This is a genomic window from Pseudonocardia sp. 73-21 (assembly GCF_001899645.1).
Lineage (GTDB): Bacteria > Actinomycetota > Actinomycetes > Mycobacteriales > Pseudonocardiaceae > Pseudonocardia.
Genome location: NZ_MKVV01000033.1, coordinates 54,957 through 111,739, shown reverse-complemented (window position 1 = coordinate 111,739; position 56,783 = coordinate 54,957). Strand labels below are relative to the sequence as shown.

The following is a 56,783-nucleotide window of genomic DNA, read 5'->3' as shown; positions in this document are numbered from 1 at the left end:
AGTAGGACATGGTTGAACCTCCGGTCGAACATCGGAGGGCCTGGTGACACTCCGTTGCTGGACGTTACCGTCAGTAGTGCCAGGCGCGGTCGGCGGGCGCCATCCCGGTTTCCCGCGACGGGCGGCGAATGGCCGTTCGAGTGTGCCCCACCGACCGTCCGGCCCAGTTGTACGACCATCATGCGTCGCGACCGTGCGACGCCAGCGGGGGCCCTTCGGAAGCAGGAACGCCGACGTGGGAGGTGGACCGATGGCCGACGGACCGGCGGCACGCCGCCCGCAGCACCGCCCCCGAGGTTCGAGGACGTGTCGATCGCGCTCGGCGGTGAACCCGTACTCCTCCGACTGCGCGCCGAGCTACCGACCGGCGAGCTGACCGTCCTGATGGGCGAGTCGGGCGGCGGCAAGACCACTCTCGTCCGCCGGGCTGGTCGGGCTCCTGCAACCCGACTCCGGCCGGGTGCTGATCGGCGAGCAGTGCGTGAACGAGCTGGGAAGGGCGGGAGCTCACGGCAGTGCGCGAGGACGTGGGCGTACTGCTGGGCGGCTCGACGCTGTTCCAGACGTCGGTCTTCGGGTCGCTGTCGGTCTACGAGAACATCGCCTACCCGCTGCGGCTGCGCGGGGACGACGAGGACTCGGTCCACGCGCTCACCACCCGCTGGCTGCGCACGCTCGGTCTGGCCGACGTGCACGACCGCCTGCCGGAGGAACTCTCCGCCCACACGCGGCGGCGGGTCGCCCTCGGCCGAGCGATGGTCACCGAGCGACCGGTCGTCGTGCTGGACGACATCGACCTCGGCCTCGGCTCCACCACCATGGCCCGGGCGGTGCAGGCAGTGCGCGAGACGCAGGCCCGGACCGGCGCGACGATGCTCGTGACCACCCACGACATCGAGATCGCGCGGGCGTTCGACGGTCGTCTCGCGGTACTCGCGAACGGACGTATCGTGGCGAACGGGCCGGCGTCGGAGCTCCTCGCCGGCGTCGAGGACGCCGCGGACTTCGACAATAGGTTCCGCGTCCTGGACAGCCTGGGACCGGCCACCCACGTGCCACTCACGCAGGCCCGCGGGAACCGGACCATCACCTACGACCCAAGGCTGGTCGCGGTCGCGGCGGCCGCGGTGCTCATCGTGTTCCTGATGGTACTGGTGGCTCAGCGCGGCGGCTCCCTCGCTCCGTAGGAGCCGCCCTACTCTGCCGTACTGCGCCCCGCGTCTGCGTCCCGGACGGCGCAGAGGCCCGAAGCCGACCCCGACACCACACGCGGCCGGCGAGCCGGATCGTGGTGCAGCTCACGCAGCAACTCGAGCACAGCGATCGGGTCGGCGTCGTAGCGGTCCGCCGACAGCAGCACGCCCGGCTCCCAGGCGGGTACCTCGAACTCCCGGAAAGGGCCGCCGTCCGGATCGCGCCGCCAGACCGGTGCACCCACGGTGAGCACGATCGTCCGGTTCCGGTACCGGGCGCGCGCCGATGGCCACGATGGTGTCCTACTCGACCACCACGGCCCCACGGGCAGAACGGTGCTCGATGCCGGACGGGGTGATCACCAGCGCGTCCCTGCTGCGCCGCGCCGCACCAGGCACAGGACCAGGAGTCCCGTCAGGAGCCCGGTACCCGCGACGATCGAGCCGCTGCTGGGCGCCGCGACCAGCAGGCCGAGCGAGCAGGCGCAGAACGCCACCGAGGCCAGCGTCACGACCTCGGCGCGGGCGTGCGGCACCATCACCCCTCCGCCCCCGCTCGGCCGCCGCACCCCGCCACGAGAGCGATCCGCCCGCCACGGCGCCGGCTCACTGCTCCCACCTGCACCGCGGCGACCCCGGCGAGAGCCACACAGCAGGATCAGGGAGGTGCCGACGACCGCTCCGACCGCGTCACGGTAGAGGCTCTCGGCCCCCGTCCAGATCAGCCCGCCCGCGAAGCCCGCCCGAACCACAATCTTCACGACGAGGACGACCAGCGACCGCCGGGGCCACTCGTCCGGCCACCGGCGAGGCGACCGACTCCACAACCGACCTTCCTCGACCTACGAGCCGGCGACCGTACCGGTCGCGCCGCCAGGACCGGACGGAAGCGGTCGCCCGACGACGGAGCGTCAGCTCCTGACCGCGGGCTTGTCGATGTCACGGTACCCGGCGACGGCGTCGCCGACGGAGTTTGCGGACGTCGCGCTCCACGTCGCCGGAGACGCTCGTCCTGTGGGCCATGACGGCCCTTCTCGTGGACGGACGCTCTTCACGCCCCACACGTGACCCTGCACACATAATCGTCACCATTGAACACTGTCACAGTTTCGAGTGGTGAAGCTGTTCGACGATCGGGGGCATTAAATGAGACACGCAGCCGCGGGCCGGTCGACCGGCCGACGGCGCTGGGGCAGGTTCGCCGCGCTCTTCGTGCCCGCCGTCATCGCCGTCGTGTCCATCGGAGCAGGGGTCGCCACCGGCGCCGTCCCCGTGGCGCTCGCGATGCAGGGTCGCCAGACCCTCGCCTTCACCGCCGAGCAGTTCGAGGCGGAGGCGACCGGTGTTCTCCCGTCGTTCGTGCAGAACGCCGACGGCTCGAGACAGCCGGTCGTGGTGCTGCAGCTGTCGAAGGTGCGCATCCAGGGCGCCTGCATATCGACCGCCGTGACCACCCCGCTCGGGACCTATGTGCTACATGCCGCGACCCCCTCCGGATCTGCCCCGATCGAGGTCGGTAACGCCCAGATAGCCATCGAGAGCCTGGACGGCGTCGGCGCGGCCGGGCAGGAGATCTTGCTCGGCCACGGCGCGACCGCCCCCGACGGGACCCCCGTGGACACCTCCACCGGTGGCGTCCCGATCCGCGCCGGGAACATCGCGCTCGACATCTCCGCCACCGCCCGTTGGGCCACCGTCGACCAGCTCACCCTCTCCGGGCTGACGCTGCAGGTCGGCCAGGACCAGAAGCGGTGCCTGTGAGCGGCGCGCACGGGGCGGTCCCGACCAGGGCCCTCGCCCGCTGGACACGCGACAGGCCGTTCTGGGCGGGGCTGCTGACCGCTGCGGCCGGACTGGTGATCCTCGTGCTGCCCGGAGGCCGTTTCACCGTGCTGTTGCTACCAGGACTGGCCGGGACGTCGGGATTCCTCTTCGGCGCCGGGTTGTGCGCGATGGGACTGTTCTTCTGGTTTCGCCCGGCCGGGCATCGCGCAGTCGGCGTCACCGCCGTGCTCGTGTCCGTCGCGTCGCTCGTGACCACGAACCTGGGCGGGTTCGTGGTGGGGATGCTGCTCGGCATCCTGGGCGGGTCCCTCGGGTTCGCCTGGGAGGATCCTGATCAAGGTGCGCAGGCATGACCGCGGCCAACGGGTCCGAGTACCGGATCGACGATCTCGCCCAAGCAGCCGGGACGACCGTGCGCAACGTCCGCGCCTACCAGGAGCGCGGCCTGCTCCCCCCACCCCGCCGGGTCGGGAGAGTCGGTCTCTACTCGGATGCGCACCTGGCCCGGCTGCGCATCATCGGCGGGCTCCTCGGGCGCGGCTTCACCGTGAACAACATCGGCGAGCTCGTCTCGGCCTGGGAGCACGGCCGCGACCTACCCCAGGTCCTCGGCCTGGAGCAGGTCGTGTCGACGTTCGGCAGCGACGAGCTCCCCACCGTCGCCGACCGGGCCGACGTCGAGGCCGCGGCCGGCAGCCCGCCTGACACGGCCGGCCTGACGGACGCCCTCGTGCGGCTCGGGATCGCCGAGCCCCACGGCACCGACCGGTTCCGACTGCCGAGCCCACAGCTCCTGCACGCGGTCGGCGACCTGGTCGGGGCCGGGTTGCCCGCCCCTTCGGTCGTCGGCCTGCTCGACTCGCTGCTGCATGCGCTCGACGACACGGCCGCGCAGCTCGTCGGCGCCGTCGTCACGGCGGTCCTCAACGGCCGGGACGACAGCTGGATGCCCTCGGCTACCGAGATCCCGGAGCTGACCGCGCTGCTCGGCCGGGTGCGGCCCGCCATCGGTACGGCCGTGGCCGCCGCCCTCGGCCTGGCCGTGGAGCGCCACACCGAGTCCGCACTCGGTGAGTTCGCCACCCGCATCATGTCAGAGGCCGCCGACCGGCCGCACCACGGAGCTGGGCTCGTACCGTCCGAGCACGGCACGAGCACTGTCGGGCCGACGTCCGGCGAGGAGACGCCGTGACCCACCACTGGCGCCCGCGGGCCGGTCAGAGAGTGCGCGAGATGATCTCCTTCATGATCTCGTTCGTGCCGCCGTAGATCTTCTGGACACGCTGATCGGTCCAGGCACGGGCGATCTTGTACTCGCTCATGTAGCCGTAGCCGCCGTGCAGCTGAACGCACTCGTCGATCACCCGCATAGCGCGCTCGCTGGTCCACCACTTGAGCATCGCAACCGTGGGGATGTCGAGCTCGCCGGCGAGGTGCTTGGTGATGCAGTCGTCGAGGAACACCCGGCACACCCGGGCCTCGGTGGCCGCCTCGGCGAGGGTGAACCGCGTGTTCTGGAACGAGAAGACCTCGCGGCCGAACGCGCTGCGATCCTTCGTGTAGCGGACGGTCTCCCGCAGCGCCATCTCCATCGCGGCCACCGAGGTGATGCCGATGAGCAGCCGCTCCTGCGGCAGTTGCTGCATGAGCTGGACGAAGCCCTGGCCCTCCGCCTCGCCGATCAGGTTGCCGACCGGGACGCGCACGTCGTCGAAGAACAGCTCGGCGGTGTCCTGGCCCTTGAGCCCGACCTTGTCCAGGATGCGGCCGCGGCGGAACCCGTCCCGGGCGGTCTCGACGGCGAACAGCGAGATGCCACCGGCCCCGGCCGTGGGGTCGGTCTTGGCCACGACGATCACGAAGTCGGTCTGACCTCCGTTAGTGATGAACGTCTTGGCGCCGTTGATGACGTAGTGGTCGCCCTCGCGCACCGCCTTGGTCTGCACGTTCTGCAGGTCCGACCCGGTGCCCGGTTCCGTCATCGCGATGGCCCCGACCCACTCGCCGCTGGCCAGCCGCGGCAGCCAGGAGGTCTTCTGCTCCTCGGTGCCGTAGGCGAGCACGTAGTGCGCCACGATCGCGTTGTGCAGGGCCACCCCCCAGCAGCTGTCCCCGCTGGCCGCCTGCTCCTCGATGAGCACCGCCTCGTGCGCGAAGTTCCCGCCGCCGCCGCCGTACTCCTCCGGGATCGACAGGCACAGCAGCCCGACCTCGCCGGCCTTGTTCCACAGGTCGCGGTCGACCTGCTTCTGGCCCATCCAGCGGTCCTGGTGCGGGGCCAGCTCCTTCTCGCAGAAGGTGCGGGCCATGTCGCGGAAGTCGTCGAGGTCGGTGTTCATCCACGGGGATCGGGTCGCGGTCATGGTGATGGTTTCCTCTTCAGTGGAGTTCGGGCGGCTTCATGTCGGAAGGCTCAGGTCGGGCCCGGGTGGACGGGAAGGTGGGCCAGGCCGCGGAACGACAGGCCGGCGCGCCACGTCGCCGGACCCGCGGCCGACAGGTGCGGGAAGCGCGTGAGCAGGCGCGGGAACAGCTCCGCCGCCTCCAGCCGCGCGAGCGGCGCGCCCAGGCAGAAGTGCAGCCCTCCGCCGAACGACAGCGGAGCAGCCTGCCGGCGGGTGAGGTCGAGGATGTCGGGATCGGTGAAGACCCGCGGGTCGCGGTTGCCCGCGCCCAGCAGCAGCAGCACGACCTGCCCCGCCGCGATCTCGACGTCGCCGACGCTGGTGTCGGCGAGCGCGGTGCGCCCGTCGGTCTGCACCGGCGCGTCGAAGCGCAGCAGCTCCTCCACCGCCGGTGCGGCGAGCTCGGGACGGTTGCGCAGCAGATCGAGCTGGCCGGGCGCACCGACCAGGGCGGCGAGACCGTTTCCGACGAGGTTGGTCGTGGTCTCGAACCCCGCGGCGAAGAGCAGGATGGCGGTGCCGACGCACTCGTCGTTGTCGAGCTGGTCGTCGCCGCGGGCGGTGGCGAGCCGGCTGAGCAGGTCGTCGGCGGGCGTGCGGCGCTTCTCGGCCAGCAGCTGCGTGAAGTACTCCGCGAGCCGGTCCTCGGCGTCCACCGCCCCCTGGACCGCGGCGAGGTCCGCGCTGGGCTCCAGGGGCGCCACCAGGTCCCGCACCCACGGCGCGGCGGTCGAGCGGTCGACGTCCGGGATCCCCAGAAGGTCGCCGATGACCCCGACCGGCAGGGGCAGCGCCAGGTCGGTCATCACGTCGACGACCTCGCACCCGGCGAAGCCGTCGAGCAGCTCGTCGATCCGGGTCACGATCGCCGGCCGCAGGGCCTCGACATGGCGGGGGGTGAACACCGACGCCACCAGCCGCCGCAGGCGGGTGTGGTCGGGCGGGTTGCGGAACAGCATCGTGCGGCGGAAGCGGCGCAGGGCGCGCCGTTGGAGGTCCTCGGGCACCCCGGCGAGCTGGAATCCCAGCGACTCGTCCACCTTGCCGAGGTCGCGGTTGCGCAGCGCCGCCTCGCAGTCCCGGTAGCCGCTGAGCACCAGCAGGCCGGCCGCTGTGGTCAGCCGAGGTGCCTGCTCGCGCAGGCGCCGGTACCCGGCGTACGGACCGGACGCCCCGTGGTCGGTGAGCAGGACCTCGAGCAGCACCTGCTCCGCGGCGGCGGTGTCGGTGCCCGGTGCCGTCATGCGGGGCCCCGGGTCCCCGCCAGCGGGCAGAGCCGCAGCGGGAGCCCGTCGGCGGGCACCGGGAGCGAGGTGTTGTCCCACCTGGGCCGGTATCCGGGCTCGACCGTCCAGCGGTGGGTGCGCAGCATCTCGTGCAGGATCGCGGTGACCTCGAGCGTGCCGAACGCCATGCCGATGCACTTGTGCACGCCACCGCCGAACGGGATCCACGCGTCGCGGTGGTTCCGGTCCTCGCGTCGGGGCTCGGCGAACCGGTCGGGGTCGAACGTGTCGGGGTCGGTCCAGCAGGAGGGGTCGAAGTGGTTGACCGCGCCGGCGACCATGACCATCGTGCCGGCCGGAAGGTGGTGGCCCAGCAGGGCGGTGGGCGCGACGGTTTTGCGCATCACCACCGGCACCGGGGCCACCAGCCGCAGCGCTTCCTTGATCACCAGCTCCAGCGTCGGCAGCGACCCGAGCGCCGCCATGTCCAGCGGGCCGTCGCCCAGCGCGAGCGACTCCTCCCGGGCGCGCTCCTGCCACTGCGGGTTCGCCCCGAGGTAGTACGCCGCCGCGGTGCTGGTGATGGTGGACGTGTCGTGCGCCGCCATCATCAGGAAGATCATGTGGTTGACGATGTCGGCGTCGCTGAACTCCTCGCCGTCGGCCGTGCGGGCCTGGCACAGCGCCGAGAACAGGTCGTCTCCCCCGCCGGCGCGCTTGGCCGGGAGGTTCGCCTCGAAGTAGCGCTCGAGGACCGCGCGGCCGCGCAGCCCGGCCCGCCACCGGGTGCCCGGGACGTTCCACTTGACGATGGAGCTCGCAGCGCGGACGCAGTCGACGAACGCCTTGTTGATCTGCTCGGTCTCCGGGCCGGTGCGCTCGTCCATGAACACGCGGGTAGCGATGTCCAGGGTCAGGCGCTTGAGCTCCGGGTAGATGCGGATCGGCCGGTCGGTGCGCCAGCCGGGCACCGTCTCCCGCACGCACGGCACGGTCTGGGCGACGTAGCCCTCCAGCCGTTCGGCGGTGAACGCCTGCTGCATCACCCGGCGGTGCGCGCGGTGCTCGTCGAAGTCGAGCAGCATCAGCCCACGCCGGAAGAAGCTGTCGATCAGGAACCGCCAGCCCTCCTGCGAGTAGGCCTTGTCCGCGTTCGTCAGCACCGCCCGGGTGGCGTCGGGCCCGGCCGCGAGGACGACCTGCTCACCCACAAAGCCGGTCCACGAGACGGGTCCGAAGCGCTCTTGGCGCGCCCGGGTGAACGTGCTGCCGAACCGGATGTACTCCACGGTGTGCCCGAGGAACGGCAGCCCGAAGTCCCCCGGGACCGCCTTCAAGCCCGAGCCCACCGGGGCAGGTGCAAGCTCCACGCACCGGCCACGACGAGCCATCCCGAGCAACTTCTCGTCCACGACCGCCGGTGCCGGTGTCAGCAGCACAGACGACAGACGTGCTCGCACAGCTCGGCCCGCCTGCTCCATTGCGATGATCACAGATCGCCTCCGGCCTCCGATGGAATGAGGCGACACTAGACGCACATCGATTTCGTGTCCAGACTGTTGACGGAGCACAATCTGGCGTCCATAGTGACGCGATGACAGGCCGCACCCTCGTCGACCGCACCCACGCCCTCATGCGCGACGAGGCCCTCTCCGCGGCGACACAGCTCCTGCTGGCCGGCGGGTACCGCGGGCTACGGCTGCAGGATGTCGCCGACCGCATCGGCGTGAGCAGGCAGACGCTCTACAACGAGTTCGGCAGCAAGCGGGGACTGGCCGCGGCACTCGTGCTGCGCCTGACCGAGCGGTTCCTCGACGACATCGAGGCCGCACTCGGCAGCGAGGACGACCTCTACGCGGCGTGGGCGGCCGCGGTCCGCCTGACGATCGAGACCGCCGCCACCGACCCGCTGCTCAAGACACTGCTGACGGGAGTCGGCAGCGAGGAGATGCTCCCGCTCCTCACCACGGAGAGCGAGCCGGTCGTCCAGGCTGCCCGCGACCGCGCGGGAGCCTATGTCATGAGGCGGTGGCCCGACCTGGACCCGCCCGACGTCACTGCGGCCGCGGAGGTGGCGACCCGACTCGCCATCAGCCACGTCGTCGTGCCGCTGCACACGGCGGAGTTCGTGGCCGCGCAGGTCGCCACCGTGGTGGTGCGGTTCCTGGGACACCAGACCCCCGACCCCGGGTGACCCTCCATCCGTCGGCCTTCCGGTCAGCCGGCGTACGCGGACGCACCCCGGTGGCTGTCGCGGATCGCCTGCTGGGCGGCTGGAGCCAGCGTCGGCATGATCCGCTGCACCCGCTCCTGGCGCCGTAGCGCAGCCTTGCGCTCCGGCATCCCCGGGCTGGGCGCGAGCTGCGGCTTCAGCGGCGGCAGCCCCGCGAGCTCCTCGACCTCTCCCATTTCCCGCGCCGCCTGCGCGGTGTCCTTCTCCTCACTCATCCCGATCGGACCCTGCCGCCGCCCGTTCAGGAACTGGCTCACCACCGGCTCATCACTAGTCAGCAGCACCTCGCGCGGGCCGAACATCGCCAGGTGCTTCCGATACAACATCCCGATGTTGTCCGGCACCGTCTGCGCCGTATTGATGTCGTGGGTCACGATCAGGAACGTCGAGTCCGTCTGCGCGTTCAGATCGATGATCAACTGGTTGATGTAGGCCGTACGCACCGGATCCAGTCCCGAGTCCGGCTCGTCGAACAGGATGATCTCCGGATCCAGCACCAACGCCCGTGCCAGACCGGCCCGCTTGCGCATGCCACCCGAGATCTCACCCGGCAGCTTCTTCTCGTCACCGGTCAGACCAACCAGCGTCATCTTCTCCGCCACGATGTCGCGGATCTGCGCCTCGGACTTCTTCGTGTGCTCACGCAACGGGAACGCGATGTTGTCGAACAGGTTCATCGATCCGAACAGCGCGCCGTCCTGGAACAGCACCCCGAACAGCTTGCGCAGCTCGTAGAGCCGCGACTCCGAGCACTTCACCAGGTCGGTGTCGTGGATGACGATCGAGCCCTTCTCCGGCTTGAGCAGCCCGATCAGGGTCTTCAGGAACACCGACTTCCCGGTACCCGACGGGCCGAGCATCACACTGACCTCCCCCGGGGGCAGGGTCAGCGACACGTCCGACCAGATGTTCGCCCGCCCGAAGGACTTCGACAGGCCTTGAACCGTCACCTCGACACCCGCCACCGACGACTCCTTCGTCACTGTGCACACACGATCAGAAGCAGAAGGTAGCGAACACCACAGTCGATGCCGCCACCCGGCCTAATTCGGCGTCCGTCGATTGACCTAACGAGTCGCCTCGCGTGCCACCGCCACGGCGGCCTGACCCTGCTTCGCGCCGGCGAGATCGGCGATCTGATCCCAGCGGGCGGCGAGCGCGTCGTCCGTCGGCGGCTCGGGGAAGTCGACACCGCGCGACTCGACAAGCCGCACGCGACTGTAGTGCGGCCCATGCACCCGGACGATCTCGGCGGTCAGCTCGCACTCCTCGGTGCACAGCCAGCCGACCGCGGCCGAGACCCAGGCTGGGTCGAGGTCGGTGGAGCTGTCGAGCAGCCCGTCGGTCATTCGGGTCAGCGCGACCGGCGCGATCGCGTTGACCCGAATGCCGTACCGGGCCCCCTCCAGGGCAAGCGTGTTCATCAGCCCCACGACGCCCAGCTTCGCCGCCGCGTAGTTGGCCTGGCCGAAGTTGCCGAACAACCCCGCTCCCGATGTCGTCATGACCACCCGGCCGTAGTGCTGCTCCCGCAGGTGCGGCCAGGCCGCCATGGTCACCAGTGCGGTGCCGTCGAGATGCACGCGGACGACGGCGCCCCACTGCTCCGGGGACATCTTGTGGAAGGTGCCGTCCCGCAGGATGCCGGCGTTGTTCACGACGGCGTCCAGCCGCCCGAAGACCTCGAGCGCCGCACCGACGACCCCACGCGCGCCGTCCTCGGTGGAGATGTCCCGGTGGTCGGCAACCGCGGTGCCGCCGGCCGCGGTGATCTCCGCGACGACCTCCTGCGCGGGTGACGCGTCACCGGACCCGCCCTCGCGACCCACCCCCGGATCGTTGACCAGCACGAGCGCTCCCCCAGCCGCCAGCCGCAGAGCATGGCTGCGCCCCAGCCCGCGCCCGGCACCCGTGACGATGACCGCCCGACCGTCCACTCCTGGCATGTCCGTCTCCTTCGACTCCGTTTGTCCTGCGCCCGGCACCGGGCACACACCCTGCCGGTCTGGTCAGGGACAGCAACCCGGGACACCGGCGGGAGTCCGCGTCGCGGTGACGACCGGTTGCGCCGTGGCACCCGGACCCGGAACCCACCGGGTGGGCGTCCCGGGGATGCTCACCATCCGGCCGTCTCGGGCGAGCAGCTCCAGGTGGGCGAGTGTCGCGGCGCAGCGCATGTACGGCGTGATCGCCCCCCACGGCCGCGACCAGCTCAAGGACGCGGTGACGGTCCCAGCATGTCGCCACGAGGCGCGCGGTCACCACGGTGAGGATCTCCGCGAGCCGCTGCCGGTGGTGGGCGACGAGTGCCCGCAGTCGACCGTGCAGGTCGGCGAAGCGGTACTCGTGGGCGGGAAGGACCAGGTCGGGGTTGAACCCCCGGAGTCGGTCGAGCGACTCCAGGAAGTCGGCCAGCGGGTTGGGATCCGACTGCGCGTGCCACGACACATTCGGGCTGATCCGCGGCAGCACGCAGTCGCCGGTGAGGAGTAGCCGGCGGCCGGGCTCGACGAAGCACAGATCCCCCGGCGAGTGCCCGGGCGTCCGCACGGCCCGCAGGTCCCAGCCGGGCATCTCGATCCGCTCGCCGTCCTCGAAGAGGCGGTCCGGGACCACCGACTGGACCCAGGCTCCGAGCGGGACCGACGAGGACGCGGTCTCCGCACTCACCTCGTCGGGTACGCCGCAGTCGCGGAAGACCTCGTGCATCCCCGCCTTCAGGGACCCGAGGTCCAGATGGCGGTCACCGGCCAGCGCAGCGTCGGCGGGACGCAGCCCGATCCACGCCCCGGAGGCCTCCCGCACGCGTCCGGCCAGTCCATGGTTGTCGGGGTGGATGTGGGTCACGAGCACGGCCGTGACGTCCGTGACCGAGGCGCCGGCCACGGCGAGCCCGTCGATCAAGGACCGCCACGCGGCGTCGGTGTTCCACCCCGCGTCGACGATCGAGAAGTCGCCCGCGTGTTCGAAGGCGGAGACCGGGACGTAGCGCAGCGGGCTGTCCGGGGTGGGCACCTGAATGGACCACAGGCCGGGCCGGACCTGCTCCACGGGAGGGAGCACGTCCTCCGCCCAGGCGCGCCGCTGTGCCGTGCCGGGATCGACCGTTGACCCGTCACGGTGGTTATGCACCGGATAATCATTACACCAACTCCATTGGGCATCGCATCTGTCGCTGGCGGCGTGCAGTGCCGAAGAGCTCAGCCACAAACGGACGAATCAGGCAGTCAGCCACCCGTTCGGACCTAGGACCGACCTCCGGAGTCCGCCATCGTGATCGCCATCACCATCGGATCATCAGGAGCATCCCCATGACCGAGTCCCTGCGCTGGGCCCTCGACCGCGCTGCGCTGATCGCGCCGGAGCGCACCGCCGTCATCGACGGCGACATCACCTACGACTATGCCGAGCTGGCACGCCGGGTGGGGGGACTGGGCGGCGGGCTGCAGTCACTCGGCATCGGCAAGGGCGACGTCGTGGGCGTACTGGCCCTCAACGGTCACCGCCACCTCGACTACTGGCTCGGGGTGCCCGCGATCGGCGCGGTCCTCAACGATCTCAACTTCCGGCTCAGCGAGGACGAGCTCGCCTTCATCATCGACGACTGCGGCACCGCCGCGCTGGCCGTCGACGACATGCACGCCGGGATCGGCGGCCGGCTCCGCGAACGCTGCCCCACCCTCACCACGCTGGTACACCTGGGAGACGGTCCCGCACCCGCCGGGTTCGCCTCGCACGACGAGCTGCTCGGACACACTGCGGCGACCGCGGTTCCCCTCGGCGCCGAGGACATCGGCGGCGTCTTCTACACCGGCGGCACCACTGGCCGGCCGAAGGGGGTCCTGCTGAGCCATCGCAACCTGGTGGCGAACGCGAAGCACGCGCTGCTCGCCATCCGGCACACCCCCGAGGAGCGGTACCTGCACGCGGGTCCCATGTTCCACCTGGCCGACGGCTCCCAGACCTACGCGGTCACCTGGATCGCCGGGACGCACGTGTTCGTCCCCGCCTTCGACGCCGACCTGGTGGGGCGCGTCATCGAGCGCGAGCGGGTCACACTGCTCCTCATCGTCCCATCGATGATCAACATGTTCGTGAACCACCCCGGCACCGCCGAGCGCGACCTCTCGAGCCTCCGGCTGTTGCTCTACGGGGCCTCCCCCATGCCCGACCAGCTCCAGGAGGCCGCGATGAAGCTGCTGCCCTGCGACTTCAGCCAGCTCTACGGCATGACCGAGGCCGCTCCCCTGCTCACCCAGTGCAGCCCGGAGGACCACCGCCGGGGCGCCACCGGCGAGCAGCCCTACGCCGGACGGTTGCGGTCCGCGGGGGCACCCGTCATCGGGGTGCAGGTGGAGGTCCACCGGGAGGACGGCACGCGGGCGGCCCAGAGCGAGGTCGGCGAGATCTGGGCCCGCGGGCCCAACATCATGACGGGCTACCTCAACCGTCCCGATGAGACGGCGGCAGTGCTCGACGACGAGGGCTGGTACCACAGCGGCGATGCGGCGTGGGCGGACGAGAACGGCTACATCTACATCGTCGACCGCCTGAAGGACATGATCATCTCCGGTGGCGAGAACGTCTACTCGGCCGAGGTCGAGAACGTCCTCTACACCCATCCCGACGTACTGGAGGCTGCGGTGATCGGGGTGCCCGACGACGCGTGGGGCGAACGCGTCCACGCCGTCGTCGTCGCCCGCCCGGGCGCCGAACCGGACGTCGAGGACCTGATCGCGCACTGCCGCGCCAAGCTCGGCGGGTTCAAGGTCCCCCGCAGTGTGGACTTCCGCGACGACGCCCTGCCGAAGTCGGGCGCCGGCAAGATCCTCAAGAGGGAACTGCGACAGCCCTACTGGGCGGGGCACGACCGGGGAGTCAACTGACGCCGTTCGCAGCACCGTTCCCAGCACCGTTCCCCTTACCGTCGAGCCACTTCTGGAAGCGCCCGTAGTGTTTCGCGGGGTCACGTTCCACGAACCTCGCCCGGGCGTGGCAGAGCGGGCGGTCGTCGCCCGGCAGCAGGATCTCGGCGTGGATGATCCAGTGCCCCTTCTCGCTGCGCGACTCCGGCCAGGCACGCACGTTCAGCTCGCGCAGCAGTGGGACCGGACGCCTGAACCGGACATCCATCTCGGCCGTCACCGACAGGACCGCGGCGGCGATCGGCACCGCCCCGCAGGCCTCGTCGAGGGCTCCCATCACAGAGCCGCCGTGCACCACACCGCCCGCCCCCTCGTGCTCTGCGGTGAAGCGGGCGGTGCCCTCGACGGCACCGTCCGCGCCGCGGCGCAGCACGAGGCCGAAGCGGCACCGGTTCATCGGCCGGCACCCCATGCAGAGCATCTTCCCGAACTCGATGCTGAACAGCGGGTCTCCGGCATCGGTCGAGGTGGTGGCCGGGTCGACGTCCGGCTGCGCAGGAAGGCTCACACGGCCACAGTATCCGAGCGACCACGGTCGTCGTCACACGCTGGTCAGCGATGTTAGTCACTGCTAACGTCTGGACCCATGCCAGAACCGCTCGCGACGCTCGCCGGATTCTCGGAGGTCACGCCCGGCCGGCTCGACCGCCCCTTCCTGGACCTGCACCTCGAGTCGGCCGTCGCCGCCCTGCGCGACGCGGGGATGGAGGCATCCGACGTCGACGGCCTGATCTGCGTGGGCTCGATGATGGGCGAGTCCATCGAGCACACGTTCCTGTCCGAGGAGATCCAGGACTCCCTCGGACTGCACAACCTCGGACTGCAGCTCGGTGTCCAGCTGGGCGGCGGGAGCCACCTCGCCATGCTCGGCGTCGCGACGCGGGCGATCCAATCCGGCCAGTGCTCGGCGGTGCTGTGCGTGTCGGCGGGGGTGTTCCCGCCGATCCGCGACGTCGGCAGGCGCCTGATGACGATGACCTGCCACCCGGACTACGAGCTGCCCTACGCGCCCTCCATCCCCACCCTCTACGGGCTGATCGCGCAGTCGTGGCTCGACCAGGTCGGGCAGGGCCGCGAGGTGTTCGCCGAGGCCGTGGTGGCCCAGCAGGAGTGGGCGGTGGCGCACCCGACCTCGATCGGCGCCGGCGCCGGTAGCTTCACCGTTGAACAGGTGCTCGACGCCCGGCACATCGCCGGCCCGTTCGGCTACCTCGACTGCTCCATCCCGTGCGAGGGCGGCGGCGCCTTCGTCCTCGTCTCGCCCGACCGGGCCGCGGGCCTGCCGCACCGCTCGGTGCACGTGGTGGGCATGGGGGAGGGCCACACCCACGGCTTCCTCACCTCGATGCCCGACCTGTCGCGGACCGGCGCGGTCCGCTCCGGCGCCACCGCCTTCGCCCAGGCCGGTGTCTCCCCCGCCGACATCCAGCTCGCGCAGCTCTACGACGCGTTCAGCTCCAACCCGCTGATGCTGCTCGAGGAGCTCGGCCTCGCCGAGCGCGGAAAGGCCGTCGAGCTCTACCGCGAAGGGGCCACCCGCCCCGGGGGGCGGCTGCCGGTGAACACCAACGGCGGGCTGCTGCGCTTCGGCCACTCCGGCACGGCCTCGGGCATCTGCGGGGTACTGGAGGCCTACCAACAGATGACCGGCCGCGCCGCGGGCATCCAGGTCGAGCAGGCCGACCTCGCCGTCGTCCACGCCTACGGCTCCATGCTCTGCAGCCACGTCACCGTCGTCCTGGAGGGGTCATGACCGCCGACACAATCACTCCCGCGGGGGCGGCATCGTGACCGTCACCTACCTGGAGGGGTTGGCCGATCCCGAGGTGCTGCCCCGCATCGACGAGGTCAACCGCGGCCACTTCGAGGCCGCGGCGCAGGGGCGGCTCGCCGTGCGCGAGTGCACCGCGTGCGGGCTGCTGTTCCACTACCCGCGTCCGTTCTGTCCTCGCTGCCACTCCGCCGAGCTGAAGTGGACCGACCTGTCCGGCGACGCGACCGTGCTCGTCGCCGCGGTCGTCAGCCGCCCCCCGTGGAACGAACTGCCCCGAGCGGCGCCCTACCCGGTCGTCGTGGTCCGCCTGGCCGAGGGCCCGCAGATGCTCTCCACCGTGGAGGGCTGCGACCCCGCGGCGGTGGTTCCGGGGATGGCGGTGCGCGCGGCGTTCGAGCGCGTCGGTGACATCGGCATGGTCCGATTCATCCCTGCCTGAGCGCCCTGACCAGATCCGACGAGAGGACCGCCGTGCCCACGGACCACGACCTGAACGCCAACATCGTCACCCGGGTCAACGTCGGCGACATGCTGACCCGGGCCGCCTGGCGCCGACCCGAGCACGAGGCCGTGATAGACGGCGTACGCAGGCTCACCTACCGCGCGCTGAACGACGAGGTCAACCGGCTCGCCCACGCCCTGCTCGCGGCAGGTTACGGGCGCGGCGACGTCCTCGCCCTGGCCAGTGGCAACAGCGTCGAGTTCCTGACCACCTACTTCGCCTGCGCCAAGACCGGTGTCGTCTGCGTCCCGGTCAACCTGGCCTGGGGACCTCCCGAGGTCAGCTACGTCCTGGAGCACTCGCAGGCCCGCGGCGTGGTGGTGGAGACCCAGCTCGCCGGGCTGGTCGCCGCAGCGCTGCAGCGGGTCGCCGGCGACGCGGTGGCCGACGTGATCGTGGCGCCCGGAACCGGCGTGCCGTGGGAGGCGGGGGCGACGGGCCGGTGGCAGGACCTCGCCTCCTTCGTCGGCGACGCCGTGACCACCGAGCCGGAGTGCCTGGTGGGCGACCGCGACCCGATCAGCTACCTCTACACCAGCGGCACCACCTCCGCCCCGAAGGGCGTGGTGAGCAGTCACGTCGCGGTCTACATCGAGTCGCTCAACGCGCCGCTGGTACTCGGGATCAACGGTGACGAGCGCGCTGTGGCGATGATGCCGCTGTTCCACACCGCGCAGCTCAACGGCTTCACCACCGGGCTGCTCTACATGGGCGGCACGCTCGTGCTGATGCGGGCGTTCGACCCGGCCGCCCTGCTGGCCACGATCGAGGCCGAGCGGATCACGCAGATCTTCGGGCTGCCGATGATGTACCGGGCGATGATGGACCACCCCGACATCGACAAGCGCGATCTGTCCACGCTGCGGCTGGCGCTCTACGCGATGGCCCCGATGCCCGACACCGACCTGCGCCGGGCGATCGAGGTGTTCGGCTGCGACTTCGCGCTGGGCTTCGGCCAGACCGAGATGAACCCGATCACCACCGTGTTCCCGCCCGAGTACCAGCTCAGCCACGCCGGATCGGTCGGCCTGCCCGTGCCCAACGTCCAGGTCGGGATCATGGACGACGCCGGCCAACTGCTGCCGACCGGGGAGACCGGCGAGATCGTCTACCGCGGCCCGCACGCCATGGAGGGATACCTGCGGAACCCGGAGGCCACGACCGAGGCGTTCGCGCACGGCTGGTTCCACTCCGGCGACGTGGGTCGCTTCGACGGCGACGGGCTGCTCTGGTTCGCCGACCGCAAGAAGGACGTGATCAAGTCCGGCGGTGAGAACGTCGCCTCGATCGAGGTGGAGAAGGCGCTCTACGAGGCCGAGCCGCGGATCCAGGAGGTGGTGGTGGTCGGGCTCCCCCACGAGCGGTGGTCGGAGGCGATCGCCGCCATCGTGACGCCGAAGCCGGGCGTCGTGCTCACCGAGGCCGACGTGATCGCCGCCGCTCGCACCCGGCTGACGGGGTTCAAGGTGCCCAAGGCCGTGCTGTTCACCGACACCATGCCGCGCACGGCCACCGGCAAGATCCAGAAGAACGTGCTGCGCGAGCAGCACCACCGGCACTTCGAGAGCTGACGGGCCCCTGCCGGCCCGGAGGGGGGGCCTGCGGGGAACCGTCTCCGCACCGGCCGGCTCGCGTGACGCGAGCCGGCCGGACCGCGGTCAGCCGCCCGTCACGGACGGGAACTTCGGCGCGCGCTTCTCCTTGATGGCCGTGGCGCCCTCGAGGACATCGTCGTCGAAGAAGTTGAGCATCTCGTAGGCGAGCGAGGCCTCGAAGATCGGGCTGGCGTCGCGGATCCAGAGGTTGAGCGAGCGCTTGGTCCAGCGCAGCGCGTGCTGCGGGCCGGCGGCCAGCTTCTCGGCGACGGCCAGCGCGGTGGGCAGCACCTCGGCGAGCGGCTTGCACATCGAGACCAGGCCGATCCGCTCGGCCTCCTTGCCGTCGATGAACTCGGCGGTCAGCAGGTAGTACTTGGCCTTGGCCATGCCGCACAGGATCGGCCAGATGATGGCCGCATGGTCGCCCGCGCCGACACCGAGGCGCAGGTGCCCGTCGGTGAGCCGCGCGTCCTCGGCGATCACCGAGATGTCGGCCATCAGGGCCGCCGCGAGCCCCGCACCCACCGCCACCCCGTTGATCGCCGAGATGACCACCTTCTGGCAGTTGGCGATGTTGTAGACGAGGTCGGCGGCCTCCTTGGCGATGGCCGCGATCTGCTTGAAGTCCTTCACCTGGTCGACCACCATGTCGAGGTCGCCGCCGGCGGAGAACGCCTTGCCCGCGCCGGTGATCACCGCGATCCTCGTCGCGTCGTCGGCGTCGACGTCGAGCCACACGTTGCCGAGCTCCCAGTGCAGGCGCTTGTTGGTGGCATTGAGGCGTTCGGGACGGTTGATCGTGATCAGCAGCACCCCGTCGGAGGGCCGCTCGAAGGTCAGGTACTCGTACTTGTCGTAGTCCACTGCTGTCCCCTTGCTCGTCGAGAGGTGAGTCACGCTCAGAGGCCGATCTGCTTGGCGATGATCTCTTTCATGATCTCGGTGGTGCCCCCACCGATACCGAGGATGCGCGAGTCGCGGTAGTGCCGCTCGACCTCGGTCTCGCGCAGGTAGCCCATGCCGCCGTAGAGCTGCACCGCGGTGTCGACGGCGAGCGCGCAGGCCTCCACGGCCTGGTTCTTGGCCATCGAGACCATCCGCACGTCGGCGTCGCCCGCTATGATGCGATCCACCGCGGCGCGGGTGTAGATACGGGCCACGTCCACGGCCGTGGCCATGTCGACGATCTTGTGCCGCACCACCTGCCGGGTGGACAACGGCCGTCCGAAGGTCTCGCGCTGCTTCACCCACTCCAGGGTCAGGTCGAGGCAGCGCTGGGCCGTGGCGTAGCACTGCACGGCGAGGAAGGCCCGCTCCACCTGGAACTGCTGCATGATCTGGAGGAAGCCACTGTTCTCCGGCCCGACCAGGTTAGCCACCGGCACGCGCACGTCGGAGTAGCCCAGCTCGGCGGTGTCGGAGCACAGCCAGCCCATCTTCTTCAGGGTGCGCGAGACCGCGAAACCCGGGGTGCCCCGCTCCACCACCAACAGCGAGATACCCGACGCGCCCGGGCCGCCGGTGCGCACGGCCGTGGTGACGAAGTCGGCCCGGACCGCCGAGGTGATGAAGAGCTTCGCGCCGTTGACCACGTAGTGATCACCGTCGCGGCGTGCGGTGGTCCGGATGCCGGCGACGTCGGACCCCGTGTCGGGCTCGGTGACGGCGAGGCTGCCGATCTTCTCCCCGGCCAGCGTCGGCGCGACGAACGTGCGGATCTGCTCGGGATCGCCCTGTGCGGCCATGTGCGGCACGGCGATGTTGTGGGTGAGCAGGCCGGCCAGCAACCCCGACGAGCCGCCGGCCTCCATCACGGCCTCGGTAAGCAGCACCAGGTCGCGCAGGTCACCACCGGAACCGCCGACCTCCTCCGCGAAACCGATGCCCAGCAGGCCCGCTGCGGCCGCGCGGCGGTGCAGCTCACGGGGCAGCTCACCGGCATCCTCCCAATCCTGCAGGTGGGGGACGATCTCCTTGCGGGTGAACGACATGGCGAGGTCCCGCAGCGAGACGCGCTCGGGCGTGGTCCACGGGTCCGCTGCAGCGGACCCCACCTCGCGCTGGTCCAGCTGGGTCATGTGGGCGCTCCTTCTCCTACCGTTCAGGGAGGATCGGCACGACCGACCGCGCCGACCCCGTTGTCGCAGGACGTTAGTAGCCGCTAACGTAACGCCTCAGGAGATCGGCGTCGATGCCACCTGGAGGAAGAAGTTGGTTGACGTCCTGCCCGACCTGGTCGATCCGCGTGCCCCGGGATACCTCGAGAACCGCGAGGGACACACCGCACAGCTCGACACGATCGCCGAACAGCTCGCGCTGGCCAACGGGGGCGGCGGCGAGAAGTACGTCGCCCGACACCGCAATCGCGGCAAGATGCTGGCCCGTGAGCGCGTCGAGCTGCTGATCGACCCCGACACGGCATTCCTGGAGATGTGCCCGTTCGCGGCATGGGGCACGAAGTTCTCCGTGGGCGGCAGCGTGGTGGTCGGCATCGGCATCGTCGAAGGCATCGAGTCGATGATCATCGCTCACGACCCGACGGTGCGCGGCGGGGCCTCGAACCCCTACACGTTCCGCAAGGTGTTCCGGGGCATGGCGGTGGCCCGCGAGAACCGGCTACCCATCATCAACGTCGTCGAGTCCGGCGGGGCGGACCTGCCCACCCAGGCCGAGATCTTCGTGCCGGGCGGCCAACTGTTCCACGATTTGACCCAGCACAGCGCGATGGGGCTGCCGACGCTCGCGCTCGTGTTCGGCAACTCGACTGCGGGGGGCGCCTACATCCCCGGCATGTGCGACTACGTGGTGATGGTCCGCAACCGGTCCAAGGTCTTCCTCGGCGGTCCACCCCTGGTGAAGATGGCCACCGGCGAGGTGTCCGACGACGAGTCGCTCGGCGGCGCCGACATGCACGCCCGCACCTCCGGGCTGGCCGACTACATGGCCGAGGACGAGCAGGACGCCATCCGGATCGGGCGCCGCATCATGGCGCGGCTGAACTGGCGCAAGCTCGGGCCGGGCCCAACCCAGCCACCGACCCCGCCGCTGCTGGATCCCGACCAGCTCCTGGGGATCGCCTCGGTGGATCCGAAGGTCCCCTTCGACCCACGCGACGTCATCGCCCGCATCGTAGACGGATCGGCGTTCGACGAGTTCAAGCCGCTCTACGGCACCTCGCTGGTCACTGGATGGGCGTCGATCCACGGCTACCCCGTGGGGATCCTGGCCAACGCGCGCGGCATCCTGTTCAGCGAGGAGGCGGAGAAGGCCGCCCAGTTCATCCAGCTGGCCAACCAGATCGACACGCCACTGGTGTTCCTGCAGAACACCACCGGCTACATGGTGGGCGCGGAGTACGAGCAGGGCGGCATCATCAAGGACGGCGCGAAGATGATCAACGCCGTCTCCAACAGCATCGTGCCGCACCTGACGATCGTGATGGGCGCGTCCTACGGCGCGGGTAACTACGGGATGTGCGGCCGGTCCTACTCCCCCCGTTTCCTGTTCACCTGGCCCAACTCGCGCTCCGCCGTCATGGGTCCGGCCCAGCTCGCCGGAGTGCTGTCGATCGTCGCCCGCGAGTCGGCCGCCGATCGCGGTCTCCCGTTCGACGAGGAGGCCGACGCCCAGATGCGCGCCGCCGTCGAGGGCCAGATCGAGCGCGAGTCGGTGGCGCTGGCCAACAGCGGCAGGCTCTACGACGACGGGATCATCGACCCCCGCGACACCCGTACCGTGCTCGGGTTCTGCCTGTCCGTGGTGCACAGCAACGAGGTCCGTGGCCAGCGTGGCTACGGCGTGTTCCGGATGTGATGGCAATGCCCGTGATCAAGAAGCTGCTGGTAGCCAACCGGGGAGAGATCGCCCGGCGCGTGTTCCGCACCTGTCGCGACCTCGGCATCGCCACGGTCGCCGTGTACTCCGACGCCGATGCCGGTGCCTGGCACGTCGACGACGCCGACGAGGCCGTCCGGCTGCCCGGATCGTCCCCGGCGGAGACCTACCTCGACGGTGAGCGGGTGATCGCCGCGGCCCTGCTCACCGGGGCCGATGCCGTGCACCCCGGCTACGGCTTCCTGTCGGAGAACGCCGGCTTCGCGCGGGCCTGCGCCGGCGCCGGGCTGGTGTTCGTGGGTCCGCCGCCGGACGCGATCGACGCGATGGGCTCCAAGCTGACGGCCAAGAAGATGATGGCCGAGGCCGGGGTCCCCGTCCTCCCGGGCGGTGACGCGACCGGGCTGGACGCCGAGGAGCTGCGCAGGCTTGGCGCCGAGGTCGGCTACCCGCTGCTGGTCAAGGCGAGCGCAGGCGGCGGCGGGCGCGGCATGCGCGTCGTCGAGTCGTCCGACGACCTCGACGAGGCCGTGGCCTCCGCGTCGCGCGAGGCGGAGTCGGCGTTCGCCGACGGCACGGTGTTCCTCGAGCGGTACGTGCAGCGCCCCCGCCACGTCGAGATCCAGGTGATGGCCGACATGCACGGCACCGTCGTCTCGCTGTTCGAGCGGGAGTGCTCGGTGCAGCGCCGCCACCAGAAGGTCATCGAGGAAGCGCCCTCCCCCGTCGTCGGCGACGAGCTGCGCGCCCGGATGGGCGCGGCGGCGGTCGCGGCGGCGCGGGCCGTGGACTACGTCGGCGCCGGCACCGTCGAGTTCGTCCTCGACGCCAACGGCGGCGACGCCGACGGCACGTTCGCCTTCCTGGAGATGAACACCCGCCTGCAGGTCGAGCACCCGGTCACCGAGCTGGTCACCGGGCTCGACCTCGTACGCCTGCAGCTGCTGGTGGCGATGGGCCGGCCGCTGCCTGCCGAGGTGAGCGAGCCGCGGATCGCCGGCCACGCGGTCGAGGCCCGGCTCTACGCCGAGGACCCCGCGAAGGGGTACCTGCCGCGCACCGGGACGCTGCGCACGATGCAGGTCCCCGACCTCGCCGGGGTCCGGGTGGACTCCGGCGTGCGCGACGGCTCGGTGGTCGGCCACCACTACGATCCGATGCTCGCCAAAGTGATCGCCTGGGCGCCCACCCGGGCCGAGGCGCTCGGCACGCTGTCCGCCGCGCTCGCCGGCGCCCGGATCCACGGCCTCACCACCAACCGAGACCTGCTGGTCCGCGTGCTGCGCCACGACGAGTTCGCCGGACGCGGCACCGACACCGGGTTCCTCGACCGCCACGACGCGGCCGAGCTCGGGGGCGCGCTCATCGACGGCGACGGAGAGCGCCTGCACGCGGTGGCAGCCACGCTCGCCCAGGTCGCGGCGCGCCGTGCCGCGGCCCGCATCCAGCCGACGCTGCCCGCCGGGTGGCGCAACAACCCGTCCCAGCCGCAGACCACCGGGTGGGGCACCGCCGACGGCCGCGAGCTGCGGGTGGGCTACGCGCTGCTCCGCGACGGGGTCGAGGTGGAGGTCGACGGCAAGCCGGTCGAGGACGTCACCGTGCTCGCGCACCAGCCCGAGCGGGTGGTCCTGGAGGCCGGCGGGCTGCGGCGCACCTACGACGTCGTGTTCGACGGCGACCGTGCCTACGTGGACAGCAGTGCCGGATCCACCGCGTTCACCCAGGTCCCGCGGTTCGTCGACCCGAGCACGCTGAAGCCGGCAGGTTCGCTGACGGCACCCATGCCCGGCTCGGTGATCCGACTACCCGTCGCGGCGGGCGACACCGTCAGGGCCGGGCAGGCCCTGGTCGTGCTGGAGGCGATGAAGATGGAGCACACCATCGCCAGCCCGATCGACGGGATTGTCGCCGACCTTCCGGTCGAGCTGGGACAGCAGGTGTCCACCGGCGACGCCCTCGCAGTAGTCGAACCGGCCGACGGTTCGGACGAGACGTAGGACGAGACACCGACGCGCCGCCGGCCGGTGGCGGGTCACTTCGGGGTAGGGAGCGGTATGGAACTGCACGAGACCGAGGAACGGCGCGACCTGCGCAAGGCCGTGTCCGAGATCGCCAAGGACTTCGGGCACGACTACTACGTGACCAAGTCGCTCGCCGGGGAGAAGAGCACCGAGCTCTGGCAGGCCGTCGGCAAGCAGGGGTTCCTCGGGGTCAACATCACCGAGGAGTACGGCGGCGGCGGCGGCGGCATCTACGACATGCACATCGTCGGCGAGGAGCTGGCCGCGGCCGGCTGCCCGCTGCTGATGACGGTGGTCTCCCCCACCATCTGCGGCACGATCATCCAGGCGTTCGGCAGCGACGAGCTCAAGGCGCGCTGGCTGCCGGGCATCGCCAGCGGCGAGATCATCATGTCGTTCGCGATCACCGAGCCGGATGCGGGCTCGAACTCCCACAACATCTCCACCCACGCCAAGCGCGTCGGCGGGGAGTGGGTGCTCAACGGCACCAAGTACTACATCTCCGGCGTCGACGAGGCCGAGGCCATCCTCGTCGTCACTCGCACCGCGACCGACGACCGCGGCCGCGGTCGGCTGAGCCTCATCGTGGTGCCGACCGACGCCCCCGGGCTGACCAAGACCGTGATCCCCGTGCAGGCAGTGACGCCGGAGAAGCAGTTCACCCTGTTCTTCGACGACGTGAAGGTGCCCGCCGAGAACCTCATCGGCACGGAGAACGACGGCCTGCGCCAGGTGTTCATGGGCCTCAACCCGGAGCGCATCATGGGCGCCGCCCTGGGCAACGGCATCGGCCGCTACGCGCTGGACAAGGCGTCTGCCTACGCGCGCGAGCGCAAGGTCTGGGACGTGCCGATCGGAGCCCACCAGGGGGTGTCGCACCCGCTTGCGCACGCCAAGATCCAGGTCGAGCTGGCCCGGCTGATGACCCAGCGGGCGGCGTCGCTGCACGACGCGGGCGACCCGGGCTCGGGCGAGGCGTCGAACATGGCCAAGTACGCCGCGGCCGAGGCCGGCATCCTGGCGCTGGACCAGGCGATCCAGACGCACGGCGGCAACGGAATGGCCACCGAGTACGGGCTGGCCACGCTCTGGGGCCCGGCCCGGCTGATGCGCACCGCGCCGATCAGCCGGGAGATGATCCTCAACTATGTGGCGCAGCACAGCCTGAACCTGCCACGATCGTACTGAGTACCCTTTGTCCGCTCGTGTCCGTTTCGGTGGACACGAGCGGACGGGGGCGTTCGGGCGGCCGTCGGGGCCGGGGCCCTGCCTCACCCAGCCATTCTCAACGACGAGGAGCCGCCGACGCGGTGGCCGAGGAGTACGCACATGGATCGCGGTATCGGTCAGTGGGTCACCAAGCGGGCCTTCCTCAACGGGCAGCGCACGGCGTTCGTCTCCGGTGACACCAGCTTCACCTACGCCGACCTCGAACGGCGCACCAACCAGGTCGCCTTGAGCCTGCTGGGCCTCGGCGTCCGCAAGGGCGACCGGGTGGCTGTGCTCCTGGTGAACTCGGTGGAGTTCATGGAGGTCCTCTTGGGATGTGCGAAGATCGGCGCGATCACCGTCCCGATCAACGTGCGGCTCGCCGGCCCGGAGATCGGCTACATCCTCGCCGACGCGGGCGCCGACGTGTTCGTCTTCCACGAGCCGCTCGCGGCGGCGGCGGTCACCGCGCTGGCCGAGCCGGGGGTCCGGGTCCGTCACACCGTCCGGGCCCGGGGCGCTGCGGCCGACGGCGAGATCGCCTACACCGACCTGCTCTCCGGCGGTGCCCCGGAGCCTCTCGACAGCGACGTCGACGGCCGCGACCCCGCGTTCATCATGTACACCTCGGGCACCACTGGCCGCCCGAAGGGCGCCATCCTCACCCACGACAACCTGCTGTGGAACGCCGTCAACATGCTGGGCACCGACCAGGGCCTGCGCGGCAGCGACGTGACCGTGGCCGTCGCCCCGATGTTCCACATCGGCGGGCTGGGGGTGCACACGCTGCCGCTGCTCTACGTCGGCGGGACCAGCGTGATCCTGCCGTCGTTCGACCCGGTGGGCACGCTCAAGGCGATGGCCGAGAGCCGGGCCACCATCCAGTTCATGGTGCCGGCGATGTGGTCGGCGCTGACCCAGGTGCCCGACTTCGACTCCTACGACCTCTCGGCGCTGCAGTTCGCCATGGGCGGCGGCTCGCCGGTGCCGCTGACCGTCATCGACTTCATGCAGCAACGCGGCGTCCCGTTCACCGAGGGATTCGGGATGACCGAGACCGCACCGCTGGTCTCGGTCCTCGACGCTGCCAACATCACAACACGGGCCGGGTCGATCGGCCGGGTCGCCGTGCACGTCGACGCCCGCATCGTGGACGCCGACGACCGGGACGTTCCGGTCGACACCGTCGGCGAGTTGCTGGTGCGCGGACCCAACGTGTTCGTCGGGTACTGGATGAAGCCGGCAGCCACCGCCGAGGCCTTCCGGGGCGGCTGGTTCCACACCGGCGACCTTGGGCGGATGGACGCCGACGGCTACATCACTCTGGTCGACCGCAAGAAGGACATGATCATCTCGGGCGGGGAGAACGTCTACCCGATCGAGGTGGAGCAGGTGCTGTTCCGCCATCCCGGTGTGCTGGACGCGGCGGTCATCGGCGGTCCGGACGACAAGTGGGGCGAGCGCGTCGTCGCGGTGGTGGTGGCCGACCCGGCCGCGAAGCAGGAACCCGGCGCCGACGAGCTGATCGCCTGGTGCCGCGAGCGGCTGGCGCACTTCAAGTGTCCACGCGAGGTGCACCTGGTGGCCGAGCTGCCTCGCAACGCAACCGGCAAGCTCCTCAAGACGGAGCTGCGCAAGCGGTTCACCGGGACCGAGGGCGGAGTCGTGCTGCGATGAGCCGGCGCCCGGCACGGAACACAGCCGCCCTGCCACACACCGCTCCGCCAACACCTCCCGTCGCTCAATCGAGTGAACGCCCGTGACGCCGCCTACACTCCGTGCGATGAGGTCGGCGACGCCGCACGATCCCGAGCAGCACGCGCTGACCGCCCGCCTGGTCATATCGGCGGAGGAGCTGACCGACACGCTCGGCGCGCGCGTCCTCGCCAGCGAGCGCTCCTACGCGGAGTCGTCCCTGCTCGCTGCCGACGATCTCCGACTGCTCGTGTTCGACAACCTCGAGGCGCTTCTCTCCCAGCTCGCCGGGACAGGGCCGGAGCGGCTCGACGTCCCCCGGGCAACCGGCCGGATGAAGGCGGAATTCGGACTGCCCGTATCGGCAATGCTGCACGCCTACCGACTGGGTGGTCGGCTGATCTGGGAGCGGCTGCTCGACGTCGCCGACGAGCGTAGCCGTGCAGTTCTCCCGCAGATGGCCACAAAGGTCTGGACCCTCGTCGATGATTACTCGGGCCTGGCGAGCGCGGCCTACGGCCAGTTCACGGTCGAGCTGGCTCGACGGGACGAGCTGGCTCGATCGAGGTTGCTCGACTGCCTGCTGTCCGGGAGCGCCGACGAGTCCGCGATGTGGGAGAGCCTCCGCATCCTGCAGCTCCCCGACCAGGGGCGGTTCCTCGTCGTGATGATCGAGGTCGGCGCCAGCCGCACCGAGGTGCCGCGGCGGGTTGAGGACCGGCTCCGGGCCCGCGGCGTGCACTCCGTGTGGACGGTCGAGCCCGGCGCGGCACTCGGGCTGCTGAGCCTGCCATCGGCACTGCGGGAGCAGACGGTGCTGGATTCGCTCGAGGACCTGGCGACTGCCCGGATCGGGGTGAGCCGCAGCTTCTCCTCGGTACTCGGCGCGCCCGTCGCGCTGCGCGAGGCTCAGGTGGCGCGCCGCTGCACCACGCCGGGATTGCGCTCCGTCAACAGCTACGGTCTCAGACCGATCCCGCAGCTCGTCGCGCACCTCCCCGAGGCGACCCGGGAGTTCGCCGAGCAGGTACTCGGCCCAGTACTGGAGCTTCCGGAGGCCGAGCGGGACGGGCTGCTGTCCACGCTCGCAACCTGGTACTCGTGCGGGGGGTCGTGCACCGAGGTCGCCCGCCGCCTGCACTACCACCGCAACACCATCCGGCTCCGCCTGCAGCGCATCGAGGAGCTGACCGGCCGCTCCTCCGCCGATCCTGTGTCGTCCGCAGAGCTCTACGTCGCCCTGCAAGCCGTCGACCTGAACCCCGGTGCGCTCGGTTGCCGAACGAGCGCCGCGCCGCTGATCTCGCTGCATCGCGCCTGAGAGCAGGGTGTCCGGCGGCAGCTGCGATCGGCGCCGCTGTGCACGAGCACCGTGGATCCGCCACCACCATGTGCCTGCTGCCATCGACGACCCGGGTCCATCACGCCATCCTTAACGGTGGCCGATCGACAACGATCGTCCCGCCGAGCAGGAGGTTGTCGGGATGGACGAAGTCGTCACCGAGCACAGGACCACGGACATCGTGGACCACACCGAGCAGGTGATGACCGAATTCGTGGCCGAGCTTTCTCACCTCCCGGCGGTCGTCGCCAAGCTGCTGGCCGATCACACCCCGGACGCCGGCGGGCGGTGCCGGACGTGCCATATCGCCGACGGATCCGGGCGGGTATGGTCGCCCTGCCGGTTGCTGAGGTTCGCGGAGGCCGCCCGGGCGCTGTCACCCGTGGCGATCGTCGAGCCACCCTCCGCACGTCGCGGGCACAGCCGGAGGTCGGCGGTCCGGTCGCCCCACGCACCCAACACGGCGTCGGCACGCTGAAATCGATCATCGGCGACAGCATCACGCCGAGAAGCCTGACTGTGAGACTGGCTGGCGAGCGCCGTGCCGCTTGCCGTGCCTCCACCAGGAGCATGACGGGGATAGCTTGGCGCGGCAGCGGTGAACTCGTCCGCCCGTTCCCGCGCGAGGACGGCACGCCGAACAGATCGTTGCGGTACCCGCACAACGTCGCAAGCATCTCCTCCGGCGGCGGTCGGTTCTCATTCCCCGCGGTCGTACCCCATGCCTGGCAGCCCCCTCCATGTAGGTATCACCGTCGGTGTTGTAATCGTGCAGCACCCATTCATCACCTACCCGAGCGCTCCGTCCGCAGGTGGTTGCGCACGTCGGCGAAATCGAGGCGGGCGCGAATTCCCAGCGGCGCGCGGCGGTGGCGAGCAGCAGCGCTTTCGGCACACACCGTCCCCGGCGCCGCGCTGCCCGAGTAGGTGGACGGGCAGGTGTTGGTGGCGAACGGGCCGCACCAGATGCGGTCGCAGACCGCTCGGACAGATGACGGCCTTCCCCCGCGGATCGCGGACCGTGGTCGCGGTGGACTACACGGTCGCGCCGGAGCACCCTCACCCCGCGGGCCTCGTGTCGTCGGATCCTGATCTGACCCCCTGGTGTCTCGTGGGTTCGGAACCATCCGGGGTCGATTTTCAAGCTCCGTTGAGACCTCGACCACGCCGGCACCGCGACCGACCCGACGGGCACTCGCGAACATCGACGAAGTCGGCGCGAGCCGGAGCAGTTGGTCATCGGCGGGGAGGCGCAACTTGGCCGTTGACAGCGCCGGTGGCACCTTCGCCGCCGGTCATCGCGCAGCAGCTTCGATCCACTTCGCGACCAGGGCGGCGGCTACGCGGAAAGCACACGACGAGCCGGAAACCTCGTGCTGCACACGCGGCTCCCGGACCTGATCCACGGATTCCTCGACCTCGGGCCGTTAGTGCCCGCCCCGCCGCCTACGAGGAGATCGAGATGGCGCGCCGGGCGCTGCAGGAGCCCCGGCGCGTAGCCGCCGGCTTCACCGGGCGCCTCAGCCCTCGACGTGCTCGGCGCCGGCGTAGAGGTCTGCGTACTGCTGCACCAGGGTGCGCTTGCTGGTCTTGCCGACGCTGGTCTTGGGGATCTCGGCCACGAACAGCACGCGGTCGGGCAGCTGCCAGCGCGCGAACCGCTCCAGCAGTAGGTCGTTGACCTGCTCCACCGTCACCTCGGCCCCCTGGCGGAGCACGACGAGCGCGAGAGGGCGCTCCTGCCACCTCGGGTGCGGCAGGCCGACGACGGCGGCGTCGAGCACGTCGGGGTGGCCGACGATCGCGTTCTCCATGTCGATCGACGAGATCCACTCGCCACCGCTCTTGATCACATCCTTGATCCGGTCGACGACCTTGAGGTACCCGTCGGCGTCGACGGTGCCGGCGTCACCACTGCGCCAGTAGCCGTCGAGGAAGTTGCCCTCAGCCTCCGGCGCGTCGTGGTAGCGCACGGCCACCCACGGCCCGCGCATGCAGACCTCGCCGACGCTGGCGCCATCGTGCGGCACCTCCTCGCCGTGGGCGTCGACGACACGGACGTCCACACCGGTGATCAACAGTCCCTGCTTGCGCTTGAGATCCCACTGGCCCTCGACGTCGAGGCGCTCGCGCACCGACCGTTTGAGTCGGTAATTCAACGCGACCAGTGGTGTGGTCTCTGTGGCGCCGTAGGCGTGGATGATCTCGGCCCCGGTCAGCTCCTTGAACCCGCGCATCATCGACAGCGGTGGCTCGGTCGCCCCGGAGAGGAACCGCGCCCGGCTCAGGTCCGGCGCCTGTGGCAGCGTGCGGATGTACTCCAGCATCGGGCCGAAGATCGCCGGCGCACCGTGCGCGATCGTGACGTCCTCGGCGATCATCAGGTCGACCAGCGGCGCGATCTCCTCGGCCGTGTACCGGCCGGGGAAGATCAGCTTGGCACCCATCATCGCGCACGCGTAGAACAGCCCCCAGGACTGGCCGTGGAACATCGGCACGATGACCAGCGCGCAGTCGTCACTGCTGATGCCGAGGTAGGCGGCCATGGTCAGCGAGTGCAGGTGGATGTTGCGATGGGAGTAGAACACGCCCTTGGGCCGGCCGGTGGTGCCCGAGGTGTAGCAGGCGCTGTACGCGCTGGTCTCCTCCACCACCGGCCACTCGTACTCGTCGGAGGCGGCCGCGAGCAGCTCCTCGTACCCCAACAACCCGGACAGCGTCGTCGTGATCTCCGCGATCGGGCGCTCCGACATCACCACCCAGTTCCGCACACCCGGCAGCTGTGGTGCGATCGCCTCGGCCAGCGGCAGCAACGACTCGTCGACGAGGACGTAGGACGCCTCGCTATGGCCAGCGACGTAGGACAGGTCCTCCGCGGAGATGCGCAGGTTCATCTGCAGCAGCACCGCTCCGGTGCCGGGGACCGCGAAGTAGAGCTCGAAGTGCCGGTGGGAGTTCCAGTCCAGCACCCCGACCCGGTCCCCGGGGGCGACACCGAGCGTCTCGAGTGCGTTCGCGGCTCGCATCATCCGCCGGTGGGCGTCGGCGTAGGTGTAGCGCCGCATCTCCCCACCGGCGCTGTAGACGATCTCCTGCTCCGGGTGCGTACGCACCGCGTGCCGGATGAAGGTGGTGGTGGTGAGCTGGTAGTCGTCGCCCGAGGTGGATGGGCATCCGGTGACGCGCCTCATCGAGCGCCTCCTTCCTGTTGTCGGTCAGCCGACGTACTCGCGGCCGATCAGATGACGGGCGATCACGAGCTTCTGGATCTGGGGGGTCCCGTCGCCGATCTGCAGGCCGCTGACGTCGAGCAGCAGCTGCTGCAACGGCATCTCGGTGGACCACCCGACGTGGCCGTGCAGCACGATGCAGTCGTTGATGGCCTGCACCGCGATCCGCGGCGCCCACCACTTGCACATCGCGGCCTCCCGCGTGTGCGGGAGGCCGGCGGCGCGCAGGCCGAGCGTCCGATAGCACAGCCAGCGGGCCGCCTCGAGCTGCGTGTCCCACTCGGCGAGCGTGAACGACACCCCCTGGTAGGTGGCGATCGGCGCGCCGAACGCCTCACGCTGGCGCACCCAGTCGATGGTGGCGTCCATGGCGCGGCGGGCGGCGCCGAGCACCATCAACCCCAGCAGCGCGCGGGTGAAGTCGAAGTCGGCCAGCTGCGCTGCCAGGCCACTGCCGCCGTCGGTGATCTCATGGTCGGCTGGGACGAACGTGTCGTCGAAGCTCAGCCCGACCCGGCTCAGCGGCCGGAAGCCGGGATCGACGAACCGCTGCCGGCTGATGGTCGGGTCGTCCAGCGGCACCAGCAGGCGCCTCGTCCCGCGCGACCGCAGCGCGGGGTCGACGGTGCCGACGACGATCGCATGGGTCGCGTGCGCGCCCAACGTGACCGAGGTCTTCTCTCCCGACAACCGGAAACCGCCCTCGACGGGCCGGGCGCGCACCGAGAGCCCGGAGGCGTCGGAACCCCCGCGGGGCTCCGTCAACGCCAGGCACACGACCTGCTCGCCGGCCGCCACCGCGTGCACCACCGGTTCGCCGACGTGCGCCGGCAACCCCGCGAGCAGGCCGTCGAGCAGTACCGACCCGAAGATCAGGTAGGCCAGGTTGAAGTCCGAACGGGCCATCTGCTCGCATGCGATGCCGACCGTGACGGGGTCCGCGTCCTGTCCCCCGTGAGCCGCCGGAAGCGTCATCCCGAGCAGTCCGTGACGACCCAGTGCCTTGAGTTCGTCCCAGCACATCTCTTCCGAGGTCGCCCGCGCGAGGTACCCGTCGTGGAACTCGCGGCGACCCAGCGCCGCGACCGAGGCCTCGAAGTCGGCATGCTCGCGGGAGAAGACGAAGGGAGTATCTGGTGTACCAGATTCCATTGATCTAGGATACGAGATCGTGACAGGCGTGTCGAGAGCCGAGCGCGGACCCACCGGCACCGCCGGTGGCTCCGTCCCGCGGATGACGGCGCGGCGGATGATGCGCGAGGCCGTCGCGCGGCGGCTCGTCCCCGGTGACCGGCTGGCCTCGGAACCGACCCTCATGAGCTACTTCGACGTCTCGCGCGGCTCATTGCGGGAGGCGCTGCGCGTGCTGTCCTACCTCGGTGCCATCGACGTGCGCAGCGGCCCGGGTGGCGGCCCGCGGATCGCTCGGCCCGGACCGCGCGTCGTGGGCAGCGCGCTGGCCATCGCGCTGCAGTTCCGCGGCACCACGATGCGCGGCCTGCTCGAGGCGAGGACCGAACTGGAGCCGGTGGCGGCCCGGATGGCGGCGCGGCGCGGGGACCCGGCCGACGTCGCGATGCTGCGCGCCTGCCACCAGCGTCTCGCCGCCTCGGCGGCATCCGCGCACAGGCAGCGCGAATGCCTGGAGTTCCACCGGCTCCTCGCCGCGGCCAGCGGCAACGACGTGCTCGAGTTGGTCCTCACCGCGCTGGCCTGGATGTGCGGTGCGCTCGACCGCGCCCGGCCGGAGCCGGAAGACCGATGCGACGCGACGCGCGACGCGCTCGTGGTCGCGATCGCGGCCGGCGACGCCGCCGGTGCCGCAGCGCTCGCGGCGGCCCTGCTCGACACCACGACCGGACCGCTGCGCGACGGCGCGGCGAGAGCCCTCGACGAGCGGGTGTCGTGGCCCGACGTCGACGAGTTGCCCGACATCGAGGACAGGAAGGACGTCGCGACATGGACGTAGCGATCATCGGCACCGGCATCACCCGGTTCGGCATGTTCGTCGACACCCGGCTGCGCGATCTGGCCGCCGAGGCAGCGGACGCCGCGCTGGCCGACGCCGGGGTGGAACCCGAGGAGATCGGGCTGGTGGTGTTCGGCAATGCCGCGGCGGGAGTGCTCACCGGGCAGGAAATGATCCGGGCCCACACGGCGCTGGGCGGATCGCGTGTGGCCGGCCGCCCGATGGTGTCGGTGGAGAACGCCTGCGCGTCCAGCTCGAGTGCATTCCACCTCGGGGCCATGGCCGTCTCCTCGGGCTCCTACGACCATGTCCTGGTGGTCGGCGCGGAGAAGATGACGAGCACCGACCGTACGCGTGCCGCGCGGGCACTGGCCACGGCCGTGGATGTCGAGCTGGCCGGCGATCAGGACGGCTCGCGCCCCGTGTTCATGGAGATCTACGCGGCCGAGGCGCGCGCGTACCTCGAACGCACCGGTGCGTCGGACCGCGACCTGGCGCTCGTCGCGGCCAAGAGCCTGCACAACGGCAGCCTCAACCCGATCGCGCAGAACCGCACGGCTCTCACGGTCGAGGAGATCCTCGCCGCGCGCACGATCGTGGCCCCGCTCACGCGGCCCATGTGCTCCTCCATCGGCGACGGCGCGGCCGCCTGCGTGCTGACCCGGACGGAGCTGGCTCGCCGCCGCGACCGGCCGTCCGTGCGCGTACTGGCCTCGGCGGTCGGGGCGTCACGCGTCAGCGATGCCGGGGACGTGGTCGGGCGCACCGCCCGGGTGGCCTACGAGCAGGCCGGCGTCGGCCCGGACGGGATCGACCTGTTCGAGGTGCACGACGCCGCCTCACCCGCCGAGCTCGTGATCGCCGAGGAGATCGGCATCGCGCCTCCCGGCGACGGTGCGAAGCTCGCCCGGGACGGCGCGACGGGTGTCGGCGGCGCGACGCCGGTCAACGTGTCCGGGGGCCTGCTGGCCCGCGGCCATCCGATCGGCGCCACCGGGGCGGCGCAGTTGGTGGAGCTCGCCGACCAGCTGCGGGGCCGCGGGGGCGCGCGGCAGGTACCGGGAGCACGAATCGGCCTCGCCGAGAACGCCGGCGGCTCCCTGGGCGACGGGCCCGCGGCCTGTGTCGTCACGATCCTGGCCGCCGTCCGGTAGCCGGCGCGGGCGGCCGGCGTGTGCGGTCAGCCGCGACGATCCGGCCCGGCCTGGCCCGGTGGCCGGCGGCGGTTAGGATGACCTCGTTCGTTCGTATCGTCGGCTCCAGCGTGTCCGCGGGGTCCGCCCGTGCCGAGGTGGAGGTGTGTGACCGTGGCCGGATTCCGCCGGACCGTGCTCCTGGAGGTCGCCACCGAGTTGTTCTCGCGGCAGGGTTTCCATGCGGTGGGCATCGACGACATCGGAGCGGCCGCCGGCGTCACCGGGCCGGCGGTGTACCGCCACTTCCAGAACAAGGACGCCATCCTGCGGGAGCTGTGCAACACCGCGATGACGGAACTGCTGACGGGTGCTCGTCGCGCGGCGGGCACCGGTGGCCCGGAGAACGTGCTGCACGCGCTGATCGCGGTGCATGCCGGATTCGGTTCGCGCCACCGGCGGCTCGTGGCGGTGTACGTGCGCGAGCACCGGGCCCTGTCCCCGATCGCGCTGCGGGCACTGCGCCGTCGTCAACGCGAGTACGAGATCATCTGGACCGAGACACTCGTCCTGGTGCGGACCGACCTGGGCGCCACGCAGGCCCGCGGACTGGTCACGGCGGTCCTGTCGCTGCTCAATGCCGCGGCCCACATGCCGGCCGAGCTCGACGACGCGACGGTGGAGCGGCTGCTGAGCTCCGGGGCCGCCGCGGTGCTGCTGACCCGGCCTGCTGATGCCGCCGACCTCGGCTCGGCCACCGGCTGATCCCGGCCGTTCCTTCCGGGACGATCCCCGTCCCGCCGGGCCTGCACAGCAGGTCCAGGTCCAGGTCCAGGTCCGGATCCGTCGCGTGCCCGGCGCCGTGAACACGGACCGTCCGGCATTGGACTCGCGCATCTGCAGCACATAGTGTTAACCGTGGTTCACATCACCTGTCCGCCGGGAGGCCGTCATGAGTTTCGTCGAGACGTCCGAGCAGTCCATGATCCGCGAGACCGTCGCGAAGATCGCCGGCGGCTTCGGCCACGACTACTTCGTCGACATCACCCGCCGCGGCGAGCCCGCGCTCGAGCTGTGGAAGGCGCTCGCCGACGCCGGGTTCGTCGCGGTGAACATCCCCGAGGAGTACGGGGGCGGCGGTCAGGGGATCACCGAGCTGGCGATCGTGTGCGAGGAGCTCGCGGCGGCCGGCTGCCCGATGCTCGTGCTGATCGTCTCCTCCGGCATCGCGGCACCCGTCATCGCCCAGCACGGCAGCGCGGAGCAGCGGCAGCGCTGGCTCCCCGCCATGGCGAGTGGCGCCAAGAAAATGGCGTTCTCCATCACCGAACCCGATGCCGGTCTCAACACCCACAAGATCACCACCTCGGCCGTTCGGGACGGCGAGGACTGGCGCATCCGCGGCACCAAGTACTACGCCTCCGGCATCGACGAGGCCGACCAGGTTCTGCTGGTCGCCCGCACCGGCGTCGACGAGGCGACCAGCCGATCGCGGCTGTCGCTGTTCGTGGTCGACACCGACGCGCCCGGCCTCACCCGGACCGTGATCCCGATGGAGCTCAAGGTCGCGGAGAAGCAGTTCTTCCTGCACTTCGACGACGTCGTGGTCACCCCGGACCGCATGATCGGCGCCGAGGGGGAAGGCCTGCGGCACGTGTTCACCGGCCTCAACCCCGAGCGGATCACCGTGGCGGCGGTCAGCGCCGGGATCGGGCGCTACGCGCTGGCCAAGGCCTCGCGCTACGCCAACGACCGGCAGGTCTGGGACGTGCCCATCGGTGCCCATCAGGGCCTGGCCCACCCGCTGGCCGAGGCCAAGATCGCGCTGGAGCTGGCCCGTCTGATGACGCAGAAGGCCGGCTGGCTGTTCGACAGCGGCCGGGACGCCGGTGCTGCCTCGAACATGGCAAAGTTCGCCGCGGCCGACGCGGGGCTGCGTTGCCTGGACGCGGCGATCCAGATCCACGGTGGCAATGGGATGGCCACCGAGTACGGGCTCGCCGACATGTGGGGCATGGCCCGATTGCTGCGTACCGCCCCGGTCAGTCGCGAGATGATCCTGAACTACGTCTCCGAGCACGCGCTCGGGCTGCCCCGCTCCTACTGAAGCCGCCGGTCACGTTCGGTGGCGGACCCGCTCGTGGTTGCCCCACGTCACGTCGATCGCGGTCGCAATCACGTGCCTGGTCTCCCGCGGGTCGATGACGTCGTCGACGAAGAAGTGCGCGGCGGCCTCCCACGGCTCGGACTCCAGCTGCCACTCCTCGGTCAGCTTGTCGAAGAGCCGGTCCCGTGCCTCGGTGCCGCCCTGGGCGAGCTCGCGTTCCAGGTCGCCGCGGTGCACCGTGCGGACCCCCGCCTCCGGTGCCATGAAGCCGAGTTCCGCAGTCGGCCAGCAGACCAGCATGTCGGGCGAGGTCTGCGAGCCCCCCATGAGGAAGTAGCCGCCGCCGTAGGACTTGCGCACGATCACGCTGACCCGTGGCACCGCCGCCGTGGACAGCCGCACCGCGATCCGTTCCAGGTAGCGCAGCACACCGCGGCGCTCCTCCTGGGTGCCGATCATCAGACCCGGCACGTCGTGCAGCATCACCAGCGGGATGTTGAAGGTGTCGCAGATCTCGATGAATCCGAGGTACTTGTCGAGGGCCTCGACGTCGAGCGTCCCGGCGCGCTGCATCGGCTGGCTGGCGACGACACCGACCGGGCCGCCCTCGATCCGGGCCAGCGCTGTGATCACGGACTTGCCGCGGGTCTCGCACCACTGCAGCAACGAATCGCGGTCGACGATCGCGGCCAGCACCTTGCGCATGTCGTAGCCGCGCTTGCGTTCGGTCGGGACGAGCGTGAGCAGCGCCTCGGCGTCCACCGCGGGCGGCAGCGGCGCCACCACCGGTGCGGCCGCGGCGGCGTGGTCGGGCAGGTAACCCAGCGCGCGTCGGACCCAGGCGATGGCGGCCTGCTCGTCGGCGACCACCGCGTGCGAGGTGCCGGCCTGGGCTGCCGCGACGTCCGGACCGCCCAGATCCAGGTGGGTCACGTTCTCGGCGATGGCGGTGCTGACGACCGACGGCCCGGACAGCGCGACCGAGGCCTGCTCGGTCATGACGGTGAAGTGCCCGGCGGCGGCCTGCAGCGCCGAGTCGCCGTAGCACGGCCCGAGCGCCGCTACCAGCCTGGGCACGGAGGGACAGCCGTCGGGCGGGGTGAGGAACTGCTTGAAGTCCAGCGGTAGGCCGCCGAAGCGCCAGCCCATGATGTCGGGCATCCGCCCGCCGTCGGCGTCGGCCAGCGTGATGATCGGCAGGCCGGCGCGACCGGCGGCGGTGATCAGCCGGGTCTGTTTACGGGCGTTCACCGCGGCCGTCGTCCCCGACAGCACGGTGGCGTCGATGGCGATGACGGCGACCCGGCGGCCGTCCACGGTGGCCCATCCGGTGACCACCCCGTCGGCCGCGGACGCGTCGCCCTCGCGGCGCAGCTCCGGCTTCGTCAGCAAACCCAGTTCGAACCACGATCCCGGGTCGATCAGCAGATCGATGCGCTCACGTGCGGTCAGCCTGCCGCTCGCGTGCTGGCGGGCGATCCGCCGCGGCCCGCCCATCCCGAGCGCCTCGGTGCGGCGCTTCCGCAGCTCGTCGAGATGGGTGTCCATGCTGTCGGCGTTCAGTGGTCGGCCCGCCTTCCGTTCGTCGCGGACTCGAGAACCGCGTGCCACACGTCGTCGGCGACGTCATAGGGCGCGTAGAGGGCCGCCCGGTCGAGCAGGCCGTCGAATCGTTCGCGGATGGCGGCGACCAGGTCCTTCGGGTGCGCCACCACCGCGAATGCCTCGACCAGGTCGTCGGACACCAGCCGTCCCATCTCGTCCCACTCGCCGAGCTTGGACAGCTCGGTCAGCCGCGGCGCGACCGCTCCGGCGCCGACCGACTCCAGCACCGTCCGGTACGCCGGCGTCGAGGCGTAGAAGCCGATCTGGAGCCGGGTGGCAGCGAGGGCGGCGTCCGTCGCGGCGGCGTCCGAGCCGGTGACCACCAGGACCGGCGCCATCACCGTGAAGCCAGAGCGGTCACGGGCGGAGAGCTCGCGCCCGCGCTGCAGCGCGGGCAGGGTGACGTCGGTCAGGTACTGCGGCGTGGTGAGGGGGTGACAGGCGAAACCGTCGGCCACCTCGCCGGCCAGTCGGGTCATGATGTCGCCGACCCCGGCCAGCACCACCCGTGGGGGGCCGTGCGGCGACGGGTCGGGTGCGAACGTCGGGGTCATCAGCGTGTGCCGGTAGAACTCGCCCCGGAAGTCCAGCGGTGCGCCATCGTTCCAGCAGGCCCACACCGCGCGCAGAGCGCCGACGAACTCGCGCATCCGCGCGGCCGGGTGTGACCATTCCAGGCCGTAACGACGCACGATGTGCGTCTTGACCTGCGACCCGAGACCCAGCACGAACCGGCCTCCGGCCAGCACGTTCAGGTCGTGCGCGGCCTGCCCGAGCACCACCGGGTTGCGTGCGAGCGCCACCGCCACGGCCGTGCCCAGCACCATCCGGCTGGTCGAGGCGGCGGCGAGCGCGAGCGGCAGCAGCGGGTCGCTGCCGGCCTCGATCGACCACAGCCCACCGCAGCCGGCGCTCTCCAGATCCGCCGCCATGGCCCCCACAGTCGCCAGGTCGGGCCGCCGGTTGGCGTAGAAGTCGATCTCCAACACGTCGCTCACCCCGGCCGGCCCGGCCGGTCGCGGGGCAGTACCACCGTGGCCCGGCCGGTCACCGTGCGGCGCCCGCCCGCGGTGGCCCAGAGCTCGACGTCGGCGAGGGACTCGGCCCCCTCCACGCGCACCTGCTCGACCCGGCCCTCGCAGGCCAGCACCTCGCCCGCGCACGAGAAGGACCGCATCGCGATGTCGAGCATCCGCAGCCGCCCGCCCAGGCCCATCCACCGCCGCAGCGTCGCGTCGAACATCGCCTGCACCAGCATCGTGTTGGCGTACATCGTCGGCGCACCGGTCTGCCGGGCGAACTCCGCGTCGTGGTGGATCGGGGCGAAGTCCCGGTTCGACGCGGCCTCCATCACCAGCCGCTGCGGGGTCAGCGGCAGCGCGAACACCGGCACCGGCGTGCCGGCGGTGACCTCGTCGGCGCAGAGCGTGTGCTCCACCGGACTCACTCCTGACCCGGCTGCTGCGCCGTGTAGCGAAAGTAGGTGACCCGCTCGGTGCCGACGACCGCGGTGTCCTGGTTGCGGTAGATCGTCTCCACCACCAGGAACGCCCCGTCGCCGACCGCCGTGCGTTTGCGGTTCATGCTCTGCAGCCGCGACACCCCTGAGATCCGGTCGCCGGGGTACACGGGCTCGCCGTACTCGGTCTCCGAGCGCACGACGAACAGGCTGTCGCCCGGCGCCGGTACGTGCACGGCCGGATAGTCCGGCAGGTACGCGGCGCCGCCCTCAGCAGGCCGTGCCTCGCCCGGCCGCCAGTACGGCGGCATGGACCAGGTCATCAGCATGGCGGTCGGGGACACGACACCGCGATACCCGTGGTTCTTCGCCACCTGTTCGTCGTAGTGCAACGGGCAGTCCAGGGCCAGCGTCTCCAGCCGGCGCCGGATGTCGGCCCGGGTCACCTCGTCAGCACCCTCGAACGACCCGAGCTCGGCGCCGACCATCGCCTCGGCGTCGTCCCAGGTGCCGAAGGTCAGGTCCCACTGCGGTCCGGCCACCGGTCTCAGCCGTCGCCGGTCGAGGCGCCACCGTGGCGCAGCACGACGCCGGGCGTGGCGCCGGTGTCCTTGCCGTCCATCATCGTCACCTCACCATTGACCATGATGTAGCGGTAGCCCACGGCCTTCTGGATGCGCCGCCATTCGTTGCCGGGCAGGTCGTGGACCACCTCGGTGTCGGTGATGGCGAGCTGGTCGAGGTTGTAGACCACGATGTCGGCCGGCGCGCCGAGGCGCAGGGTGCCACGGTCCTGGAACCCCGCGCAGAAGGCCGGGAAGGCGCTCAGCCGCCAGTGCGCCTCCTCCAGCGAGATGATGTCGTTGTCGCGCGCGAACCTGATGATCGTCTCGGTCGGGTAGCGGCCCGCGGTCAGGAACTTGGTGTGCGCGCCGCCGTCGGAGACCCCGTAGATCGAGTACGGGTAGGCCACGACCTCCTTGAGCAGGTCGAGGGAGTTGCTGAACGACTCGGCGAAGAACATGGCCTTCAGGTTGTCGCCCACCGCGATGTCGAGCATGACGTCCACAGCGGACTTGCCCTCGGCCTCGGCGATCTCACCCAGGAACAGGTCGTGGTACTTCTTCAGCTCCGGGTTCTCGCACTTGAGGACGACGATGTTCTCCATCGGCCCGGTGACGCCCGTCGAGATCTCCGTGCGCAGGCGCTCGCGACGCGCCGGGTCGCCGAGCTTCTGCATCTTCTCCTCGAGCGTGCCTGTGGTGGCCTCGGCCCACGCGTCGGAGTCGTCGAACAGGTTCCAGTCCTCGAAGGTGAAGGTGAACCCGGCGGCGGTGGTCATGGCCTGGCCGTAGACCCGCAGTCCGCGCTCGCGCATCCGCTCCAGCCACTTGATCGTGTTGCGGTGGCGGTGCGGGTGGAAGTCGTTGGTCTGCAGGACGTTGTAGAGGATCGGACGGCCCGACACCTCCGCGAGCTCGGCGTAGTGCGCCCCGTCGTGCTTGGGGTCGCCGCTGGCGTAGGTCATCTGGATGAAGCCCTCGTTGCGCTCGGCGAGCACGCTCGCCAGCTCCAGCGCGGTCTTGTCGGACATGTTGTCCGAGGGCATCGGGGTGCCGTCGTAGTCGCGCTGGTTGGCGATCCCGCCGGTGGCCGGGAGCCGCTGGGCCGACCAGCCGCAGGCGCCCGCGTCCATCGCCTCGTGCAGCAGGCGCTTGATCTCCGCCATCTCGTCGGGCGTCGGCTCGCGACCGTCCTTCGCGTCCTGGAGCCCGAGGACCCAGACGAGCAACGGCCCGGTGGGCACGTAGGGCAGCAGGTTCACACCCTTCGGGATGCGGTCCAGGCTCTCCAGGAACTCGGGGTAGGACACCCAGTCCCAGGGCAGGCCGGCCTGCATCGAGTCGAACGGGATCGCCTCGACGCGGGTCATGCTCAGCATCATCCGCTCGCGCATCTCGGGGCGGACGGGCGCGAAGCCGAATCCGCAGTTCCCGATGACCACCGAGGTGACGCCGTGCCAGCCCGACAACGTGCAGTACGGGTCCCAGTAGACCTGCGCGTCGTAATGCGTGTGCAGATCGATGAAACCCGGCGCGACGATGCAGTCGGTGGCATCGACGACCTTGTCGGCGTCACTCTCGGCGATGCGCCCGATGCTGGCGATCTTCCCATCGACGATGCCGATGTCACCTCGATAGCGGGGCACCCGCGTGCCATCGATGATCATGCCGTTCTTGATGACGGTGTCGAAGTGAGCCATCAGGGCCCTCCCTGCTGCGGAGCCGACGTTAACCGCGGTAAACTTAGCGCACGTCGACGCCTGGTTTCAATGGATGCTCCGGCCGGACCGCCGTCGACGACAGGTGTCGGTGATGGGCACACGAGACAGATGGGTGGAGAGATGGCTGAGGAGAACAAGCAGGGCCGCCGCTTGCGGCGTGGTCCGGTCACCGACGAGACGGTGGCCAAGGCGCTCGAGGCCGTGCTGGCGGAGCTGGCCGCTCATCGCGGCGTGGACCCTGACGACCCCGCCGGGCGCGCACACCTGCTGGCCAGCATCGACGAGAGCCTGCGGCCGATGACGCAGGCCGCCGTGAACGACGCGCGCGCCGCGGGCCTGACCTGGAGCCAGGTCGGGGACCTCTTCGGCATATCGGCGTCGGCCACCTGGGGGCGGTTCCGGGAGGTCCCGCTCGAGGCGGTCCCCTGGCCGCCCCCGCTGGACTGACTGGGCGTCAGGCGGTCGCGATCGCGGCCGCCTGCTGCCGACCGAGGCGCTCGATCGCGATGTCGCGCAGCCGGTACTTCTGGATCTTCCCCGTCACCGTCATGGGGAACTCATCGACGAACAGCACGAAGCGCGGCGACTTGAAGTGGGCGACGCGGGCCCGGCAGAAGTCCTTCAGCTCGTCCTCGGTGCACGTCGCTCCGTCGCGCAGCTTGACGAAGGCGACCACCTCCTCGCCGTACTTCTCGTCCGGCACGCCGGTGACCTGCACCTCCTCGACGGGGTCGAACCCGTAGAGCAGCCCCTCGATCTCCGCGGGGTAGATGTTCTCCCCGCCGCGGATGATCATGTCCTTCTTCCGTCCGGTGATCTTCATGAAGCCGTCGCCGTCCATCTCCCCGAGGTCCCCGGTGTGCAGCCAGTGCGCCTCGTCGAGCGCCTCTGCCGTGCCCTCCGGGTTCTCCCAGTAGCCGCGCATCACGGGATATCCCCGCGCACACACCTCGCCCTGTACCCCCCGGGGTACGACGTCCCCGGTGGCCGGGTCCACCACCTTGATCTCGACGTGCGGGTAGGGTCGGCCGACGGTGCTCGCGCGCACCTCTTCGGGATCGTCGATGGTCGTGCCCACGATGATCGGCGACGACTCGGTCTGGCCGAACATGATCACGAAGTCTGGGACGTGCAGGTCGGTCATCACCCGCCGGACGATCTCGATCGGGCACGGTGCGCCGCCCATGAACCCGGTGCGGAGGCTCGTCAGGTCGAAGCGGTCGAGGTCCGGCACGCTCAGCAGCGCGACGAACATCGTCGGCACCCCGTTGAGCACCGTGGCCCGCTCGTCATGCACCGCCTGCAGGACCGCGACAGGATCGAACGTCTCGCTCGGGATGATCAACGTCGCCCCGTGCGAGACCGTCGCCATGGTCGTGCAGCTCATCCCGCCGGTGTGGTAAAAGGGCATGTGGGCGACCACGCGGTCGAGGTGCGTACGCTGGGTCTCCAGTCCGTGCTGGTAGCCGTTGTTGAGCAGGTTGTGGTGGGTCAGCACGACGCCTTTGGGCGACCCCGTGGTGCCCGAGGTGTACTGGATGTTGATCGGATCGTCGAACTGCAGGCTCCGGCCCCGCGCGGCGAGCGCGCCGTCGTCGGTCGCGGCTCCGGCCGCGGCGAGTTCGGCGAAGGTGATGGTGCCCGGCGCAGCCTCCTCCCCCAGCACCACGACGTCGCGCAGGTGCGGCAGCCGTGCCGACTCCAGCCGTCCCGGCGCGGTGGACTCCAGCTCCGGGGCGATCTCCCCGAGCATCGCGAGGTAGTCGGCGTACCGGGTGCCCCGCGACGTCACCAGCATCCGCACACCCGACTGGTTCAGCGCGTACTCCAGCTCGAGCACCCGGTAGGACGGGTTGACCGTGACCAGAATGGCACCCACCTTCGCCGTGGCGAACTGCAGCGCAACCCACTCCCAACAGTTGGTGGCCCACATGCCGACCCGGTCGCCGCGCTCGATCCTCCGCGCCAGCATCCCTTTGGCCAGCGCGTCCACCTCGGCGCGCAGCTCGCGATAGCGCAACCGACGTTGCTGGGGCAGCGCCACCACCGCCTCGTTGTCCGGGAACCGGTCGCTGACCTGGTCGAAGTGCTCCCCGATGGTGGCGCCCAGCAGTGGACTGGCGGGCAGCCGGTAGGCGTAGCTGGGTGCCCCGACCGGGCCCTGACCGTCCTGTGTGGGGGCTGATGTCTCCTGAACGGGTGTGGATGTCACGTCGACTCCGCTTCGTCGTGCCTGCGTGGTGGGTGCGCATGGCCCGGCTCCCGCAGCCCGACGTAGCGCAGCAGCCAGGAGTGTGAACCGCAGTTAACGTGAGGTCAACCACTCCGGCTCGGCCGCACCGTCCGCCGGATGGATCCCACCTCGGCCGTCTGTACCGCCGGGGGGCGCCCCGCTACTGTCGGCCCGTCCCCGGGACTGCAGCTCGGCCTCTGCGCCGCCTGCCGGGCCCAATCGCCCCTGTACGACGGGAGTGCCCATGCCAGCCGAGGTCCGTGCCGAGATCGTCGCCAGCGTCTGGAAGGTGTGCGTAGAGGTGGGCGAGGCGGTACAGCCCGGCGACGTGCTGGCCATCCTGGAGTCGATGAAGATGGAGATCCCCGTGCATGCCGAGACGGCCGGCACGGTGCGGACACTGTCGGTCGGCGAGGGCGAATCCGTCAGCGAGGGTCAGCTCCTGTTCGTCCTCGGGTAGTGCGCGATCGGTCATGACGGATACGATCGCCTCAATCGTCATACTGATCGTCACCGATGGGACGGCAAGCACAAGAGCGGGAGCAACGACGTGCACTACGGGTTCGACGACGACCAGGAGACCTTCCGCCAGGAGCTGGCCACCTTCGCCGGGAAGGTGCTCGCCCCCCACTACCAACCCGACGACCGGGCGGGCCGGATGCGCCCGCAGCTCCCCCGGGAGATGGCCTCGGTCGGACTGACCGGGCTGCGCATCCCGGAGCGTTTCGGCGGCCAGGAGGCCGATGCCGTGACCACCGGCATGGCTGCCGAGGAGATCTCGCGGGCCGACATCAACGCCTGCTACATCCTGCTGGTCGCAGCGCTCAACTCCGACATCCTGGTCGGCAACGCGAGCGAGGAACAGCTCGCGCGCTGGCTGCCGCCGATCGCCGACGGGTCGGCGGTGTCGGCACTGGTGCTCACAGAACCCGAGCACGGCTCCGACGCGGCGAACCTGGCACTGCGCGCCGTCCCCGAGGGGACGGGTTGGCGCCTGGTCGGGGAGAAGACGTCGATCTCGATGGGGATGCTGGCCGACACCGGTGTCGTGTTCGCCCGAACGGGCGGACCCGGCGCCCGGGGGGTCAGCGCATTCTATGTGGACCTGCACGACGAACGGATCGCCCGCACGGCGCTGGACGACCACGGCGGCCGGGCCATCGGGCGCGCGTCGCTGCACTTCGACGGTGTGCCGGTGGGCCGCGACGAGCTGATCGGGCAGGCGGGCGCCGGCTTCGTGTCGGTGATGCAGGGCTTCGACTACTCCCGCGCCGTGATCGGCCTGATGTGCGTCGGCATCGCCGAGGCCGCCCTGGACGACGCCCTGGAGTACGCCCGCACCCGGGAGGCGTTCGGCGGCCCGATCGGACGCAACCAGGGCGTGGCGTTCCCGCTGGTCGAGCAGGCCACCCGGTTGGCCGGCGCCCGCCACATCTGCTACGAGGCCCTGTGGCGCAAGGACCAGGGCCTGGATCACTCGGTGGCCGCGAACATGGCGAAGTGGTTCGCCCCGAAGACCGCGGGCGAGGTGGTGCACCAGGCGCTGCTGACCTTCGGGCACGCCGGCTGGGGCAGCGACAGCCCGCAGGGCCAGCGGCTGCGCGACGTGATGGCCTTCGAGATCGCCGACGGCACCGCGCAGGTGGCCAAACTGGTGGTAGCACGCCACCTGCTCGGCCGGAAGTTCGCCCCCTGAGCCGAGTTCTCCCGGGCCTCTCGACGCGTTATCCTCATGATGATTATGCGGAAGCGACGTGGAGGTCGACATGCCCGAAGCAGTGATCGTCGAAGCCATCCGGACACCGATCGGCAAGCGCGGGGGTTCGCTCGCGGGCGTGCACCCCGTGGAGCTGGCGGCCCGGGTGCTCGAGGCGCTCGTCGAGCGCACGGGCCTGGACCCGGCGCTGATCGACGACGTCGTGTGGGGTTGCGTCAACCAGGTCGGTGACCAGTCCGCGAACCCGGCCAGGTCGGCCGTGCTCGCCGCGGGCTGGCCCGAGTCGGTGCCCGGCACGACGGTCAACCGCGCCTGCGGGTCGAGCCAGCAGGCGCTCGACTTCGCCGCCGGCATGGTGATGGCCGGCCAGTACGACCTGGTCGTCGCGGGCGGGGTCGAGTCCATGAGCAGGGTTCCGCTCGGCGCCGGCCGGGACGTGGGCCTCCCCTACGGCCCGCGGCTGCTCGGCCGCTACGAGACCGCGCTCGGGGGCGGAACGTTCCACCAGGGCCGCGGCGCCGAACTGATCGCCGCCAAGTGGGGCCTGACGCGCACGGCACTCGACGAGTTCTCCGCCCTGAGCCACGAGCGCGCCGCCGCCGCCATCGACTCCGGGGCGTTCGACGGGCAGCTCGTCACGGTCCCGGAGGCTCCCGGGCACACCGTCGACGAGGGGCTGCGGAGGGGCACCACCGCCGAGACGCTGGGAACGCTGAAGCCCTCGTTCGACACCGACGGCGTGATCCACGCCGGCAACGCGTCGCAGATCTCCGACGGCGGGGCCGCCCTGCTGGTGACCACGCCGCAGCGCGCGGCGGAACTCGGGCTCACCCCGATCGTCCGGTACCACTCGGGAGCGGTGAGCGGTGCCGACCCGGTGATGATGCTGACCGGCCCGATCCCGGCCACCGCCAAGGTGCTGGGCCGGGCCGGGCTGAGCATCGCTGACATCGGCGCCTTCGAGGTCAACGAGGCGTTCGCCCCGATCCCGCTGGCGTGGCTGGCCGAGACCGGTGCCGATCCCGACCGTCTCAACCCGCTCGGCGGCGCGATCGCCGTCGGCCACCCGCTCGGGGCGTCCGGGGCCATCCTGATGACGCGGCTCGCGCACCACATGCGCGACAAGGGCATCCGGTACGGGCTGCAGACCATGTGCGAGGGCGGCGGGATGGCGAACGCGACCGTCGTGGAACTCGTCAGCTGACTACCCGGCCTCCCTGCCGGCTCCCGGGATCGGCAGCCGGCACGGCAGCGTGGTCGTTGCTGCGTCAGGCGAGTCCCAGCAGCGGCCGGATCCAGGCCGCGATGTCGGCGACCGTCTTGTCCGCCTCGGTGGCGCGGCCGGCGAGGAACGTGAACACGTGCTGCATGTCCGGCACCACGTCGACCGTGACGTCGACGCCGGCGGCACGTGCACTGGCCGCGAACCGTTGCGCGTTGTCCAGCAGGGTCTCGGCCCCGCCTGCGGTCAAATACATCGGGGGGAGCCCGGCCGGGTCGCTGTAGAGCGGGTTGGCCAGCGGGTCGATCGCCGATCCGTTCGGGCCCAGGAACATGCCCGACATCGCCTCCAGGATGGGCCGCTGCACCAGTGCGTCGGTGCCGGAGTTCGTGTCCAGCGTCTCGCCCTTGTGCTCCATGTCCAGCCACGGCGACATCGGGACGAGCGCGGCCGGGAGGGCGTCGCCGTCGGCACGCAGCTTGAGCGCCACGCTGATCGCGAGGTTGCCGCCCGCCGAGTCACCCGCGGTGGCGATGTGGCCCGGCTCGATCCCCTGGGCGACCAGCCACCGGTAGGCGGTGACACAGTCGTCGAGCTGCGCCGGGAACGGGTACTCGGGGGCGCGGCGGTAGTCGACGACCAGCGCCCGGCAGCCGATGGCCTTGGCCAGGTGGCCCGCCAGCTTGCGGTGGGTGTGGCGCGACCCGACGACGAAACCGCCGCCGTGCGTGTAGAGCAGCACGCGGTCAGCCGCGGCGTCGACGGGGGAACACCACAGCACCGGCACGCCGTCGGCCTCGGTCTCGGCGTAGGTCACGCCCTCCGGCTCGACGGTGGGCAGGTGCCACTCCTCGAACAGGTCACGCAGAGCCGGCAGGCCCATCTCCGGTTCGGCGGTCATCCTCGCCGACCAGTCGCTGTAGAGATCACTGAGATATGCGGACTCGGCGCTCGCCATGGGACGCTCCCTTCCTCGGGTACCGGCACCCTAGGGGCATCCCGGCAGGGCTGGGTGTGTCGGAACGCAACACCTGGCGCCGCGCGGGGCTCAGGCGGTGAACCCGCCGCCGCAGATCACGACCTGACCGCTGACGTAGTCCGACTCGGGGATGCAGAGGAGGTAGACCGCCCCGGCGGCATCGGCCGGGGTGCCCGCCCGCCCCAGCGGGATGCCGCGCTCCATCGACTCCAGCAGCTCCGGGTTGACCCCGACAGCCAGCTGCCGGCCCTGGATGTCGATCTTGCCGTCGCCGCCGGCGGGGACCTCGGTCAACCGGGTGCGGATCAGGCCGAACGCCACCGCGTTGACGGTGACGTTGTAACGGCCCCACTCCTTGGACATCGCCTTGGTCAGGCCGATGATCCCGGCCTTGCCGGAGGAGTAGTTGGCCTGGCCCGCGTTGCCACCGGTGCCCGCGATCGAGGAGATGTTGACGACCTTGCGGCACGGCACGTCGAGGCCTGCCGCCTTCTCCTTCTTCGTCGCGGCGCTGATCACCGGCTGCGCCGCGCGCAGGATCCGGAACGGCGCCTTGAGGTGCACGTCGAGGATGGCGTCCCACTGGTCGTCGCTCATCTTCTGGACGACCGAGTCCCAGGTGTAGCCGGCGTTGTTGACGATGATGTCCAGCCCGCCGAACGCGTCGACCGCGGTGCCGACGAACCGCTCGGCGAAGCCGTCCTCGGTGACGCTACCGGCACACGCGACCGCCGCGCCTCCGGCCGCCTCGATCGCGGCCACGGTCTCCTTCGCCGGGTCGGCGTCGAGGTCGTTCACCACGACCTTGGCGCCGTCACCGGCGAGCTTCTCGGCGATGGCGCGCCCGATCCCGCGGCCGGAGCCCGACACCAGCGCGACCTTGCCGTCCAGCTTGCCCATGTTCGTTCCACCTTCTGGTTCGGGCACGGCCGCGCCGCACCGGGTTCGGGCCTGTTCAGGTCGCGCTGAGCAGGGATTGCGGGATGTCGACGATGCGGGAGCGCACGTACTCCCCCAGGCCCTTCGCCTGGGCGTCGGGTCGGGTCGAGGACGCCACGCCCTCCCCCAGCAGCCCGTGCACCACGACGTTGAGCGCACGCAGGTTGGGCAGCTCGAACCGCTCGATGCGCAGCTGCGCCGCCTCCGGGCCGAGCAGCCCGCGCAGCCGCTCGACGGTCAGGTGCTCGCGCGCCCAGGCGTAGCCGGCGCCGTCGCGGGCCCAGAGACCGATGTTGGCGTTGCCGCCCTTGTCCCCGGACCGGGCGCCCAGCACCGCGCCCAGCGGTGCGCGGCGCGTCGGTCCCGTCGGCGGCGAGGTGGCCGCGACGTCGGCGACCTCCGCCGCCGGCACGGCGCCGGTCGGCGGGTCGGCGATCCTGCGGCGCTCGCCGTCGGGCAGCACCACCACCTGCGTCACGGCCGACCGGGGGACGGCCGCGGGGCGGTACACGCCGAACGCCGACTCCGACGTGGGTGGCGTGGTGGTGTGGAAGCCCGCGTACCCGGCCAGGGCGACCTCCATGATCCCGCTCGAGAACGCCCGGCCGACCTTGCGCGGGTCGGGGTCCTTGACCGTGATCCGCAGGTGCGCGCAGGCCTGGTCGTTGGTCGGGGCGTCCGGTGTGTCGAAGCGCAGCAACCGGACGTCGACCTCGGCGAAGGAGTCCCGGCCGCCGAGGATGTCGAACAGCTGCTGCTGCGCGAACGCGGCCTTCGCCTCCACGTCCAGGCCGGTGAGCACCATCGTCATCGTGTTCCGGTAGCCCCCGACGTCGTTGAGCGCCACCTTCAGCGTCTCCGGTGGCGGGCTGCCGGTGGACCCCGTGATCGCCACCCGGTGCTCGGCCTGCTGGGTCAGAGCGACGGTGTCGAAGTGCGTCACCACGTCCGGCCCCAGGTACGCGGGCTCGGCGATCTCGTAGAGCAGCTGGGCGGTGACCGTGCCGACCGAGACCAGCCCGCCGGTGCCGGCGTGCTTGGTGATCACCGATGAGCCGTCGGCCGCGACCTCCGCGATCGGGAAGCCCGGGTAGCGGCGGTCGGTGATCTCGTCGAGGAAGGCGTAGTTGCCGCCCGTGGCCTGCGGACCGCACTCGATGACGTGGCCGGCCACGACGGCACCGGCGAGCCGGTCCCAGTCGGTGCGCTCCCACCCGTGCCACCAGGCGGCCGGGCCGACGACGAGCGAGGCATCGGTCACGCGGCCGGTGACGACGACGTCGGCGCCGGCACCCAGCGCTTCGGCGATACCCCAGCCGCCGAGGTAGGCGTTCGCCGAGACCGGCTTGAGCCCACCGACCGCAGGGGTGATCGCGGCGAGGTCCCCGCGCAGGTCGTCACCCTCGACGTGGGCGACGCGGACGGTGACACCGAGCCGGTCCGCGAGCTCGCGCAGCGCGGTGGCCAGCCCGGCGGGGTTGAGCCCGCCGGCGTTGGCCACGATCTTGATACCGCGATCGGAGCAGGTGCCCAACACCTGCTCCATCTGCGTCAGGAACGTGCGGGCGTAGCCGCCCGCGGGGTCCTTCGCCTGGGCCTTCGCCAGGATGAGCATCGTCAGCTCGGCGAGGTAGTCGCCGCAGAGCACGTCGATGCCCTCCGCGCCCGCCCCGCCCTCGACCATCTCCCGCGCCGCGGAGAGCCGGTCGCCGTAGAAGCCCGAGCAGTTGCCGATCCGTACCGGGTCCCTCACGCCGCACCTCCGTCGAACTGGCCTGCCGTGCGCCCGCCGCCGGGAGGTCCGGCGAAGGCCTGCGCGATGGAGAGCCACCGGCCGGCCAGCGGCCCGGTGGCCTCCAGCGCGGTGTCGTCGCGATGCCTTCGCTGGGTGACGAGCAGGCAGAAGTCGAGCGCCGGGCCGGTGACCCGGTCGGGCGCACCATCGGGGCCCCAGGTCCAGACGGTGCCCTCCGGCGCGGTGAGCTCGACGCGGACGGGCTCCGTGGGCACCTCGAGGCCGTTGGCCATGTAGCTGAACGCCCGCGCTCCCACGCCGATGTGGGCGACGTGGCGCAACCGGGCCGAGGGCACACGGGTCACCCCGAGCGCGTCGGCGACGTCCTGACCGTGTGCCCAGGTCTCCATGATCCGCGCGGTCAGCGAGGAGGCCGCGCTCATGGGGAGGCCGAACCACGGCACCCGCACCGAGGGGTCGATCGCGGCGAAGGCAGCGACGAGGGCGATGCGTGCGCCGTCGAACCAGGACAGCAGCTCCGCTCCCGGCATCGGCCGGTAGCGCTCGGCGATGGTGTCCGGGGAGATCCGGCCGTCGGCGAGCATGGGCAGCACCTCGGCCGTGAACCCCTCGGGGTCGGTGGCCGAGCGCACCGCGACGTCGTCGAAGAACGCCAGATGGCTGATCTGGTCGCGGACGGCCCAGCCTGCGGCGGGAGTCGAGGCGTCCCACCCGGCCGGCCCGTCGGGCAGCTCGGCGATCAGCGACCTCAGGTCGGCCGTCTCCGCCTCGATGTCGGTGATCACGGACTCCATCGTCACGGCCACGGCTAGCGCCCCTTCCAGACCGGTGTGCGCTTCTCGCGGAAGGCGGTGGGACCCTCCTGCGCGTCGGCGCTGAGGTACACCGGCTCCCAGATCTCGTCGGCGAGGTCGTAGGCCTCGGCCAGGTGGTGGTGCGCGGAGAGGTACACCGTCCTCTTCGCCGCGAGCACGGACAGCGGCGCGTTGGAGGCGATCCGGAGGGCGAGCTCCTGGGTTCGTGCCCGCAGCTCCGCCGCGGGCACGACCTCGTTCACCATGCCCACCTCGCGGGCGCGCTCGGCCGTGATCGGGTCGCCGGTCATCAGGATCTGCAGCGCGAGCCGCGGCGGCAGCAGCCACGACAGCGGCGCCGCCCACGGCGAGCCGCGACCTACCTTGACCTCGCTGACCGCGAAGGTGGCGTGCTCGGCGGCGACGACGAGGTCGCACTGCTGGGCCAGCAGGAACCCGCCGGCGAAGGCGACGCCGTTCACCGCGGCGATGGTCGGCTTGACGACCTCGATGTTGCGCCCGAACTGCGGCGCGAAGTCGGGCGGCGGGACCGTGAGCGCCGTCTCCGACATCTCCTTCAGGTCCCCGCCGGCACAGAACGCCTTGTCGCCGGCCCCGGTCAGCACCAGGACCTTGGCCGAGTCGTCGTCGTTGAAGCGGCGCACCGTGTCGAACAACCCGTGCCGGACCGCGGCGTTGAGAGCGTTCCGTGCCTCCGGCCGGTTGATCGTCAACCAGGCGACCCCGTCGACGACCTCATAGATGATCGCTTCCTCGCTCACCGGTCCCCGTCCTGATCGGCGCCGGCCCTCCGATGTGAGGGCACGTTCACTCGCAGCACCTTACCCAGCGGGGTGTCATGATGGCCAGATGGCGCACCCGAGCGAACCCGCCACACCCCGGCGGCGCGATCCCGACCGGCGTGCCCGGATCCTCACCGCAGCTGCCGCGCTCGCCGCCCGGCGCGGTTTCCACGCGGTCGCGATGGACGAGATCGGGTCGGAGGCCGGCATCGTGGGCTCCGGTGTGTACCGGCACTTCAACAGCAAGCAGGACATCCTCGTCGCCCTGCTGGACCAGGCCATGGCGAGGCTGCAGTCCGAGGCCTCGGATATCCTGGCTGCCGCGCCTGACGACCGTACGGCACTGTCCTTGCTGGTCCGCGCCCACATCGCGGTCGCGATGCACGATCGCGACGTGCTCACCGTCTACCACCGCGAGGCCTACAGCCTGCCCGACGCCGACCGTCGACGGCTGCGGCGCGAGCAGCGGCACTACATCGAGGAGTGGGTGGCCGTGCTCGGGCCGCTGCGGCCGGAACTGGCTGACGGCGAGCTCCGACTGCTCGTGCACGCCGCGATCGGGGCTGTGCAGGCGACACTGTTCTACCGCAGTGGCCTGGCCGCCGACCGCCTGACCGAACTGCTCGACATCACCGCGCACGCCTGTCTCGGCGTCAGCCCGGCCACCGGTCGGCGAAGTGAACTCGAACTGACTAAACCTTGATTCGTCGCGCGCCGTTCGACATGCTCACCGCAGGTCCCGAGAGAGGAACCGGCAATGGAGCTGGACGTCACCACATTGCGCGGACGCCGCGCAGTGCACCGCTGGGGCTGGTCGACGACGACGGCCTGCGGATCATGGTCGACCGCTACAAGGACATCGTGAAGTCCGGCGGGAAGAACGTGTCCAGCATGCGGGTCGAGGCGGTGTTGCACGCTCATCCCGGCGTGCTGCGTGCCGCCGTGATCGGGCTCCCGCACCAGCGCTGGGGCGAGGCCGTGACGGCTGTCGTGGTGTCCCGCCCGGGGGCGGTCGCCGACGAGAAGGACGTACTCGGATTCTGTCGGGACCGCCTGGCCGGGTTCGAGCGGCCCAAGCGCGTCGTGTTCGCCGACGGCCTGCCCGAGACCGTCGGCGGGAAGGTCCTCACGTACAAGCTGCGCGCCCAACTCGCCGAGCTCTACGGCGGCTGAGCCGGAGTGTCGCGAAGCGAGACATCCGCCTCGCGCACGGCCGTGCTGGAGTATCCGGGGTGAGGGGACAGTCGATGGTGGCAGCTCCGATCGGGTCCGAGCTGATGCGCTGCCTGTTCCGCCCGGCCTCGGTCGTGCTGTTCGGCGCCTCGCCCGACCCCACGCGTCCGGCCACCCGGACACTGCGCAGCCTGCTGCGCGGCGACCACCCGCCGCGGCTCTACCCCGTCAACCCGCGCCACGGCTTCGTCGAGGGTGTCGCCTGCGTGCCCGACGCCGCCGCTCTGCCCGAGGCACCGGACCTCGCGATCGTCGCGGTGCGCGCCGAGGCGGTGCTCGACACGGTCGCGGCCGCGGCGGACCGCGGCACCCGGACGTTCCTCGTGTTCAGCTCCGGGTTCGCCGAGCTCGACGAGGCCGGTGCGGCACGGGAGCGGGCGCTGCGGGAGCTGGCACACGAGCGGGGGCTCGCCGTCGTCGGTCCCAACTCGCTGGGGGTCGTCGACTTCGGCGCCCGCTTCTACGGCACCTTCGGCTCGCTGGTCGACGGCGCGGACCTGGCCGCCGGACCGGTCGCGCTGGTCACCCAGAGCGGCGCCATCGGCAGCTACGTCTGCGCGATGGCCCACGCCCGCGGACTCGGCCTCTCGCACATGGTCAGCACCGGCAACGAGGCCGTGCTCGACGCGGCCCAGATCGCCTCGGCCGCCCTGGACGAGCCCGGCGTGCGAGCCGTCGCGCTCTACCTGGAGGGCGTGCGCAGCGGCCGCCACCTGACCGACTTCTTCGCCCTCGCGCGCCGGCGGAAGGTGCCGGTCGTGCTGCTGCGCGCGGGCGACTCCGAGCGCGGGCGGACCGCCGCCCGCTCGCACACCGGCGCGCTCGCCGGGTCGGCCCGGGTCAGCGACGCCGTGCTGCACCGCTACGGGGTGGTCGGCGTCTCCACGCCCGAGGACCTGGTTGTGGCCTGCCAGGCGGTGGTCGCCGAGCCCGCGTGGGGCGGGCGCCGGGTCGGGGTGCTGACCGGTTCCGGCGGGGGCGGGGTGCTGGTCAGCGACGCCTGCTCCCGGTGGGGGCTCGAGGTACCGGCGCTCGAATCCGGCACCCGCGACCGGCTGCGCGAGCTGCTCCCGGGCTGGGCGAGCGTCACCAACCCGGTCGACGTCACGGCCACGGTCCTGATCGACCCGCACTCCAGCCTGGACCGGTGCCTGCGCGTGCTGGCCGCGGACGAGGGGCTCGACGAGCTGGTCGTGTTCATGGGGGCCGGCGGCTCGTTCGGTCCGGGACTGGCCCGGCGGATCGTCGCCGAGCTGCCCACGATCGGGAAGCGGTGCTCGGTGATCTGGCTGGGCGCCTCGGCGGAGGTGATGGGCATCCTGCACGCGGGCGGGGTCCCCGTGTTCGTCGGCGTCGAGGAGTGCATCCGTCCGATGGCCCCGCTCGCCCGGGCCGGTGACGGCGGCCGGGACGTCGCCCCGGAGTCCGTGCCCGGCCCCACCCCGCCGGCGCTCGCCCGGTTCCTCGACGCCCGGCAGGGCGCCGTGCTCGACGAGGACGAGTCCAAGACCCTGCTGGAGCTGGCCGGAGTCCCCGGCCTGCCGCCGCGCCGCGTGTTGGCGGCCGAGCAGATCGCCACGGGCGCCGACCCGGGGCTCGCCTTCCCGCTGGCGGTCAAGGTGCTGGCCCGCGACATCGCGCACAAGAGCGCGGCGGGCGGCGTGGTGCTCGGGGTGCCCGACACCGCCGCGCTCGCCGCCGCGGTCACCCGGGTGCACGCCGCCGGCGTGGCTGCGGTCGGCGCCGGTCGGGTGCGTGGCGTGCTGGTGGAGCAGATGGCCCCGGCCGGCGTCGAGGTGATCGTCGGGGTGGCCACCGACCCGGTGTACGGCAGGGTCCTCGCCGTCGGGCCGGGTGGCGTGCTCGCCGAGCTCGTCGACGACGTCACCATCGTGCTGCCGCCTGCAGGCCCCGACGAGGTACGGGCCCGGCTGGCGGGCACCCGGCTGGCCCGGCTGCTGGCCGATGCGGATGCCGACGTCGACGCCCTGTGCGCGCTCGTCGCTCGGCTGGCGCGGCTCGTCGGCGCGGACGGGCGGACGGGGCTGCCCGGCGTCCGCGAGCTCGACCTCAACCCGGTCCTGGTGCACGCGGTCGGCCACGGCGTCTCCGTCGTCGACTGCCTGGCCGGACTCGACCGCGACGACCGGCCCGCAACCCGAGAGGAACCGCCCCGATGACGTGGAGAACCGGCATCACCGAACTGCTCGGAGTGCGCTACCCGATCATGCAGGCCGGCATGGGCGTGGCGGCCGGGGGCCGGCTCGCCGCCGCGGTGTCGAACGCGGGCGGTGTCGGGTGCATCGGCGCGTCCCGGATGACTCCCGAGGAGCTGGACCGGGAGATCGCCTTCGTGCAGGCGGCCACCTCGGCGCCGTTCGGGGTGGACTTCCTGTTCCCGGACCTGGGTGAGCGGACCGCGAGCCCACAGGAGGGCGCGTCGCACGCGGTGGACCCGAAACTGCGCGCGGAGATGCTCGAGGTCACCTACCGGCGGCGGGTGCCGCTGATCGTCTACGCGATGAAGCTCCCGGCGGGGGCCGCTGGTGAGGCCCACGAGCACGGCATCACGGTCATGACGCTGGTGGGCACCGCCCGGCACGCCGTGCGCGCCCAGCAGCTCGGCGCGGACGCGGTCATCGCCACCGGCACCGAGGCGGGCGGGCACACCGGCGCGGTGGCGCTGTCGGTGCTGGTGCCCGCCGTCGCGCGCGAGGTGGGCATCCCGGTGGTCGCGGCGGGCGGCATCGCGACCGGTGCCGGGGTCGCCGCGGCGCTGGCGCTCGGCGCCGACGGCGTCTGGGTCGGCACCCGCTTCCTGGCCACCCGCGAGTCCTCCGTGCACGACGACGTCCGCAAGGAGGTGGTCGCCCGCACCGAGGACCAGACGGTGATCTCGCGGGCGCTGTCGGGCAAGACCTGCCGGCTGGCCACCAACGACTTCACCGCCTACTGGGCCACCCACGAGCCCCGGCCCTTCCCGCAGCAGGCCGTGGAGATCAACCGGCAGGGCCTGGTGCTCAAGGGCCTGCGCGACGGCGACGTCGTGGGCTCCCCGATCCCGCTGGGCCAGTCCACCGCGCTCGTCGACAGCGTCGAGGACGCCGCGACGGTGCTGACCGACCTGGTCGGAGGGGCCGAGCGGGCCGTCGCCGACCTGGCCGCCCGGCTCGGGTCGAGGGTCGGCGCGTGAGCGGGACCTGTGTGGCCGGGATCGGGATGACGGAGTTCTCCCGGGCCAGCGGCCGCAGCGCCGAGCGGCTGGCCGTCGAGGCCGCCGCCGCGGCGTGCGCCGACGCCGGCCTGCCCACCTCGGCCGTGGACGGCATCGTGCCGTTCCCGTTCGGGCCCTCGGCCGAGGACCTGATCGCGGGCCTGGGGCTGCCCGACGTGACGTTCACCGGGGTCCCGCACCTGGGCGGGGCCAGCACGGTCGCCGGGCTGCGGCTCGCCGCGCTGGCGGTGGCGAGCGGTGCAGCCACCTGTGTGCTGGTGTTCGTCGCGCGCAACGGTCGCTCCGGGTCGCGGGTCGAGCAGCGGATCGGGGTGCTGCTGCCCGGCCAGCGCTACCGCCG

At 71.2% G+C, this 56,783-nt stretch carries 53 protein-coding genes and 1 pseudogene (2 of these 54 cut by a window edge); 27 read left to right on the top strand and 27 right to left on the bottom strand.

The window, feature by feature from the left end; genetic code table 11:
• On the bottom strand, window positions 1-10 hold the 5' portion of the coding sequence (locus BGP03_RS09505; RefSeq protein ID WP_296368715.1) for a universal stress protein. The gene continues 440 nt to the left of window position 1, outside the view; 10 of the gene's 450 nt are visible here — the first part of the coding sequence; it begins with the start codon at window positions 8-10; its stop codon lies off the left edge, out of view.
• A 505-nt stretch (window positions 11-515) separates the two neighbouring features.
• Here BGP03_RS09505 and BGP03_RS09500 point away from each other — a divergent pair.
• The gene (locus BGP03_RS09500) at window positions 516-1,187 is read left to right on the top strand and encodes an ATP-binding cassette domain-containing protein (protein ID WP_296368717.1); all 672 of its coding nucleotides are present in this window, start codon (window positions 516-518) and stop codon (window positions 1,185-1,187) included.
• Window positions 1,188-1,195: 8 nt separating this feature from the next.
• Here BGP03_RS09500 and BGP03_RS09495 read toward each other — a convergent pair whose 3' ends face one another.
• Window positions 1,196-1,438, bottom strand: a complete 243-nt coding sequence (locus BGP03_RS09495; protein ID WP_296368719.1) for a hypothetical protein — start codon at window positions 1,436-1,438, stop codon at window positions 1,196-1,198.
• 114 nt (window positions 1,439-1,552) lie between these two features.
• On the bottom strand, window positions 1,553-1,732 hold the full coding sequence (locus BGP03_RS09490; RefSeq protein ID WP_296368721.1) for a hypothetical protein: 180 nt from the start codon (window positions 1,730-1,732) through the stop codon (window positions 1,553-1,555).
• Window positions 1,733-2,339: 607 nt separating this feature from the next.
• On the opposite strand from BGP03_RS09490, the gene BGP03_RS09485 reads away from it, so the two are divergent.
• The 3 genes from BGP03_RS09485 to BGP03_RS09475 are packed head-to-tail and all read left to right on the top strand — an operon-like array spanning window position 2,340 to window position 4,170.
• Window positions 2,340-2,954: a DUF6230 family protein gene (locus BGP03_RS09485; protein WP_296368722.1), complete on the top strand. Its 615-nt coding sequence runs from the start codon at window positions 2,340-2,342 to the stop codon at window positions 2,952-2,954.
• Window positions 2,951-3,331 carry a DUF6114 domain-containing protein gene (locus BGP03_RS09480; RefSeq protein WP_296368724.1) on the top strand — a complete coding sequence of 127 codons (381 nt, stop codon included), beginning with the start codon at window positions 2,951-2,953 and terminating at the stop codon, window positions 3,329-3,331. The genes BGP03_RS09485 and BGP03_RS09480 overlap by 4 nt, the downstream gene beginning before the upstream one ends.
• Window positions 3,328-4,170 carry a MerR family transcriptional regulator gene (locus BGP03_RS09475; protein WP_296368726.1) on the top strand — a complete coding sequence of 281 codons (843 nt, stop codon included), beginning with the start codon at window positions 3,328-3,330 and terminating at the stop codon, window positions 4,168-4,170. The genes BGP03_RS09480 and BGP03_RS09475 overlap by 4 nt, the downstream gene beginning before the upstream one ends.
• A gap of 25 nt (window positions 4,171-4,195) precedes the next feature.
• On the opposite strand, the gene BGP03_RS09470 is transcribed toward BGP03_RS09475, so the two are convergent.
• From BGP03_RS09470 to BGP03_RS09460, 3 genes are read right to left on the bottom strand one after another with little or no spacing between them, the layout of a single operon-like run.
• Window positions 4,196-5,341, bottom strand: a complete 1,146-nt coding sequence (locus BGP03_RS09470; protein ID WP_298800768.1) for an acyl-CoA dehydrogenase family protein — start codon at window positions 5,339-5,341, stop codon at window positions 4,196-4,198.
• Between the two features lie 50 nt (window positions 5,342-5,391).
• Window positions 5,392-6,627, bottom strand: coding sequence for a cytochrome P450 (locus tag BGP03_RS09465; RefSeq protein ID WP_298800767.1), 1,236 nt, complete (start codon window positions 6,625-6,627; stop codon window positions 5,392-5,394).
• Entirely contained in the window at window positions 6,624-8,090 is a 1,467-nt protein-coding gene (locus BGP03_RS09460) for a cytochrome P450 (protein ID WP_296368976.1), read from the bottom strand. Before BGP03_RS09460 ends, BGP03_RS09465 begins: the two co-directional genes overlap by 4 nt.
• Before the next feature lie 113 nt (window positions 8,091-8,203).
• Here BGP03_RS09460 and BGP03_RS09455 point away from each other — a divergent pair, with 113 nt between their 5' ends.
• Window positions 8,204-8,803, top strand: a complete 600-nt coding sequence (locus BGP03_RS09455; protein WP_296368732.1) for a TetR family transcriptional regulator — start codon at window positions 8,204-8,206, stop codon at window positions 8,801-8,803.
• Between the two features lie 23 nt (window positions 8,804-8,826).
• On the opposite strand, the gene BGP03_RS09450 is transcribed toward BGP03_RS09455, so the two are convergent.
• The 3 genes from BGP03_RS09450 to BGP03_RS35830 form a co-directional block, all read right to left on the bottom strand.
• Window positions 8,827-9,807 carry an ATP-binding cassette domain-containing protein gene (locus BGP03_RS09450; RefSeq protein ID WP_296368733.1) on the bottom strand — a complete coding sequence of 327 codons (981 nt, stop codon included), beginning with the start codon at window positions 9,805-9,807 and terminating at the stop codon, window positions 8,827-8,829.
• 102 nt (window positions 9,808-9,909) lie between these two features.
• Complete coding sequence (locus tag BGP03_RS09445) at window positions 9,910-10,761, bottom strand: SDR family NAD(P)-dependent oxidoreductase (protein ID WP_363093477.1); 852 nt, start codon at window positions 10,759-10,761, stop codon at window positions 9,910-9,912.
• Entirely contained in the window at window positions 10,646-11,857 is a 1,212-nt protein-coding gene (locus BGP03_RS35830) for an MBL fold metallo-hydrolase (protein WP_363093475.1), read from the bottom strand. The genes BGP03_RS09445 and BGP03_RS35830 overlap by 116 nt, the downstream gene beginning before the upstream one ends.
• 296 nt (window positions 11,858-12,153) lie before the next feature.
• Between BGP03_RS35830 and BGP03_RS09435 the strand changes: the two genes are divergently transcribed.
• The gene (locus BGP03_RS09435; RefSeq protein WP_296368737.1) at window positions 12,154-13,728 is read left to right on the top strand and encodes a long-chain-fatty-acid--CoA ligase; all 1,575 of its coding nucleotides are present in this window, start codon (window positions 12,154-12,156) and stop codon (window positions 13,726-13,728) included.
• Here the strand turns inward: BGP03_RS09435 and BGP03_RS09430 are convergent.
• Window positions 13,721-14,275, bottom strand: coding sequence for a PaaI family thioesterase (locus BGP03_RS09430; RefSeq protein WP_296368739.1), 555 nt, complete (start codon window positions 14,273-14,275; stop codon window positions 13,721-13,723). The two genes, BGP03_RS09435 and BGP03_RS09430, sit on opposite strands and share 8 nt — an antisense overlap.
• A 78-nt stretch (window positions 14,276-14,353) precedes the next feature.
• Between BGP03_RS09430 and BGP03_RS09425 the strand changes: the two genes are divergently transcribed.
• Genes BGP03_RS09425 through BGP03_RS09415 form a run of 3 tightly spaced genes read left to right on the top strand, consistent with a single transcriptional unit; the run spans window position 14,354 to window position 17,614 of the window.
• The gene (locus BGP03_RS09425; RefSeq protein WP_296368741.1) at window positions 14,354-15,520 is read left to right on the top strand and encodes a thiolase family protein; all 1,167 of its coding nucleotides are present in this window, start codon (window positions 14,354-14,356) and stop codon (window positions 15,518-15,520) included.
• A 34-nt stretch (window positions 15,521-15,554) separates the two neighbouring features.
• Window positions 15,555-15,980 carry an OB-fold domain-containing protein gene (locus BGP03_RS09420; protein ID WP_296368744.1) on the top strand — a complete coding sequence of 142 codons (426 nt, stop codon included), beginning with the start codon at window positions 15,555-15,557 and terminating at the stop codon, window positions 15,978-15,980.
• Window positions 15,981-16,012: 32 nt separating this feature from the next.
• Window positions 16,013-17,614: an AMP-binding protein gene (locus tag BGP03_RS09415; protein ID WP_363093455.1), complete on the top strand. Its 1,602-nt coding sequence runs from the start codon at window positions 16,013-16,015 to the stop codon at window positions 17,612-17,614.
• Between the two features lie 87 nt (window positions 17,615-17,701).
• On the opposite strand, the gene BGP03_RS09410 is transcribed toward BGP03_RS09415, so the two are convergent.
• Both BGP03_RS09410 and BGP03_RS09405 read right to left on the bottom strand, forming a co-directional pair.
• A complete protein-coding gene (locus tag BGP03_RS09410; protein ID WP_296368746.1) occupies window positions 17,702-18,505 on the bottom strand; it encodes an enoyl-CoA hydratase/isomerase family protein in 804 nt (267 codons plus the stop codon).
• A 35-nt stretch (window positions 18,506-18,540) separates the two neighbouring features.
• The gene (locus tag BGP03_RS09405) at window positions 18,541-19,719 is read right to left on the bottom strand and encodes an acyl-CoA dehydrogenase family protein (protein ID WP_296368748.1); all 1,179 of its coding nucleotides are present in this window, start codon (window positions 19,717-19,719) and stop codon (window positions 18,541-18,543) included.
• A gap of 154 nt (window positions 19,720-19,873) precedes the next feature.
• Between BGP03_RS09405 and BGP03_RS09400 the strand changes: the two genes are divergently transcribed.
• The 5 genes from BGP03_RS09400 (at window position 19,874) to BGP03_RS09380 (ending at window position 27,724) form a co-directional block, all read left to right on the top strand.
• Window positions 19,874-21,454, top strand: coding sequence for a carboxyl transferase domain-containing protein (locus BGP03_RS09400; RefSeq protein WP_296368979.1), 1,581 nt, complete (start codon window positions 19,874-19,876; stop codon window positions 21,452-21,454).
• A complete protein-coding gene (locus tag BGP03_RS09395) occupies window positions 21,454-23,475 on the top strand; it encodes a biotin carboxylase N-terminal domain-containing protein (RefSeq protein ID WP_296368751.1) in 2,022 nt (673 codons plus the stop codon). Before BGP03_RS09400 ends, BGP03_RS09395 begins: the two co-directional genes overlap by 1 nt.
• A 57-nt stretch (window positions 23,476-23,532) precedes the next feature.
• Window positions 23,533-24,687, top strand: a complete 1,155-nt coding sequence (locus tag BGP03_RS09390; RefSeq protein ID WP_296368753.1) for an acyl-CoA dehydrogenase family protein — start codon at window positions 23,533-23,535, stop codon at window positions 24,685-24,687.
• Window positions 24,688-24,828: 141 nt separating this feature from the next.
• Window positions 24,829-26,385: a long-chain fatty acid--CoA ligase gene (locus tag BGP03_RS09385; protein WP_296368755.1), complete on the top strand. Its 1,557-nt coding sequence runs from the start codon at window positions 24,829-24,831 to the stop codon at window positions 26,383-26,385.
• Between the two features lie 106 nt (window positions 26,386-26,491).
• The gene (locus BGP03_RS09380; protein WP_296368757.1) at window positions 26,492-27,724 is read left to right on the top strand and encodes a helix-turn-helix domain-containing protein; all 1,233 of its coding nucleotides are present in this window, start codon (window positions 26,492-26,494) and stop codon (window positions 27,722-27,724) included.
• Between the two features lie 100 nt (window positions 27,725-27,824).
• Here BGP03_RS09380 and BGP03_RS09375 read toward each other — a convergent pair whose 3' ends face one another.
• From BGP03_RS09375 to BGP03_RS09365, 3 genes are all read right to left on the bottom strand, one after another.
• Window positions 27,825-28,013: a hypothetical protein gene (locus tag BGP03_RS09375; protein ID WP_296368759.1), complete on the bottom strand. Its 189-nt coding sequence runs from the start codon at window positions 28,011-28,013 to the stop codon at window positions 27,825-27,827.
• A gap of 1,252 nt (window positions 28,014-29,265) precedes the next feature.
• On the bottom strand, window positions 29,266-30,936 hold the full coding sequence (locus tag BGP03_RS09370) for a long-chain-fatty-acid--CoA ligase (protein WP_296368760.1): 1,671 nt from the start codon (window positions 30,934-30,936) through the stop codon (window positions 29,266-29,268).
• Between the two features lie 24 nt (window positions 30,937-30,960).
• Window positions 30,961-32,127, bottom strand: a complete 1,167-nt coding sequence (locus BGP03_RS09365) for an acyl-CoA dehydrogenase family protein (protein WP_299736099.1) — start codon at window positions 32,125-32,127, stop codon at window positions 30,961-30,963.
• A 28-nt stretch (window positions 32,128-32,155) separates the two neighbouring features.
• On the opposite strand from BGP03_RS09365, the gene BGP03_RS09360 reads away from it, so the two are divergent.
• The 4 genes from BGP03_RS09360 to BGP03_RS09345 all read left to right on the top strand — a co-directional run bounded on the left by BGP03_RS09360 (window position 32,156) and on the right by BGP03_RS09345 (window position 36,184).
• Window positions 32,156-32,944 (top strand): FCD domain-containing protein, encoded by a 789-nt coding sequence (locus BGP03_RS09360; RefSeq protein WP_296368765.1) that lies wholly within the window; start codon window positions 32,156-32,158, stop codon window positions 32,942-32,944.
• On the top strand, window positions 32,935-34,098 hold the full coding sequence (locus tag BGP03_RS09355) for a thiolase family protein (RefSeq protein ID WP_296368767.1): 1,164 nt from the start codon (window positions 32,935-32,937) through the stop codon (window positions 34,096-34,098). The genes BGP03_RS09360 and BGP03_RS09355 overlap by 10 nt, the downstream gene beginning before the upstream one ends.
• Window positions 34,099-34,245: 147 nt before the next feature.
• A complete protein-coding gene (locus BGP03_RS09350) occupies window positions 34,246-34,842 on the top strand; it encodes a TetR/AcrR family transcriptional regulator (protein ID WP_296368770.1) in 597 nt (198 codons plus the stop codon).
• Between the two features lie 187 nt (window positions 34,843-35,029).
• Window positions 35,030-36,184, top strand: a complete 1,155-nt coding sequence (locus BGP03_RS09345) for an acyl-CoA dehydrogenase family protein (protein WP_296368772.1) — start codon at window positions 35,030-35,032, stop codon at window positions 36,182-36,184.
• A gap of 9 nt (window positions 36,185-36,193) precedes the next feature.
• On the opposite strand, the gene BGP03_RS09340 is transcribed toward BGP03_RS09345, so the two are convergent.
• From BGP03_RS09340 to BGP03_RS09315, 6 genes and pseudogenes are all read right to left on the bottom strand, one after another.
• Window positions 36,194-37,732 (bottom strand): carboxyl transferase domain-containing protein, encoded by a 1,539-nt coding sequence (locus BGP03_RS09340; RefSeq protein WP_296368774.1) that lies wholly within the window; start codon window positions 37,730-37,732, stop codon window positions 36,194-36,196.
• An 11-nt stretch (window positions 37,733-37,743) separates the two neighbouring features.
• On the bottom strand, window positions 37,744-38,778 hold the full coding sequence (locus BGP03_RS09335; RefSeq protein ID WP_296368776.1) for a TIGR03617 family F420-dependent LLM class oxidoreductase: 1,035 nt from the start codon (window positions 38,776-38,778) through the stop codon (window positions 37,744-37,746).
• Window positions 38,779-38,783: 5 nt separating this feature from the next.
• Window positions 38,784-39,227, bottom strand: coding sequence for a MaoC/PaaZ C-terminal domain-containing protein (locus tag BGP03_RS09330; protein ID WP_296368778.1), 444 nt, complete (start codon window positions 39,225-39,227; stop codon window positions 38,784-38,786).
• 5 nt (window positions 39,228-39,232) lie between these two features.
• Complete coding sequence (locus tag BGP03_RS09325) at window positions 39,233-39,790, bottom strand: MaoC family dehydratase N-terminal domain-containing protein (RefSeq protein ID WP_296368780.1); 558 nt, start codon at window positions 39,788-39,790, stop codon at window positions 39,233-39,235.
• 5 nt (window positions 39,791-39,795) lie between these two features.
• A complete protein-coding gene (locus BGP03_RS09320; protein ID WP_296368981.1) occupies window positions 39,796-41,397 on the bottom strand; it encodes an amidohydrolase family protein in 1,602 nt (533 codons plus the stop codon).
• Window positions 41,377-41,520, bottom strand: a pseudogene (locus BGP03_RS09315) (hypothetical protein); the annotation flags it as partial. The pseudogene BGP03_RS09315 and the gene BGP03_RS09320, both read right to left, overlap by 21 nt.
• Window positions 41,521-41,652: 132 nt before the next feature.
• Between BGP03_RS09315 and BGP03_RS09310 the strand changes: the two are divergent.
• A complete protein-coding gene (locus BGP03_RS09310; protein WP_296368782.1) occupies window positions 41,653-41,979 on the top strand; it encodes a hypothetical protein in 327 nt (108 codons plus the stop codon).
• 7 nt (window positions 41,980-41,986) lie between these two features.
• On the opposite strand, the gene BGP03_RS09305 is transcribed toward BGP03_RS09310, so the two are convergent.
• Window positions 41,987-43,744 carry an AMP-binding protein gene (locus BGP03_RS09305; protein ID WP_296368785.1) on the bottom strand — a complete coding sequence of 586 codons (1,758 nt, stop codon included), beginning with the start codon at window positions 43,742-43,744 and terminating at the stop codon, window positions 41,987-41,989.
• Between the two features lie 265 nt (window positions 43,745-44,009).
• Here BGP03_RS09305 and BGP03_RS09300 point away from each other — a divergent pair, with 265 nt between their 5' ends.
• The 3 genes from BGP03_RS09300 to BGP03_RS09290 all read left to right on the top strand — a co-directional run bounded on the left by BGP03_RS09300 (window position 44,010) and on the right by BGP03_RS09290 (window position 46,686).
• Window positions 44,010-44,225, top strand: a complete 216-nt coding sequence (locus BGP03_RS09300; RefSeq protein WP_296368787.1) for a biotin/lipoyl-binding carrier protein — start codon at window positions 44,010-44,012, stop codon at window positions 44,223-44,225.
• 90 nt (window positions 44,226-44,315) lie between these two features.
• Window positions 44,316-45,461: an acyl-CoA dehydrogenase family protein gene (locus BGP03_RS09295; RefSeq protein WP_298800765.1), complete on the top strand. Its 1,146-nt coding sequence runs from the start codon at window positions 44,316-44,318 to the stop codon at window positions 45,459-45,461.
• Window positions 45,462-45,531: 70 nt separating this feature from the next.
• Window positions 45,532-46,686, top strand: a complete 1,155-nt coding sequence (locus BGP03_RS09290) for a thiolase family protein (RefSeq protein ID WP_296368791.1) — start codon at window positions 45,532-45,534, stop codon at window positions 46,684-46,686.
• 64 nt (window positions 46,687-46,750) lie between these two features.
• On the opposite strand, the gene BGP03_RS09285 is transcribed toward BGP03_RS09290, so the two are convergent.
• From BGP03_RS09285 to BGP03_RS09265, 5 genes are all read right to left on the bottom strand, one after another.
• Complete coding sequence (locus BGP03_RS09285) at window positions 46,751-47,662, bottom strand: alpha/beta hydrolase (protein WP_296368793.1); 912 nt, start codon at window positions 47,660-47,662, stop codon at window positions 46,751-46,753.
• Window positions 47,663-47,752: 90 nt separating this feature from the next.
• Complete coding sequence (locus BGP03_RS09280) at window positions 47,753-48,583, bottom strand: SDR family oxidoreductase (protein ID WP_296368795.1); 831 nt, start codon at window positions 48,581-48,583, stop codon at window positions 47,753-47,755.
• Window positions 48,584-48,638: 55 nt separating this feature from the next.
• Window positions 48,639-50,375, bottom strand: a complete 1,737-nt coding sequence (locus BGP03_RS09275) for an acyclic terpene utilization AtuA family protein (RefSeq protein ID WP_296368797.1) — start codon at window positions 50,373-50,375, stop codon at window positions 48,639-48,641.
• Window positions 50,372-51,172 carry a TIGR03084 family metal-binding protein gene (locus tag BGP03_RS09270; protein ID WP_296368982.1) on the bottom strand — a complete coding sequence of 267 codons (801 nt, stop codon included), beginning with the start codon at window positions 51,170-51,172 and terminating at the stop codon, window positions 50,372-50,374. The genes BGP03_RS09275 and BGP03_RS09270 overlap by 4 nt, the downstream gene beginning before the upstream one ends.
• A gap of 14 nt (window positions 51,173-51,186) precedes the next feature.
• Window positions 51,187-51,954 (bottom strand): enoyl-CoA hydratase-related protein, encoded by a 768-nt coding sequence (locus BGP03_RS09265; RefSeq protein ID WP_298800764.1) that lies wholly within the window; start codon window positions 51,952-51,954, stop codon window positions 51,187-51,189.
• An 88-nt stretch (window positions 51,955-52,042) separates the two neighbouring features.
• On the opposite strand from BGP03_RS09265, the gene BGP03_RS09260 reads away from it, so the two are divergent.
• The 5 genes from BGP03_RS09260 to BGP03_RS09240 all read left to right on the top strand — a co-directional run.
• Entirely contained in the window at window positions 52,043-52,678 is a 636-nt protein-coding gene (locus BGP03_RS09260) for a TetR/AcrR family transcriptional regulator (protein WP_296368801.1), read from the top strand.
• Between the two features lie 20 nt (window positions 52,679-52,698).
• Window positions 52,699-53,148: a hypothetical protein gene (locus BGP03_RS09255; RefSeq protein WP_299736090.1), complete on the top strand. Its 450-nt coding sequence runs from the start codon at window positions 52,699-52,701 to the stop codon at window positions 53,146-53,148.
• A gap of 74 nt (window positions 53,149-53,222) precedes the next feature.
• On the top strand, window positions 53,223-55,388 hold the full coding sequence (locus BGP03_RS09250) for an acetate--CoA ligase family protein (protein ID WP_296368805.1): 2,166 nt from the start codon (window positions 53,223-53,225) through the stop codon (window positions 55,386-55,388).
• Window positions 55,385-56,401 (top strand): nitronate monooxygenase, encoded by a 1,017-nt coding sequence (locus BGP03_RS09245; RefSeq protein ID WP_296368807.1) that lies wholly within the window; start codon window positions 55,385-55,387, stop codon window positions 56,399-56,401. Before BGP03_RS09250 ends, BGP03_RS09245 begins: the two co-directional genes overlap by 4 nt.
• Window positions 56,398-56,783 carry the 5' end (the start) of a lipid-transfer protein gene (locus BGP03_RS09240; protein ID WP_296368809.1) on the top strand. Its footprint extends 757 nt past the window's final position, so the window shows 386 of its 1,143 coding nt (coding positions 1-386); the start codon lies at window positions 56,398-56,400; its stop codon lies beyond the right edge, outside the window. Before BGP03_RS09245 ends, BGP03_RS09240 begins: the two co-directional genes overlap by 4 nt.

Excerpts from the sequence above, each read along its gene's own strand:
- BGP03_RS09490 (WP_296368721.1), bottom strand. The coding sequence starts at position 1,732 with ATGGTGCCGCACGCCCGCGCCGAGGTCGTGACGCTGGCCTCGGTGGCG.
- BGP03_RS09485 (WP_296368722.1), top strand. The coding sequence starts at position 2,340 with ATGAGACACGCAGCCGCGGGCCGGTCGACCGGCCGACGGCGCTGGGGC.
- BGP03_RS09475 (WP_296368726.1), top strand. The coding sequence starts at position 3,328 with ATGACCGCGGCCAACGGGTCCGAGTACCGGATCGACGATCTCGCCCAA.
- BGP03_RS09470 (WP_298800768.1), bottom strand. The coding sequence starts at position 5,341 with ATGACCGCGACCCGATCCCCGTGGATGAACACCGACCTCGACGACTTC.
- BGP03_RS09465 (WP_298800767.1), bottom strand. The coding sequence starts at position 6,627 with ATGACGGCACCGGGCACCGACACCGCCGCCGCGGAGCAGGTGCTGCTC.
- BGP03_RS09460 (WP_296368976.1), bottom strand. The coding sequence starts at position 8,090 with ATGGAGCAGGCGGGCCGAGCTGTGCGAGCACGTCTGTCGTCTGTGCTG.
- BGP03_RS09455 (WP_296368732.1), top strand. The coding sequence starts at position 8,204 with ATGACAGGCCGCACCCTCGTCGACCGCACCCACGCCCTCATGCGCGAC.
- BGP03_RS09435 (WP_296368737.1), top strand. The coding sequence starts at position 12,154 with ATGACCGAGTCCCTGCGCTGGGCCCTCGACCGCGCTGCGCTGATCGCG.
- BGP03_RS09425 (WP_296368741.1), top strand. The coding sequence starts at position 14,354 with ATGCCAGAACCGCTCGCGACGCTCGCCGGATTCTCGGAGGTCACGCCC.
- BGP03_RS09405 (WP_296368748.1), bottom strand. The coding sequence starts at position 19,719 with ATGACCCAGCTGGACCAGCGCGAGGTGGGGTCCGCTGCAGCGGACCCG.
- BGP03_RS09395 (WP_296368751.1), top strand. The coding sequence starts at position 21,454 with ATGGCAATGCCCGTGATCAAGAAGCTGCTGGTAGCCAACCGGGGAGAG.
- BGP03_RS09390 (WP_296368753.1), top strand. The coding sequence starts at position 23,533 with ATGGAACTGCACGAGACCGAGGAACGGCGCGACCTGCGCAAGGCCGTG.
- BGP03_RS09385 (WP_296368755.1), top strand. The coding sequence starts at position 24,829 with ATGGATCGCGGTATCGGTCAGTGGGTCACCAAGCGGGCCTTCCTCAAC.
- BGP03_RS09380 (WP_296368757.1), top strand. The coding sequence starts at position 26,492 with ATGAGGTCGGCGACGCCGCACGATCCCGAGCAGCACGCGCTGACCGCC.
- BGP03_RS09370 (WP_296368760.1), bottom strand. The coding sequence starts at position 30,936 with ATGAGGCGCGTCACCGGATGCCCATCCACCTCGGGCGACGACTACCAG.
- BGP03_RS09365 (WP_299736099.1), bottom strand. The coding sequence starts at position 32,127 with ATGGAATCTGGTACACCAGATACTCCCTTCGTCTTCTCCCGCGAGCAT.
- BGP03_RS09355 (WP_296368767.1), top strand. The coding sequence starts at position 32,935 with ATGGACGTAGCGATCATCGGCACCGGCATCACCCGGTTCGGCATGTTC.
- BGP03_RS09345 (WP_296368772.1), top strand. The coding sequence starts at position 35,030 with ATGAGTTTCGTCGAGACGTCCGAGCAGTCCATGATCCGCGAGACCGTC.
- BGP03_RS09340 (WP_296368774.1), bottom strand. The coding sequence starts at position 37,732 with ATGGACACCCATCTCGACGAGCTGCGGAAGCGCCGCACCGAGGCGCTC.
- BGP03_RS09310 (WP_296368782.1), top strand. The coding sequence starts at position 41,653 with ATGGCTGAGGAGAACAAGCAGGGCCGCCGCTTGCGGCGTGGTCCGGTC.
- BGP03_RS09300 (WP_296368787.1), top strand. The coding sequence starts at position 44,010 with ATGCCAGCCGAGGTCCGTGCCGAGATCGTCGCCAGCGTCTGGAAGGTG.
- BGP03_RS09290 (WP_296368791.1), top strand. The coding sequence starts at position 45,532 with ATGCCCGAAGCAGTGATCGTCGAAGCCATCCGGACACCGATCGGCAAG.
- BGP03_RS09285 (WP_296368793.1), bottom strand. The coding sequence starts at position 47,662 with ATGGCGAGCGCCGAGTCCGCATATCTCAGTGATCTCTACAGCGACTGG.
- BGP03_RS09280 (WP_296368795.1), bottom strand. The coding sequence starts at position 48,583 with ATGGGCAAGCTGGACGGCAAGGTCGCGCTGGTGTCGGGCTCCGGCCGC.
- BGP03_RS09270 (WP_296368982.1), bottom strand. The coding sequence starts at position 51,172 with ATGGAGTCCGTGATCACCGACATCGAGGCGGAGACGGCCGACCTGAGG.
- BGP03_RS09260 (WP_296368801.1), top strand. The coding sequence starts at position 52,043 with ATGGCGCACCCGAGCGAACCCGCCACACCCCGGCGGCGCGATCCCGAC.
- BGP03_RS09255 (WP_299736090.1), top strand. The coding sequence starts at position 52,699 with ATGCTCACCGCAGGTCCCGAGAGAGGAACCGGCAATGGAGCTGGACGT.
- BGP03_RS09250 (WP_296368805.1), top strand. The coding sequence starts at position 53,223 with ATGGTGGCAGCTCCGATCGGGTCCGAGCTGATGCGCTGCCTGTTCCGC.
- BGP03_RS09245 (WP_296368807.1), top strand. The coding sequence starts at position 55,385 with ATGACGTGGAGAACCGGCATCACCGAACTGCTCGGAGTGCGCTACCCG.